General features: G+C 70.9%; 51 protein-coding genes, 1 tRNA gene and 1 pseudogene (1 of these 53 only partly in view). 23 read left to right on the top strand and 30 right to left on the bottom strand.

Translation table 11 applies throughout. The features are described from left to right. The 3 genes from AB0H43_RS07525 to mca form a co-directional block, all read right to left on the bottom strand. Positions 1 to 1,254: the beginning of a bifunctional diguanylate cyclase/phosphodiesterase gene (locus AB0H43_RS07525; RefSeq protein WP_359998010.1), read on the bottom strand. The gene continues 1,284 nt to the left of window position 1, outside the view; only the first 1,254 of its 2,538 coding nucleotides appear in the window; its start codon is at positions 1,252 to 1,254; its stop codon lies beyond the left edge, outside the window. A gap of 123 nt (positions 1,255 to 1,377) precedes the next feature. Then, positions 1,378 to 1,602 (bottom strand): hypothetical protein, encoded by a 225-nt coding sequence (locus tag AB0H43_RS07520; RefSeq protein ID WP_359998649.1) that lies wholly within the window; start codon positions 1,600 to 1,602, stop codon positions 1,378 to 1,380. After that, a complete protein-coding gene (gene mca, locus AB0H43_RS07515; protein ID WP_359998596.1) occupies positions 1,602 to 2,471 on the bottom strand; it encodes a mycothiol conjugate amidase Mca in 870 nt (289 codons plus the stop codon). The genes AB0H43_RS07520 and mca overlap by 1 nt, the downstream gene beginning before the upstream one ends. A gap of 153 nt (positions 2,472 to 2,624) precedes the next feature. Here mca and AB0H43_RS07510 point away from each other — a divergent pair, with 153 nt between their 5' ends. From AB0H43_RS07510 to AB0H43_RS07500, 3 genes are all read left to right on the top strand, one after another. Beyond that, on the top strand, positions 2,625 to 3,056 hold the full coding sequence (locus tag AB0H43_RS07510) for a DUF4307 domain-containing protein (RefSeq protein WP_359998007.1): 432 nt from the start codon (positions 2,625 to 2,627) through the stop codon (positions 3,054 to 3,056). A 61-nt stretch (positions 3,057 to 3,117) separates the two neighbouring features. Beyond that, on the top strand, positions 3,118 to 3,609 hold the full coding sequence (gene greA, locus AB0H43_RS07505) for a transcription elongation factor GreA (RefSeq protein ID WP_359998005.1): 492 nt from the start codon (positions 3,118 to 3,120) through the stop codon (positions 3,607 to 3,609). A 117-nt stretch (positions 3,610 to 3,726) separates the two neighbouring features. Further along, positions 3,727 to 4,614 carry a hypothetical protein gene (locus AB0H43_RS07500; protein WP_359998002.1) on the top strand — a complete coding sequence of 296 codons (888 nt, stop codon included), beginning with the start codon at positions 3,727 to 3,729 and terminating at the stop codon, positions 4,612 to 4,614. Between the two features lie 63 nt (positions 4,615 to 4,677). Here the strand turns inward: AB0H43_RS07500 and ilvA are convergent, their stop codons facing one another. Continuing rightward, positions 4,678 to 5,889, bottom strand: a complete 1,212-nt coding sequence (ilvA, locus tag AB0H43_RS07495) for a threonine ammonia-lyase (protein ID WP_359997999.1) — start codon at positions 5,887 to 5,889, stop codon at positions 4,678 to 4,680. An 80-nt stretch (positions 5,890 to 5,969) separates the two neighbouring features. Between ilvA and AB0H43_RS07490 the strand changes: the two are divergent. Then, positions 5,970 to 6,212, top strand: a pseudogene (locus AB0H43_RS07490) (hypothetical protein); the annotation flags it as partial. A gap of 287 nt (positions 6,213 to 6,499) precedes the next feature. Here the strand turns inward: AB0H43_RS07490 and AB0H43_RS07485 are convergent. Both AB0H43_RS07485 and AB0H43_RS07480 read right to left on the bottom strand, forming a co-directional pair. After that, on the bottom strand, positions 6,500 to 7,888 hold the full coding sequence (locus AB0H43_RS07485) for an amidase family protein (RefSeq protein ID WP_359997996.1): 1,389 nt from the start codon (positions 7,886 to 7,888) through the stop codon (positions 6,500 to 6,502). Between the two features lie 57 nt (positions 7,889 to 7,945). Beyond that, the gene (locus tag AB0H43_RS07480; protein WP_359997994.1) at positions 7,946 to 9,085 is read right to left on the bottom strand and encodes a cystathionine gamma-synthase; all 1,140 of its coding nucleotides are present in this window, start codon (positions 9,083 to 9,085) and stop codon (positions 7,946 to 7,948) included. Positions 9,086 to 9,137: 52 nt separating this feature from the next. Here AB0H43_RS07480 and msrA point away from each other — a divergent pair, with 52 nt between their 5' ends. Together msrA and AB0H43_RS07470 are read left to right on the top strand one after the other, a co-directional pair. Beyond that, on the top strand, positions 9,138 to 9,791 hold the full coding sequence (gene msrA / locus AB0H43_RS07475) for a peptide-methionine (S)-S-oxide reductase MsrA (protein WP_359997991.1): 654 nt from the start codon (positions 9,138 to 9,140) through the stop codon (positions 9,789 to 9,791). Positions 9,792 to 9,809: 18 nt separating this feature from the next. Beyond that, entirely contained in the window at positions 9,810 to 10,385 is a 576-nt protein-coding gene (locus AB0H43_RS07470; protein WP_359997988.1) for a hypothetical protein, read from the top strand. Positions 10,386 to 10,490: 105 nt separating this feature from the next. Here the strand turns inward: AB0H43_RS07470 and AB0H43_RS07465 are convergent, their stop codons facing one another. Beyond that, entirely contained in the window at positions 10,491 to 10,955 is a 465-nt protein-coding gene (locus tag AB0H43_RS07465) for a hypothetical protein (protein ID WP_359997985.1), read from the bottom strand. Between the two features lie 69 nt (positions 10,956 to 11,024). Here AB0H43_RS07465 and AB0H43_RS07460 point away from each other — a divergent pair, with 69 nt between their 5' ends. After that, on the top strand, positions 11,025 to 11,516 hold the full coding sequence (locus AB0H43_RS07460) for a MarR family transcriptional regulator (protein WP_359997982.1): 492 nt from the start codon (positions 11,025 to 11,027) through the stop codon (positions 11,514 to 11,516). Between the two features lie 257 nt (positions 11,517 to 11,773). On the opposite strand, the gene AB0H43_RS07455 is transcribed toward AB0H43_RS07460, so the two are convergent. The 3 genes from AB0H43_RS07455 to AB0H43_RS07445 all read right to left on the bottom strand — a co-directional run bounded on the left by AB0H43_RS07455 (position 11,774) and on the right by AB0H43_RS07445 (position 14,097). Further along, positions 11,774 to 12,154 (bottom strand): hypothetical protein, encoded by a 381-nt coding sequence (locus tag AB0H43_RS07455; RefSeq protein WP_359997980.1) that lies wholly within the window; start codon positions 12,152 to 12,154, stop codon positions 11,774 to 11,776. A gap of 134 nt (positions 12,155 to 12,288) precedes the next feature. Beyond that, positions 12,289 to 13,656, bottom strand: a complete 1,368-nt coding sequence (locus AB0H43_RS07450) for a cystathionine beta-synthase (RefSeq protein ID WP_359997977.1) — start codon at positions 13,654 to 13,656, stop codon at positions 12,289 to 12,291. Between the two features lie 42 nt (positions 13,657 to 13,698). Continuing rightward, positions 13,699 to 14,097 (bottom strand): YkvA family protein, encoded by a 399-nt coding sequence (locus tag AB0H43_RS07445; protein WP_359997975.1) that lies wholly within the window; start codon positions 14,095 to 14,097, stop codon positions 13,699 to 13,701. A gap of 64 nt (positions 14,098 to 14,161) precedes the next feature. Between AB0H43_RS07445 and AB0H43_RS07440 the strand changes: the two genes are divergently transcribed. From AB0H43_RS07440 to AB0H43_RS07430, 3 genes are read left to right on the top strand one after another with little or no spacing between them, the layout of a single operon-like run. Next, positions 14,162 to 15,295, top strand: a complete 1,134-nt coding sequence (locus AB0H43_RS07440) for an SGNH/GDSL hydrolase family protein (protein WP_359997973.1) — start codon at positions 14,162 to 14,164, stop codon at positions 15,293 to 15,295. Then, a complete protein-coding gene (locus tag AB0H43_RS07435) occupies positions 15,292 to 16,086 on the top strand; it encodes an SGNH/GDSL hydrolase family protein (RefSeq protein ID WP_359997970.1) in 795 nt (264 codons plus the stop codon). Before AB0H43_RS07440 ends, AB0H43_RS07435 begins: the two co-directional genes overlap by 4 nt. A 38-nt stretch (positions 16,087 to 16,124) precedes the next feature. Next, the gene (locus tag AB0H43_RS07430) at positions 16,125 to 17,372 is read left to right on the top strand and encodes an acetyl-CoA C-acetyltransferase (RefSeq protein WP_359997967.1); all 1,248 of its coding nucleotides are present in this window, start codon (positions 16,125 to 16,127) and stop codon (positions 17,370 to 17,372) included. 98 nt (positions 17,373 to 17,470) lie between these two features. Here the strand turns inward: AB0H43_RS07430 and AB0H43_RS07425 are convergent, their stop codons facing one another. Both AB0H43_RS07425 and AB0H43_RS07420 read right to left on the bottom strand, forming a co-directional pair. Further along, on the bottom strand, positions 17,471 to 17,764 hold the full coding sequence (locus tag AB0H43_RS07425) for a hypothetical protein (protein WP_359997964.1): 294 nt from the start codon (positions 17,762 to 17,764) through the stop codon (positions 17,471 to 17,473). A 1-nt stretch (position 17,765) separates the two neighbouring features. After that, positions 17,766 to 17,846: transfer RNA gene (locus tag AB0H43_RS07420), tRNA-Leu, on the bottom strand. 60 nt (positions 17,847 to 17,906) lie between these two features. On the opposite strand from AB0H43_RS07420, the gene AB0H43_RS07415 reads away from it, so the two are divergent. Beyond that, positions 17,907 to 19,721: a hypothetical protein gene (locus AB0H43_RS07415; protein WP_359997961.1), complete on the top strand. Its 1,815-nt coding sequence runs from the start codon at positions 17,907 to 17,909 to the stop codon at positions 19,719 to 19,721. Positions 19,722 to 19,910: 189 nt separating this feature from the next. Here AB0H43_RS07415 and AB0H43_RS07410 read toward each other — a convergent pair whose 3' ends face one another. The 14 genes from AB0H43_RS07410 to eno all read right to left on the bottom strand — a co-directional run bounded on the left by AB0H43_RS07410 (position 19,911) and on the right by eno (position 32,832). Further along, entirely contained in the window at positions 19,911 to 21,299 is a 1,389-nt protein-coding gene (locus AB0H43_RS07410) for an NAD(P)/FAD-dependent oxidoreductase (protein WP_359997959.1), read from the bottom strand. A 71-nt stretch (positions 21,300 to 21,370) separates the two neighbouring features. Beyond that, positions 21,371 to 21,928, bottom strand: a complete 558-nt coding sequence (locus AB0H43_RS07405; protein WP_359997956.1) for a hypothetical protein — start codon at positions 21,926 to 21,928, stop codon at positions 21,371 to 21,373. Further along, on the bottom strand, positions 21,925 to 23,337 hold the full coding sequence (locus tag AB0H43_RS07400; RefSeq protein WP_359997953.1) for a DUF58 domain-containing protein: 1,413 nt from the start codon (positions 23,335 to 23,337) through the stop codon (positions 21,925 to 21,927). The genes AB0H43_RS07405 and AB0H43_RS07400 overlap by 4 nt, the downstream gene beginning before the upstream one ends. A gap of 2 nt (positions 23,338 to 23,339) precedes the next feature. Next, entirely contained in the window at positions 23,340 to 24,431 is a 1,092-nt protein-coding gene (locus tag AB0H43_RS07395) for a MoxR family ATPase (RefSeq protein ID WP_359997950.1), read from the bottom strand. Then, positions 24,428 to 24,988 carry a hypothetical protein gene (locus AB0H43_RS07390; protein ID WP_359997947.1) on the bottom strand — a complete coding sequence of 187 codons (561 nt, stop codon included), beginning with the start codon at positions 24,986 to 24,988 and terminating at the stop codon, positions 24,428 to 24,430. The genes AB0H43_RS07395 and AB0H43_RS07390 overlap by 4 nt, the downstream gene beginning before the upstream one ends. 70 nt (positions 24,989 to 25,058) lie before the next feature. Further along, positions 25,059 to 25,745 (bottom strand): DUF4129 domain-containing protein, encoded by a 687-nt coding sequence (locus AB0H43_RS07385; protein WP_359997944.1) that lies wholly within the window; start codon positions 25,743 to 25,745, stop codon positions 25,059 to 25,061. After that, positions 25,742 to 26,446, bottom strand: a complete 705-nt coding sequence (locus AB0H43_RS07380) for a uracil-DNA glycosylase (protein WP_359997941.1) — start codon at positions 26,444 to 26,446, stop codon at positions 25,742 to 25,744. The genes AB0H43_RS07385 and AB0H43_RS07380 overlap by 4 nt, the downstream gene beginning before the upstream one ends. 154 nt (positions 26,447 to 26,600) lie before the next feature. Then, the gene (locus AB0H43_RS07375; protein WP_359997938.1) at positions 26,601 to 27,275 is read right to left on the bottom strand and encodes a dienelactone hydrolase family protein; all 675 of its coding nucleotides are present in this window, start codon (positions 27,273 to 27,275) and stop codon (positions 26,601 to 26,603) included. Between the two features lie 333 nt (positions 27,276 to 27,608). Continuing rightward, positions 27,609 to 28,865 carry an MFS transporter gene (locus AB0H43_RS07370; RefSeq protein WP_359997935.1) on the bottom strand — a complete coding sequence of 419 codons (1,257 nt, stop codon included), beginning with the start codon at positions 28,863 to 28,865 and terminating at the stop codon, positions 27,609 to 27,611. A 19-nt stretch (positions 28,866 to 28,884) separates the two neighbouring features. Then, entirely contained in the window at positions 28,885 to 29,790 is a 906-nt protein-coding gene (locus AB0H43_RS07365; RefSeq protein ID WP_359998594.1) for a Ppx/GppA phosphatase family protein, read from the bottom strand. Between the two features lie 18 nt (positions 29,791 to 29,808). Beyond that, positions 29,809 to 30,309 (bottom strand): amino-acid N-acetyltransferase, encoded by a 501-nt coding sequence (locus AB0H43_RS07360; RefSeq protein ID WP_359997932.1) that lies wholly within the window; start codon positions 30,307 to 30,309, stop codon positions 29,809 to 29,811. Continuing rightward, a complete protein-coding gene (locus tag AB0H43_RS07355) occupies positions 30,302 to 30,817 on the bottom strand; it encodes a DUF501 domain-containing protein (protein WP_359997930.1) in 516 nt (171 codons plus the stop codon). The genes AB0H43_RS07360 and AB0H43_RS07355 overlap by 8 nt, the downstream gene beginning before the upstream one ends. A gap of 148 nt (positions 30,818 to 30,965) precedes the next feature. After that, complete coding sequence (locus AB0H43_RS07350; RefSeq protein WP_359997927.1) at positions 30,966 to 31,496, bottom strand: septum formation initiator family protein; 531 nt, start codon at positions 31,494 to 31,496, stop codon at positions 30,966 to 30,968. Positions 31,497 to 31,551: 55 nt separating this feature from the next. Next, the gene (gene eno, locus AB0H43_RS07345) at positions 31,552 to 32,832 is read right to left on the bottom strand and encodes a phosphopyruvate hydratase (protein WP_359997924.1); all 1,281 of its coding nucleotides are present in this window, start codon (positions 32,830 to 32,832) and stop codon (positions 31,552 to 31,554) included. A 194-nt stretch (positions 32,833 to 33,026) separates the two neighbouring features. Between eno and AB0H43_RS07340 the strand changes: the two genes are divergently transcribed. Beyond that, positions 33,027 to 33,719, top strand: a complete 693-nt coding sequence (locus AB0H43_RS07340; RefSeq protein ID WP_359997921.1) for a hypothetical protein — start codon at positions 33,027 to 33,029, stop codon at positions 33,717 to 33,719. A gap of 12 nt (positions 33,720 to 33,731) precedes the next feature. On the opposite strand, the gene AB0H43_RS07335 is transcribed toward AB0H43_RS07340, so the two are convergent. Next, on the bottom strand, positions 33,732 to 35,333 hold the full coding sequence (locus AB0H43_RS07335) for a DUF885 domain-containing protein (protein ID WP_359997919.1): 1,602 nt from the start codon (positions 35,331 to 35,333) through the stop codon (positions 33,732 to 33,734). Between the two features lie 94 nt (positions 35,334 to 35,427). After that, positions 35,428 to 36,540: a hypothetical protein gene (locus tag AB0H43_RS07330; protein ID WP_359997916.1), complete on the bottom strand. Its 1,113-nt coding sequence runs from the start codon at positions 36,538 to 36,540 to the stop codon at positions 35,428 to 35,430. A 152-nt stretch (positions 36,541 to 36,692) separates the two neighbouring features. Here AB0H43_RS07330 and AB0H43_RS07325 point away from each other — a divergent pair, with 152 nt between their 5' ends. Both AB0H43_RS07325 and AB0H43_RS07320 read left to right on the top strand, forming a co-directional pair. Next, positions 36,693 to 37,379, top strand: coding sequence for a hypothetical protein (locus AB0H43_RS07325; RefSeq protein WP_359997914.1), 687 nt, complete (start codon positions 36,693 to 36,695; stop codon positions 37,377 to 37,379). Continuing rightward, positions 37,379 to 38,209 (top strand): MazG family protein, encoded by an 831-nt coding sequence (locus tag AB0H43_RS07320; protein ID WP_359997911.1) that lies wholly within the window; start codon positions 37,379 to 37,381, stop codon positions 38,207 to 38,209. The genes AB0H43_RS07325 and AB0H43_RS07320 overlap by 1 nt, the downstream gene beginning before the upstream one ends. A 76-nt stretch (positions 38,210 to 38,285) precedes the next feature. On the opposite strand, the gene mfd is transcribed toward AB0H43_RS07320, so the two are convergent. After that, positions 38,286 to 41,867, bottom strand: coding sequence for a transcription-repair coupling factor (mfd, locus tag AB0H43_RS07315; protein ID WP_359997908.1), 3,582 nt, complete (start codon positions 41,865 to 41,867; stop codon positions 38,286 to 38,288). A gap of 258 nt (positions 41,868 to 42,125) precedes the next feature. Between mfd and ppc the strand changes: the two genes are divergently transcribed. Beyond that, the gene (gene ppc, locus AB0H43_RS07310; RefSeq protein ID WP_359997905.1) at positions 42,126 to 44,906 is read left to right on the top strand and encodes a phosphoenolpyruvate carboxylase; all 2,781 of its coding nucleotides are present in this window, start codon (positions 42,126 to 42,128) and stop codon (positions 44,904 to 44,906) included. A 77-nt stretch (positions 44,907 to 44,983) separates the two neighbouring features. Continuing rightward, positions 44,984 to 46,489, top strand: a complete 1,506-nt coding sequence (cysC, locus tag AB0H43_RS07305; protein ID WP_359997902.1) for an adenylyl-sulfate kinase — start codon at positions 44,984 to 44,986, stop codon at positions 46,487 to 46,489. Here the strand turns inward: cysC and AB0H43_RS07300 are convergent. Further along, on the bottom strand, positions 46,470 to 48,620 hold the full coding sequence (locus AB0H43_RS07300) for a hypothetical protein (protein WP_359997900.1): 2,151 nt from the start codon (positions 48,618 to 48,620) through the stop codon (positions 46,470 to 46,472). The genes cysC and AB0H43_RS07300 overlap by 20 nt on opposite strands. 291 nt (positions 48,621 to 48,911) lie before the next feature. On the opposite strand from AB0H43_RS07300, the gene AB0H43_RS07295 reads away from it, so the two are divergent. Genes AB0H43_RS07295 through AB0H43_RS07265 form a run of 7 tightly spaced genes read left to right on the top strand, consistent with a single transcriptional unit; the run spans position 48,912 to position 57,576 of the window. Continuing rightward, complete coding sequence (locus tag AB0H43_RS07295) at positions 48,912 to 50,546, top strand: Wzz/FepE/Etk N-terminal domain-containing protein (RefSeq protein ID WP_359997897.1); 1,635 nt, start codon at positions 48,912 to 48,914, stop codon at positions 50,544 to 50,546. Positions 50,547 to 50,596: 50 nt separating this feature from the next. After that, positions 50,597 to 51,976 (top strand): hypothetical protein, encoded by a 1,380-nt coding sequence (locus AB0H43_RS07290; protein ID WP_359997894.1) that lies wholly within the window; start codon positions 50,597 to 50,599, stop codon positions 51,974 to 51,976. After that, positions 51,973 to 53,223, top strand: a complete 1,251-nt coding sequence (locus tag AB0H43_RS07285; protein ID WP_359997891.1) for a hypothetical protein — start codon at positions 51,973 to 51,975, stop codon at positions 53,221 to 53,223. The genes AB0H43_RS07290 and AB0H43_RS07285 overlap by 4 nt, the downstream gene beginning before the upstream one ends. Further along, positions 53,220 to 54,092, top strand: a complete 873-nt coding sequence (locus tag AB0H43_RS07280; RefSeq protein ID WP_359997888.1) for a sulfotransferase domain-containing protein — start codon at positions 53,220 to 53,222, stop codon at positions 54,090 to 54,092. The genes AB0H43_RS07285 and AB0H43_RS07280 overlap by 4 nt, the downstream gene beginning before the upstream one ends. Then, positions 54,089 to 55,690, top strand: a complete 1,602-nt coding sequence (locus AB0H43_RS07275; RefSeq protein WP_359997885.1) for an oligosaccharide flippase family protein — start codon at positions 54,089 to 54,091, stop codon at positions 55,688 to 55,690. Before AB0H43_RS07280 ends, AB0H43_RS07275 begins: the two co-directional genes overlap by 4 nt. Before the next feature lie 18 nt (positions 55,691 to 55,708). Continuing rightward, positions 55,709 to 56,608, top strand: a complete 900-nt coding sequence (locus AB0H43_RS07270; protein ID WP_359997883.1) for an SAM-dependent methyltransferase — start codon at positions 55,709 to 55,711, stop codon at positions 56,606 to 56,608. Beyond that, entirely contained in the window at positions 56,605 to 57,576 is a 972-nt protein-coding gene (locus AB0H43_RS07265; protein WP_359997881.1) for a glycosyl hydrolase, read from the top strand. The genes AB0H43_RS07270 and AB0H43_RS07265 overlap by 4 nt, the downstream gene beginning before the upstream one ends. Positions 57,577 to 57,671 lie beyond the last annotated feature (95 nt).

The raw sequence follows: 57,671 nt of genomic DNA, 5'->3' as shown, positions 1-57,671 counted from the left end.
ACCCCGGCGCAGCAGCGCCTCCCGGTTGAAGAGTTTGGTCAGCGGGTCGCGGACGGCCTCGTCGACCGCGCGTTCGGTGGCATGCCGGAGCGCGGCGTGCGTCGCCGCGTCGTGCAGGGCGACGCCGAGCGCGTCCGCGTACGCCGCGAGGGCGGCCCGATCCCGGCTGCGCAGCCCGACCGTGCCGGCGAAGTGCAGGGTCAGCGTGCCGACCGGCTCACCGGCGACCTCCAGCGGCCGGGTCACCGAGGCGATGACGCCCGCGTTCCGGCGCAGAGGGCTGCCGCCCGCCGTGTAACGCATGGTGGGGCCGTCCGGATTCAATAGCTCGACGACGACCTCGTTGGCCCGGAACAGGCTCAACGCGCTGCGAGCGCCCGCATTGGCGATGCCGGCGATGTCACCATGGCGGCGCAGCGCCCGGATGGCGTCGGCGTAGCGGTTCCAGCCCTGTCGCTCCTGCGAGTCGAGCAGCCGATGGGTGTACGCCTGCTGGAACAGCCACAGCACCGGCGGAAGCGCGATGAGCCAGCGCAGGTCCACGCCGAGGAGGCCGACGATCCCCAGGCCCACCGCGAGGTTGCCCAGCGTCATCATCCAGATGCTGCTCAGTGCCCGGCGCATCAGCGCGCCGAACTTGTGCCCGTCGCGCAGCGACGTGTAGACGCAGGTGATGACGACGGTCAGCAGCGAGTAGCCGAGGGCGGTCGCGGCAAGGGCGAACCCGTCGTCCGGCGTGACCATCTTGTCGTACCCCTGCCGAACGAGCAGGTGAGCGACCAAGGCCGCCGGACCGGCCGCGAGGGCAAGGCTCGCCGAGCGCCGGATGATCTCGACGAACGGCTTCCACTCGTCGGCGAACGCCTGGAGCAGCAGGTTGGCCAGCAGGACGCCGAGGCCCAGCGCGGCGGGCAGCCAGCCGTCGGGGCCGATCCAGACGGCGACGATGAACGCCGCGTCGCCCCAGGCGGTGGCGAAGTTGGAGCCGGAGATCCGGATACGCAGCCGGCCGAGGTGGCTGACCACCACCATGCCCACCACGATCGCGAACCGCAGCCAGTCGTCCACTGGGGAGAACGCCACTCCGCCGATCGAGACGACCAGGGCGGCCCCGACCGCGAAGCCGACGAGAGTCCGGGCACGACGGGGCAGTTCGGGCGCCCCACTGGCCAGGTATGCCCGCCGCAGCGTCCCCCGCGACCAGTCCAAACCGGACCGCAGCCCCTCGGAAATGCGGTGAACCACGCTGTTCATCAGCACACCGCACCCCCTCTTCGTGGGTTCCCGGCGGACAGGCAGGCTGACGCGAATCCCGGTGGGAAGGCTACGGCGTTATCTCGACCGGCGACAGTCTCCCCGGCCGAAAAACCGCATGGATCATCGAGAATTGTCCCGGCCCGGCTCAACCTGCTCAACCACGTCACCCTCGGCGGGCTCGCCGTCGAAGGAGGCCGGAAGGCGCTTGATGCGCTTGCTCATGTTGCGGATGAGCAGCACGATCGCGATGCCCAGCACGACGATCAGAAGCAGGCCCATCGGCCCGGCCAGACCGCCCGATCGGGTGTCCCCGAAATTGTTGTCGGACAAGAACTCGGCCAGCATCAGACCAGCCCCTCCTTCCGGATGCCGGCGAACAGGTCGCTCTCCGGCGTCGGACTGTCCACCAACGACTTCGCCAGCTGGTAGTCCTCGGTCGGCCAGCCCTGCTGCCGGATGGTCAGCGGCGCCCGGAACCAGCCGCCGTCGGGATCGATCTGAGTGGCGTGCGCCCGCAGCGCGTCGTCTCGGATCGGGAAGTAGGCGCCGCATTCGACACGCGTAGTGACCCGGTCACCCTTGTCCCGGTCGGCCGGCCAATCGGCCAGCAGCTCGGCGTAGGGGCTGTCGATGCCGGCCGCGAGGCAGGCCTCGTGCAGCGCCGTGAACTGGGAACGGGTGAAGCTGACGTGGTAGTAGAGCTTCAGCGGCTGCCAGGCCTCGCCCAGCTCAGGGTGAACCTGCGCGTCGCCGGCTGCGTCGAAGGCGGCCACGCTGACCCGGTGGCACTGGATGTGGTCGGGGTGCGGGTAGCCGCCCTCCTCGTCGTAGGTGATCACGACGTGGGGCCGGAACTCGCGCATCAACTTGATCAACGGCTGCGCCGCGGTGGCCACATCCTCCCGGCCGAAGCAGCCGTCGGGCAGCTTGTCGGCGTGCTCCGGGCGGTAGTCCTCCAGCCAGCCCGAGTCGACGAAGCCCAGCCACTCCTGCCGGACGCCCAGGATCTCCCGGGCCCGCTCCATCTCCGCCCGCCGGATCTGTGCCATGTTGGCCAGGATCTCCGGATCTCCGGCCAGCTTCGGGTTGAGAATGTCGCCGCGCTCGCCGCCGGTGCACGTCACCACCAGCACGTCCACGCCCTCCCGGACGTAACGGGCCATGGTGGCGGCGCCCTTGCTCGACTCGTCGTCGGGGTGGGCGTGCACGGCCATCAGGCGAAGCTGCTCACTCACCAGATCTCCCTCTGCAGTCTCAGCACTTCGGTCCAGTGCGATGATGGTTCACAGCCATTCTGACTCCGACCACCGACAATGCGGTCACCGGCCTCGCCGCGGGTGACCAGATCGCATCGAGGACCCCGCACTGTGACAGCTCAGACGACCCACCCGGTATTCCCGCCCGGCCGCTACGGGCGGCAGCGTACGCCGCAGCGCGTACCCCGGCCTGTGCAGCTCGCCGGGGTCGTCCTGCTGCTGGTGATCATGGTCTTCGCCGGCCTCCGGCTGTACCGGGCCTACGGTGAACAGGACTACAGCTCCAGCGTCAGCCGGTTCGTCACCGGTGAGAACGCCGTCGACGTCGAGTTCGTCGTCCGGCTGCCCGACGGCGGCCGGGCGCAATGCGTCGTCCGGGCGCGGGACGAGGCCGGGGCCGAGATCGGCCGGGCGACCGTGGCGGTCACGGCGGGCGCCGAGCCCCAGCGGACCGTCGTCCAGTACCGCCTGGCGACGAACGGACGGCCCGTGACGGGCGAAGTCGAGCGCTGCTACCCCCACGACGCGGAAACCAACCGCTGACCCACAGTGGGCGTACGCTGTTAAGTTTGAACTTCTGTCCGATCTAATCAAGGAGTCCGCCGTGCCATCGACCGAGACCAACACCTGGCTGTCCCAGGATGCGTTCGACCGGCTGCAGGGTGAGCTCGACGAGCTGATCGCGGCGCGGCCCGCGGTCGCAGCGGAGATCAACGCCCGGCGTGAGGAAGGCGACCTTCGCGAGAACGGCGGATACCACGCCGCTCGCGAGGAGCAGGGCAAGCAGGAGGCCCGCATCCGTCAGCTGCAGGAGCTGCTGCGTACGGCCCGGGTCGGCGACGCGCCGACGGCCGACGCCGTCTCACCCGGGATGGTCGTGACGATCCAGTTCGACGACGACCCCGAGGACACCGAGACCTTCCTGCTGGGCTCCCGGGAGATCGCGGCCACCACCGACATGACGGTCTACAGCCCCGAGTCGGCGCTGGGCGCGGCGATCATGGGCGCCAAGACCGGGCAGTCTGTGAGCTACACCGCACCCAGCGGTGCGACGATCACGGTGAGCATCGTGAAGTTCGAACCCTTCGCGGGCTGAAGTCGACAAGGGATGATCCCAATCATCCCTTTGGCCCATTGAAGCTCAGGGGATCCTCCTGGCAGGCTGGCTTGCCGTTCGCGCCAACGCGAGCCTCGCACGGGAGGATCCCCCTTTATGTCCGAAGACAACGCCGTCGACCGCCGCCGTCTGCTCCGCCGGGCGAGCACTGTCGCCGCCGGCCTGGGCGCGGCGGGTGTCGCCAGCGCCGTCGCCGCCACCCCGGCCAACGCGGCCGCCGGTGACCCCGTCCTTCTGGGCGACAACGACGCCGGTGCGGCGACGACGAGTATCACCAGCTCGAGTAACGCCTCGACGTTGACGCTGAGCAACACGGGCAACGGGGCACCCATCGTCCTGCCCTCCAAGCAGTTGCCGACCAACGGCGACGCCATCGTCGACGGCGGCGTCTACAACTTCGGCGGCTACCTCTACTACGGCTACGCCGGCGGTCTCGCGTCGATCTACGACGACTCCTGGTCCACCATGACGATGCCGCTGGTCGCCCCGGAGCGGATTCTCGACACCCGGTCCGCGGCCGGCCGGGCCTCGGTGATCAACAAGGCGGTTCTCGACTCGGCGGGCCGGGTCAAGGAGGGCCAGACCGTCCACGTCAGGCTCACCCCGATCAGCGGCGCCAACACCGGCCTCAAGATCGCCGTCGGCGCCTCCGCGATGCACGGCAATGTGACCGTCACGGGGCCGGTCAAGCCCGGCTACCTCTCGGTCTTCCCCTACGGGAAGCCGCGCCCGGTGGCCTCGAACATCAACTTCGTCGCCAACCAGACGATCGCGAACTCCGTCTTCGCCGGTGTCAACTACTACGGCGCCGCGGACATCGACGTGGTCTCCATCTACGCGTTCGTCACCACGCACGTGATCCTGGACGTCTCGGGCATCGTCGGCAACCAGTACAACGTGACGGAGATCTTCCTGCCGCCCGTTCAGAACGTGGCGGGCGTACGGGCCGCCGGCCGGGTTCACCCGCGGACCCGGCTCAGCTGACGCCGTCATCCACGAAGGCCGCTCCGGTACGCCGGGGCGGCCTTCACCGTCTCCGGGCTCAGATCACGCCGATACGGCGTACCCGTTGGATCTGAGCGCGGACAGCAGGCGATCCGAGTGCTCGGACCCGCGTGTCTCCACCGAGAGCGCGACGGCGACCTCGCCGAGCCGGAGCTGGGGGTCGTGGCGCTGGTGCGCGACGTCGACGATGTTGGCCCGATGCTGGGCGATGAGCGAGAGCAACTCCGCGAGCTGGCCCGGCCGGTCGGCGCAGCGGACCGTGAACCGCAGGAAGCGGCCCGCGAGCGACAGACCGTGCTCGATGACGCGCAGCATGAGCAGCGGGTCGATGTTGCCGCCCGAGAGGATCGCGACCGCCGGCGTCTCGACCTCGACGACTCCGCTGAGCAGCGCGGCGACCCCGACTCCCCCGGCCGGCTCGACCACGAGCTTGCCCCGTTCGAGCAGCATGAGCAGGGCTCGCGAGATCTCCTCGTCGGTGACCGTGACGACCTCGTCGACGAGTTTGCTGACGTGCTGGTAGGTCAACTCGCCGGGGCGGAGGACGGCGATGCCGTCGGCGATCGTGTTGAGCTGCTCCAGCCGGACCGGATGACCGGCCCGCAAGGACGGTGGGAAGGCCGCCGCCCCGGCCGCCTGGACCCCGATGATCTGCACCTCGGGCCGTAGCGCCTTGACGGCGACCGCGACACCGGAGATCAGGCCTCCGCCGCCGATCCCGGTGATGATCGTCTTGACGTCGGGGACCTGCTCCAGGATCTCCAGCCCGACCGTGCCCTGCCCGGCGATGACGTCCGGGTGGTCGAACGGGTGGATGAAGATCGCGCCGGTGGCCTCCGCGAACTCCCGGGCGGCCACCAGCGATTCGTCCACGTTCGCTCCGACGAGTTGAACCGAGGCGCCATAGCCCTTCGTCGCGGCGACCTTCGGCAGCGGCGCGCCGACAGGCATGAACACGGTCGCGCTCACGCCGAGCGCAGTCGCAGCGACGGCTACCCCTTGCGCATGATTGCCCGCGCTAGCGGCCACCACACCCCGGGCCCGCTCCGCGTCGGTGAGCCGCGCGATCCGGGTGTACGCACCCCGCACCTTGTACGCACCGGCCCGCTGGAGGTTCTCGCACTTGAGCCAGACCTGCCCGCCGAGCTTGGCCGACAACGGCCGGCAGGGCTCGATCGGGGTGGTCCGTGCGATGTCCCGCAGCAGCTCCCGGGCTGCCCGGATGTCGTCGACGCTGACGAGATGAGGTGTCACGCTCTGATCGTCGCACCGCCCCCGTCCACCGGCTCAGTCGGCTCCGCCGCTGGTCGCGTAGATTGCCCGGTTTTCTGCTTATGATCCTTCTTGTGATGACGTTCTTGAAGGCGTTGCACGTCTTGAGCGCGGTGATGCTGGTCGGGCCTCTGATGGCAGCACCGTTCATCGGCCGTCGGGCCATCCAGCGGCGCAGCGCCGACGGCGTACGCATGGCTGCGAACCAGACCCGCGTCTTCGGAGCCGGAACAGTGCTCACCGCCCTGCTCGGCGTCCTCACTCTGCTCAGCAGCGACGGCAAGTACGAGTTCCGCACACCATGGGTGATCATCTCGATGACGCTCTACGTCGTCGCCCTCGCGCTGGTCTTCTTCTACGCCGTCCCCGCTCTGCGCAAAGCGGCCCGGATGGTCGAGGAAGGCGTCATCGAGACCAAAGCCCGAAGCTTCGGCGCTGACCGCGACCGCCGAGGACCTGCGCCTCAAAGAACACCTCGACGCCATCACCGGACGCGTGGCGGGCGCCGGTCTCCTGGTCCTCCTGGTCTTCGCGGTGATCACTTTGTTGATGGTCATCCGCCCGTTCTGACTCTCCACCGCCGACACTTCGGTCAGCGCGTACGCGCGGGGGCGGTGATCGGGAATCCGGGGGCGTGCCGACGCCACGCGTGCAGCAGTTCGAACTGGCCGGCGATGGCCAGCAGGGTCAGCTCGCTGCCGGGCGGGCCGACGAGCTGAACCGCGGCGGGCAGCCCGTCGGGGCGTACGCCGACCGGCACGGTCAACGCGGGCAGCCCGGCGACGTTCCAGGGCGCGGCGTACGGCGCGAAGCGAAGACAGGCGGTCACGTTGGCCAGCCAGCCCCGGGCGGACCAGGAGCGGGCCGGCAACGGCGTACGCGCCAACGCCGGGGTCAGCAGCACGTCGTAGTTCCCGTCGCCGAAGAAGGCGATCGACCGCTCCCGGAAACCTTCGCGGTCTTCCTCACGGATCAGCCCACGATTCCAGGCCCAGCGGCCCATCCGCAGGTGGCGTCGGGACCGTGGCTGGAGCTTGGCGTCGAGCAGACCGGCGTCCTCGGCGTCCCGATAGGCCGCGGCGAACCAGGTGGCCATGCCCCGCAGACCCAACCCCACCGGGTACGCCGGATCGGCCGAGACGGTGTCGTGACCCGCCTCGACGAGCAGGTTGGTCGCGGTCGAGACGGCTTCGCGGTTGGCCGCGTCAGCGGCCGTGCCCGCGACCGGCGAGCGAAGCGAGACGGCGACCCGCAGCCGTGGCGGGTGCTCCAGCTTGCCCGGCGTGCGCCCAGCGAGCACGGAGAACCCGACGGCCGCGTCGGCCACCGTGGTGGCGAGGATGCCGTGCTCGACCAGGCCGAACCAGTCCTCGCGGCCCAACTGCGCCGGCACCACGCCCCGGCCCGGCTTCAGCCCGACCAGTCCGCAGCACGCCGCGGGAATCCGGATCGAGCCGAGACCGTCGTTGCCGTGCGCGATCGGGACCAGCCCCGACGCGACCGCCGCCGCCGATCCGCCGGACGATCCGCCCGGGGTGCGCTCGAAGTTCCACGGATTGCGGGTCACCGCCGAGTCGTCGTCGGTGGTCGCCCAGAGCCCCAACTCCGGCATGCGCGTCACGCCCACGATGACGGCGCCGGCGCCGCGCAGTCGGCGTACCACCTCGTGATCGGCCTCGGCCACCTCGGACCGCGCGGCGGCCGATCCGCGCCAGGTCGGCAGGCCCGCGATGGGCGTGTTCTCCTTCAACGCGACCGGAACGCCCGCGAGCGGCAGGTGACCGAGGTCGGGCTGGTCGTCGACCTCGGCCGCCTCGAAGGCGGCCTCCGACTCGCGCAGGGCGCGGAAGGCGTGGACCTGGTCGTCGTTCGCCCGGATGTAGTCGAGGTGATCGGCGACGACCTGGGTCGCCGAGGCATCACCGCGACGCACCGCGCGCGCGATCTGTTTCGCGGTCGCGCCGACCCACGTCTCGGGCATCTACCCACTCCTCCCCAGCAGTGCGTGGCGCACACTCTACCGGGGAGGAGTGACTCGTCAGGCACTCAGCGCAGTGTCCAGATCGGCCAGCAGGTCGTCGAGGGTCTCGATGCCCACCGACAGGCGTACGAGGTCGGCCGGGACCTCCAAGGCCGAGCCCGCGACGCTGGCGTGCGTCATCCGACCCGGGTGCTCGATGAGCGACTCGATGCCGCCCAAAGACTCCGCCAGGGTGAAAACCTTGGTGCTGTTGCAGATCCGCTCGGCCTTCGCGAGATCGCCGACGCGGAAGCTCACCATGCCGCCGAAGCGGCGCATCTGCTTCGCCGCCACGTCATGGTTCGCGTGCTCCGGCAGCCCCGGATAGAGCACCTGCGTCACCGCCGGATGTCCACTGAGGAACTCGACGACCCGCTCCGCGTTGTCGCAGTGGCGCTCCATGCGTACGGCGAGGGTCTTCACCCCGCGCAGCGTCAGCCAGGCGTCGAACGGACCGTTCACCGCGCCCATCGCGTTCTGGTGGAACTTCGCCTTGTCGTGCAGCTCCGCGTCGTTGAGGACGAGCGCTCCACCGACCACATCGGAGTGTCCGCCGACGTACTTCGTGGTCGAGTGGACGACGACGTCCGCGCCGAGCGCCAGCGGCTGCTGGAGATACGGGCTGGCGAAGGTGTTGTCCACCACCAGGATCGCCCCGACCTCGCGCGCGATCTCCGCGATCGCGGCGATGTCCGCGACGCCCAGCAGCGGGTTCGTCGGGGTCTCGACCCAGATCATCTTCGTCTGCGCGGTCACCGCCGCCCGCACGGCGTCCGCGTCGGTCAGGCGCGCGGGCGTGAACTGTACGCCCCAGGGCTGCGCCACCCGGGCGAACAACCGATAGGTGCCGCCGTACGCGTCGTCGGGGATCACCACGTGGTCCCCCGGTCGCAGAGCCGACCGGAGCAGGGTGTCCTCCGCGGCGAGGCCGCTGGCGAAGGTCAACCCGTAGCGCCCGCCCTCCAGCGCCGCCAGGCACTCCTGCAGGGCGTCCCGGGTCGGGTTGCCGCTGCGCGAGTACTCGTAGCCCAGCCGGGGCGCGCCGACCGCGTCCTGGGCGTACGTGGAGGTCTGGAAGATCGGCGGGATCACCGCACCGGTCCGCTCGTCCGGCTCTTGACCGGCGTGGATGGCGAGCGTCTCGAATCCGTAAGACATGCTGGGATTTTCTCTCACCCGACCGGCGTTCATGCCACCGGAGGTGTAATTCATGTTCCTACGCCGCAAGATGCTCGACCTTCCCACGCCCGAGCAGGCCCTGCCCGGTCGCGCCGAGGCGATGCGGGTGCCTTCGTCCCATTTCGTCCTTGGTACGCCGTTGACCGGCCCGTTCCCGGCCGGCTTCGAGACGGCGGTCTTCGGAATGGGTTGCTTCTGGGGCGCCGAGCGGCTGTTCTGGAAGCTCGACGGCGTCTACTCCACCTCGGTGGGGTACGCCGGCGGTCTGACCACCAACCCCAGCTACGACGAGGTCTGTTCCGGGTTCACCGGGCACACCGAGGTCGTCCAGGTGGTGTTCGACCCGGCCAAGATCAGCTACGCCCAGTTGCTCAAGGTCTTCTGGGAGAACCACGACCCGACCCAGGGCATGCGCCAGGGCAACGACGTCGGTACGCAGTACCGCTCGGCGATCCTCGCCACCACCCCGGCGCAGCTCGACGAGGCGCTGGCCTCGCGGGACGGCTTCGCGCCGGTGGTCAAGGCCGCCGGTCTCGACGACATCACGACCGAGATCGCGCCCCTCGGCCAGTACTTCTTCGCCGAGGACTACCACCAGCAGTATCTGGCCAAGAACCCGGACGGGTACTGCGGCATCGGCCCGAACGGGCTGACCTGCCAGACCGGGGTCGCCACGCTCGGCTGACCCAGCCACACTGGGCAGGTGGCATTCACGATTGGTGATGTTGAGGAGCTGACCGGTCTCGTGGTCACGGCCTGGAACACCGGGCTCGATCGGGACTGGTCGGCTCCGGCCGGCGGGTTGACCTGGAGCTGCCTCCAGACCGCCGACCACACAGTGGACACCGTCCTCGCCCCGGCGATCTTCCTCGCCTCTCGCAAACTGGACGGCTATCCGGCGAACGGGATGGGCACGCCGGGGCCCGATGCGACGCCAGCCGTCCTCATCGAAGCGCTCGCGACTTCGACGCGCCTTCTGGCCGGCGTGGTACGCACGGCGGAACCCGACGCGCGAGCGGTGATCTGGCGGCGGCCGCAGCTCGAAGTTCGCGGACCGGCCGACTTCCCACCCCGGGCCGGGCTCGAACTGATCCTGCACGCGTACGACGTTTGCCAGGGCTTGAGCGTGCGGTTCGAACCGCCGAGCGACCTGTGCGCGCGATTGCGGGAGCACACCCGGGACTGGCCGATGTGGGCGAGCCCGGGATGGTCGCCGCCGACCGACGACCCGGACCCGTGGCGCAATCTGCTCCAGGCCTCCGGGCGCTACCCACGCTAGGCACTGGCGCGCGATCGCGTTATCCGCGAAAACGTCCCCTCACCGCTCGAGCGAGGGGACGTTATCCGGGATAACGCGCGGCCGCATGCAGTCGGCGTAGAGAGGTCAGGCGTGGGTGTCGGCGGGGTCGTGCACGGTCGGCCGCCCGCCCGCACGGTGAGCGCGGACGCAGTCGTCGACGAACTCGCGCGAGAACATCGCCGTCAGGATCGCGATGCCGCCCCGGACGATGCGGACCTCACCGTTCTCGATCTCGCCGACGAGGCGTACGCGGCGGGAACCCGTGCCCTTGGTGTGCTCCCAGTCCTTGACCGTGCCCCGGCCGCGGAACGTCAAGTCCCACTGATCGATCACGGCGTCCTCGGGCACCAGCAGCTTGATCGTGGAGCGCGAGGCGTGGACCCGGATCTCGACATCGCCGACGATCCGTGGCGACCGCAGGTCCAGCAGCGCGTATCCGCTGCGCCCGCGGACCTCGAAGCGGTTGGCGGCCGTCCAGTCGCCCAGCTTCTTCACGGTGTCGGAGTAGGCCTCGACGCGGACGGGCTCGGTGGCGACGGTGGTGTTCATGGCAACTCCCTTGACGTTCTGATATCTTGACTCTCAAGACACCTATAGCTTGAAGGACAAGATACTCGAATGTCAAGTGATTCTCGGGAGAATCTTGAACAACGCCTGGGCGAGCAGGTCAGAGCCTTCCAGCGCGCGGTCGACCAGGGCGACGACGAAATCGCCCGGCTCCTCGGCCTGAACCGCACCGACCTGCGCTGCCTGGATCTGCTGCTGCAGGAGGGCCCGACCGCGCCGGGGCGGCTGGCCACCCAACTCGGACTCACCACGGGCAGCGTCACAGCGATGCTGGACCGGATGGAGAAAAGCGACTACATCTCGCGTACGCCCGACCCGAGCGACCGCCGGAAGGTGGTGGTCCAAGCCCGGCCCGAGATCGCCGAACAGGCCTGGCAGGTCATGCTGCCCCTGATCGAGGACTCGACCCGCAGCATCGCCGGCTACTCCGACGCCGACCTCAAGCTGCTGCTGGACTTCTTCGAACGGGCCATCGGCATCCAGGAACGGCAGATCGGCCGACTCCGGGCGATGACCCCCGCGAATCCCGCCAAGAAGCGCTGACATGCGTTGGGCGGGAGTAGCGCGACCGGACTGCGGGGGAACCGGTTGATCGCGTACTCCCGCCCAACTTTCCCGCGTCGGCGCGGTTGCGACGCCTGGCCGGAGGCGTCGACATCGGCGGAGGCAGCCGATCACCGCGACGGGCGGGTGTTCGCGGGACGCGCGCGCTGGCGGGCACGGCGCGTCGCCGCTATGCCGGACGTTCGGTCCCGCCTTGCCGGGGGACGGTCCGGCGGGACGTGACGCCCGTTGTTCGGCTAGTCGAAGAGGGCCCGGTTGGCGGGGACCCGTCCGACCTCGTCCACCCGCGGGGCGTCGAGTCCGAGCAGGCTGCCGGAGTTCCGACCGCCCGACTGCGCCCGCACGCTCGGCAGCGCGCGGAGGCTGTTCAGGTCGTGTCGCGCGGTCCAGGCATGCTGCCAGGTCCGTGTCGACGCGGCCGCGGCGCGCTCGGCGAGCCGCCTCGGCGGGCACGGCCATTGCAGGCCGCACCAGGCACAGGTGTCGTCGTCGGTGCCGATCCCGTCCCGCGGCGCGTGGCGGGCGAGCATGAACTGCGCGTCCTGCCAGAGCAGCGGGTCGAGGATCTCGGACGCACCGGTGGTGGCCCGGTTTGAAGGTTCGGCGACGCTGATCACGACTTCCCCCCCAAGGAGGAGCGGTGTGCTCCTGACATGGAAGTCAACGCCTCGGTCAAGCGTCACACTCGGACAAACTGTGCGACCCGCGCGCACAATGCGCACGGGTCGCTCCAAACGGTGACGCGCTCTCTTTAGGCGAGGTGGTTGAGCAGGTCCTGCCTCGTCAGTACGCCGGCCGGCTTGCCGTCGACCAGCACCATCGCGGCGTCCGCCTTGGCCAGCAACGCGACCGCCTCGGCGACCGGCTGGCCGCCACCGACCATGGGCAGCGGCGGAGCCGTGTGCTTGTCCACCATGTCGTGCAGATGCGCCTGCCCGGCGAACAGCGCATCGAGCAGGTCGCGTTCGGCGATCGAGCCCGCGACCTCACCGGTCACCACCGGCGGTTCGGCCTTCAGCACCGGCAACTGCGACACCCCGTACTCCCGCATGATGTCGATCGCGTCGCGTACGGTCTCGGTCGGATGGACGTGGACCAGCGACGGCATCGCGCCGGCCTTGGCCGCGAGCACGTCGGCGACGGTCGGGCCCTCCGCCGCGAGGAAGCCGTAACGGGCCATCCAGTCGTCGTTGAAGAGCTTGGAGAGGTAGCCGCGGCCGCCGTCCGGGAGCAGCACCACGATCACCGCGTCGGCCGGCGCCGAGCGCGCCACCTTGATCGCCGCGACCGCCGCCATGCCGCAGGACCCGCCGACGAGCAGTCCTTCCTCGCGGGCCAGGCGCCGGGTCATCTCGAACGACTCGCGGTCGGTGACCTCGATGATCTCGTCGCAGACGCTCTTGTCGTAGGTGGTCGGCCAGAAGTCCTCGCCGACGCCCTCGACCAGGTACGGCCGACCGGTGCCGCCGGAGTAGACCGAGCCCTCGGGGTCGGCTCCGATGATCTTCACCTGGCCGCCCGAGGCCTCCTTGAGGTAGCGGCCGACGCCGGAGATGGTGCCGCCGGTGCCCACTCCCGCCACGAAGTGCGTGATGCGGCCTTCGGTCTGCGCCCAGATCTCCGGTCCGGTCGTCTCGTAGTGCGACCGCGGATTGTTGGGGTTCGAGTACTGGTCGGGCTTCCAGGCGCCGGGGATCTCACGGACGAGCCGGTCGGAGACCGAGTAGTAGGAGCGCGGGTCCTCCGGGGCGACCGCGGTCGGGCACACCACGACCTCGGCCCCGTACGCCCGGAGCACGTTCTGCTTGTCCTCGCTGACCTTGTCGGGGCAGACGAACACGCAGCGGTAGCCGCGGCGCTGCGCCACGAGGGCCAGTCCGACACCGGTGTTGCCACTGGTCGGCTCGACGATCGTGCCACCCGGCTTGAGCAGGCCTTCCTGCTCGGCGGCGTCGATCATCCGCGTGGCGATGCGGTCCTTCACCGATCCGCCGGGGTTCAGGTACTCGACCTTCGCCAGCACGATCGGGCCGCCGCCCGGAATACCCTCGGTCACGCTGTGCAGCCGGACCAGCGGGGTGTCGCCGATCAGGTCAACAACGTTGTCGACATATCGCATGGCCAGAGCCTATTACGCGGTGATGATCTTATTTCGCGATGATCAGTCGACGACTTGACCGTCGATGAAGTCGCCGGGCCGCGGGTTCGTCGGGCGTTCCCGGCGGCGTCCTTTCGGGAAGACCCGTTCCCACTGCAGGAAGCGGTCGGTCTCCGACAGGAAGGCGCCGGCGATCCAGGCGATGACGAGGCCGTCGTCGATGAGTCCCAGCGGCCCCATCACGATCTCCGGCACCAGATCGATCGGCGACACCACGTACAAGGTCGCCAATGCCATCAACAGGAACCGGCCCGAGCCGTCATACTGACCCCGCAACGAGGCCCAGGCCAGCCGCGGCACGCTGAACACCCGGTCGGCCAATCCCGGTCCACCGCGATGCGACGCGGTCACCGCTTTCCACAAGGCTGTGAAGGCTGCGGTACGCCTGATGGTCCGTCCCATTTGATCTCGCTAACCTTGAGTCACACGCCGAAGGGTACGAGCCCCACGTTACTCGGAGTCCGCCATGAGCACCGCAGGAAAGAAGGCCGTCAAGACCATCGGACGGGCCGTCGCCTACAGCGGCGGCTTCGCTGTCACCGCGGGTCTGGTGGCGGCCGGAGTGATGTACGCGCAAGCGGAACAGGCCAAGCGGATCATCCCGTTGGCCGAGGCGCCGCCGCCCCGTCCGGACGGGCGCTACGGTCAACGATACGACGGCCCCGAATTGACGATGGTCGTGCTCGGCGACTCCTCGGCGGCCGGATTCGGCGTGTTCCGCCCCCGGGAGACCCCCACCGCGCTGATCGCCACCGGTCTGGCCCGGCGGCTGAGCCGTCCGGTCGTCGCGCACTCCTTCGCCGTGGTCGGCGCCACCTCGGCCCAGCTGCGGCCGCAGGTCGACGCGGCCATCGAGGTGGGGGCGCAGCTGGCGGTCATCCTCATCGGCGCCAACGACGTGACGCACGCGGGTAGCCGGGCCACCGCGGTCCGCTATCTGGCCGACGCCGTACGCGCACTGCGGGCGTCCGGATGTCAGGTCGTCGTCGGAACATGCCCCGATCTCGGTGCGGTCCAGCCGATCCGGCCGCCGCTGCGCTGGCTGGCCCGGCACTGGAGCCGGCAGATGGCCATGGCGCAGACCGTCGCGGTCGTCGAGGCGGGTGGGTGGACGGTGTCGCTCGGCGACCTGCTCGGGCCTCGGTTCGCGAGCGAGCCGCAGCGCATGTTCGGCAGCGACCGCTTCCACCCGTCCGCTGAGGGCTACGCCATCGCCAGCGCCGCTCTGCTGCCGACCGCCATCGCCGCCGTGCACCGTGGCGACGCTCGCCCAGCTGCGCAGACCACCGGTAAGGGGGTACGGTCGCTGCCGGAGGCGGCTGCCGCGGCGGTGCGCCTGCCCGGCACGGAGGTCAGCGGGGTCTCCGTCGGCGGGCGGGATCGCGGCCCGGCCGGTCGATGGGCCCAGCTTCGCCACCGGGTCTGGGAGGTGCTGCGCCTGCCGGTCGAGGACCCGGCGGCCCGGGCCAACGGCCGGCACGCCACCTCTGCCGATCACCTGGCGGCCGGCTGGACCGATGGGGCTGACCCAGCGTCCTCCCAGCTGACGCCGGATCGAGCGGTCGTCAGCGGCGACGGAGTGGAGGGACAGTCGACATGAGCCTGCTCAAGCGGGTCGGGAAGGCGACGGTGGTGGCCTTGGTCGCCGGCACCGTCGGCGGTGCCGCGCTGCTGACCGCCGAGGCGATCATGGCGCGCCGCCGCTCGTACGCCCAGCCCGCGCTGGGGCTCAACGTCCGGGCCAGCATCGGGGCCGACGCCGCTCCACCGCTGCGTCTGGTGATGCTGGGCGACTCCGCCGCTCTCGGCGTAGGGGTCGACCGGGTCGCCGACACCGTCGGCGGTCAGCTGGCCGAGTTGTTGTCCAACCCGGTCGGCGGGGAGCCCGGCCGCCGGGTCGACCTGTCCAGCGTCGGAGTCTCCGGCTCCCGCTCCTCCGACCTCGCCACCCAGGTCGCTCGGGCGCTGCTGGGGCTGCGCCCGGATGTGGCCGTGATTCTGGTCGGCGCGAACGACGTCATCGGCCTGCGCTCGCCGGGCGAGGCCGCGACGCATCTCGGTGCGGCGGTACGCCGTCTCCGCGAAGCAGGCGTCGAAGTGGTCGTGGGGACGTGCCCCGACATGGGCGCCGCCCGCGCGATCGCACCACCACTGCGGCAGATCGTCGGATGGCTGGGCCGTCGGATCGCCCGAGCCCAGATCCGGGCGGTGCACGCCGCCGGGGGTGCGATCGTCGACCTGGGCGCCGAGACCGGGCCGGTCTTCCGGGCCGATCCGGCCACGCTGTGCGAGGACCGGTACCACCCGTCCGCCGACGGCTACCGCGTCTGGGCGTACGCCCTGCTCCCCGCGGTCGCCCACGCGGCCGGGGTCAGCCCGACACTCCCCTGACCTTGGCAGGTTAGTTACTCGCCAGTAGGGTTGGAGCCATGACTGAAGCCGTCATCGTCGCCACCGCCCGTTCTCCCATCGGCCGGGCCGTCAAGGGCTCGCTGCGCGACCTGCGCGCGGACGACCTCACCACCACGATCATCCAGGCGGCGCTGGCCAAGGTGCCGCAGCTGGACCCGCGTTCCGTCGACGACCTCTACCTCGGCTGCGGCATGCCCGGCGGCGAGCAGGGCCACCAGATGGCGAAGGTCGTCTCGACGCTGCTCGGCATGGACTTCCTGCCGGGCGCGACGGTCACCCGGTACTGCGCCTCGTCGCTCCAGACCACCCGGATGGCCTTCCACGCCATCAAGGCCGGCGAGGGGGACGTCTTCCTCTCGGCCGGCGTCGAAATGGTCTCCCGGTTCGCCCGGGGCAGCTCCGACGGTCTTCCGCCCGAGGCGCAGGCGCTGGTCGGCGGCTCGTGGCGCAATCCGAAGTTCGACTCGGCCGTCCAGCGGACCGCCCAACGGGCGCAAGGCGGCGCCGAGCCGTGGCACGACCCCCGCGAAGACGGCGAACTGCCCGACATCTACATGGCCATGGGGCAGACCGCGGAGAACCTCGCCGAGCTGCACGGAATCACTCGGGCCGACATGGACGAGTTCGGCGTACGCAGCCAGAACCTCGCCGAGAAGGCGATCGCGGACGGCTTCTGGGCCCGCGAGATCACGCCGGTGACGACGCCGGACGGCACGGTCGTGAGCGGCGACGACGGCCCCCGCGCCGGGGTGACCCTGGAGGCGGTCAGCGGCCTCAAGCCGGTCTTCCGGCCGGACGGGCGGGTCACGGCGGGCAACTGCTGCCCGCTCAACGACGGCGCGGCCGCAGTCGTGATCATGTCCGACACGAAGGCGCGCGAACTGGGCATCACGCCGCTGGCGCGCATCATCAGCACCGGCGTCACCGCGATGAGCCCCGAGATCATGGGCATCGGGCCGGTCGGCGCCACGCAGCAGGCGCTCGCGCGGGCCGGGATGACGATCGACGACATCGACCTGGCCGAGATCAACGAGGCCTTCGCCGCTCAGGTCATCCCGTCCTACCGGGAACTCGGGCTGCCGCTCGACAAGGTCAACGTCAACGGTGGGGCGATCGCGGTCGGCCACCCGTTCGGCATGACCGGCGCGCGGATCACCAACACGCTGATCAACTCGCTGCAGTGGCACGACAAGCAGATCGGGCTGGAGACGATGTGCGTCGGCGGCGGCCAGGGCATGGCGATGATCCTGGAACGGCTCAGCTGAGCTTCAAGCTTGATCATCGCGTCAGCCATGCTGTTTAAAGGGGCAATTCGCTCTGCGAAGCAGCATGGCTGGCGCAATGATCACGCAGGCGGCGACCGTTACAGGGTGAGCCGCGTAGCGCGGATGTCGGCGGCGAGCGCGTCGGCGACCGAAGCGGCGGGGGCGGCGGCCAGCAGATCGGCGACGATGACGCGTATCTGGTCGGGGAGGACGGTGTCGGCGAGCCGGGGCACCGTCCGCCTCGGCTGGCCCTCGGCGGCGGCCGCCGCGTCGGCCAGGCGCTGCACGAGGGCGTACACGGCGTCGCCGCGGCCGGACCAGCGCGCCGGGGTCCAGTGCGCCACCTGCCGGCCGAGCAAGTCGGCCTGACCGGCCAAAGTTTCGCTCTCCACGTGCCCAGGGCGGGATTCGAACCCGCACGCCTTGCGGCAGCCGGGTTTAAGCCAGCCGTGTCTGCCGTTCCACCACCTGGGCGCAGCGCAATCACCGTAACGCAGAACTACCGGATCTCCGTAGTCACGGTAGGGTCGCACCGTGACGCGCACCGCTCCGCTCCGCACGCCACTCCGGGATTCGGTGGAGGCTCCGGCTCCCGAGCACACCGAGGGAACGCGCGGCCGCCTGCTCGAGGCGGTCCGCCGGCCCTGGCTGCGCGACGTCGTGATCATCGCGGCGTTCGTCGGATTCGCGTTCTGGCTCGTCCACGACCTGCTGGCCGACCCGCACGGCCGCGCGCTCGGGCAGAACCCGACCGATCAGGCGCTGTACGAGTGGTTCCTGGCGTACGACACCCATCTCTGGACCGGCGACTTCAGCCTCGTCACCGACCGGCTCAACGCGCCGGACGGGGTGAACCTGCTCGCCAACACGACGGTGATCGCCCTCGGGGCGGTGCTGGCCCCGATCACACTGATCTTCGGCGCTCCCGTCACCTTCGCCCTGCTGGTCCCGATCAACTTGGCCGGCACGGCGATCGCCTGGTACCTGCTGTTCTCCCGGACGATGCGAGCCGGGCGGTTCGCCTCGACGGTCGGCGCCGCGCTCTGCGGCTTCGCGCCCGGCATGATCTCGCAGTCGAACGCCCACCTGCACATCACGGCCCAATGGCTGGTCCCGGCCATGGTCTGGGCGGTCGTGCGGATGTGGCGCGCGGCGCAGGCGGGTGAGCGCAACCGCGCGGTCGGCAGCGGCCTCATCCTCGCGGTCCTGGTCAGCCTCCAGGTCCTCATCGGCGAGGAGACGCTCTTCCTCACGGCGCTCACGCTCTTCGTCATCACCCTCGTGTACGCGGTGATGCGGCGACCATCGCGGGCGGACCTGGGCCGGTTCCTGGCCGGCTTGGGCGTGGCGACCGGCGTCGCCGCGGCGTTGCTGGCCGGGCCGCTGCTCACCCAGTTCGCCGGGCGGCAGAGTGTGCCGGACGGCCCGTTCAGCCCCGATTACTTCTACGCCGACCTGGCCAGCTTCGGCGCGTTCTCGCCGCTGTCGATCGCGGGATCGCCCGACAGTCTCCGGCTGTCCACGGGCTACACCGAGCTGAACACGTTCCTCGGCTGGCCGCTGCTGATCGTGACCGTGGTCGCCGTCGTCTGGCTGCGCCGGCAGGCAATCGCGGTGGCCTGTGCGGTCGCGGCGCTGATCATGTGCGCGCTGTCGCTGGGGCCGCAGATCGTGATCGACCGCGAGCGTACGGGCATTCCGGGGCTCTACCGGATCATCCACGGCCTGCCGATCGTCGACGGCGCGCTGCCGATGCGGTTCGCGCTGGCGGCCGTGCCGCTCATCGCCGTCCTGCTCGTCCTCCTCATCGAGGAGGTACGCACCCGGCCGACCCGGGCCCTGCGGTACGGCGTACCGGTGCTGGTCGTGGCCTCGTTGGCGCCGTTGCTGCCGTCGCCCCTGCCGACGGCGGAGCGCCCCGCGGTCCCCCGCTTCTACAGCGAAGGACACTGGCGGGAGTGCGCACCCGAAGGCGGGGTGATCGTGCCGGTGCCGATCGCCACCCCACCGGCGCCGGAGCCCATGCGGTACGCCGTCGCCACCGACGTGGCGTTCGGCATGCCGGAGGGCTTCTTCATCGGCCCGTACGGGCGCTCCCGCCGGGCTTCGATCGGCACCTACAAGCGCCCGACGTCGCTGCTCATCGCGGATGTCGCCAAGACCGGCCGGGCCCGCGACGTCAACGACACGGATCGGGCGCTGGCGCGCCGCGACCTGGCGTACTGGAAGGCCGACTGCGTGGTGCTCACCGCCACGGTCCACGAGGACGCGCTCCTGCTCACGATGAACCGGCTGCTCGGTCCGGGCGAGCACATCGCCGACGCCACCGTGTGGCGCGTCAAGCGCTGAGCGGCCCGCTCACCTCCGCGAACGCGCTGGCTCACCAGAAGCGCCGGCTCACGAGAAAGCGCTGGATCAGGGATCCGGGTCGAATCTTGGGGAAAGATTCGACCGAGATCCCTGATCCAGCGCTGTGAGGCGGAACGGCGCTGTAAGGCGGCCGGCGCTGTGAGGCGGCCGGCGCTGTGAGGCGGCCGGCTAGACGCCGACCTTTTCGCGTACCGGGGGAACCGGCGTGGTGACCACTCGCGGCGGGGTCGCCGCGGCGGCCTCGTCGAACGGCTGGTGCGGCGTGTGCAGGCTGCCCAGCGGCACGACCTCACGGCGGAGGAAGAGCGCCAGCGTCCAGTCGGCGACCACGCGGACCTTCCGGTTGGTCGAGGGGATCCGGCTCATGTGGTAGGTCCGGTGCATCATCCAGGCCGGCCAGCCCTTGAGCTTCACGCCGTAGACGTGCGCGACGCCCTTGTGCAGGCCCAGGCTGGCCACGCTGCCGACGTGCTTATGCCGGTACGGCTTGAGCGCGCTGCCCCGGACGGCGGCACGGATGTTGTCCGCCATGCGCTTGGCCTGGCGTACGGCGTGCTGGGCGCTCGGCGAGCAGAACGGGAGCTGCCCGTTCTGGTCGGGCGTACCGGTGATGTCGGGGACCGCCGCGCAGTCGCCGGCACTCCACGCGCCGTCGATGATCCGGTCGCCGTCGACGACCTGCAGCGTCGGCAGGCAGGTGAGCGCACCACGCTGGTTGCGGGGCAGGTCGGTCGCCTCCAGCATCGGGCTGGGCTTGACGCCGGCCGTCCAGACCAGGGTGTCGGTGACGAACTCGTCGCCGTCGGACAGCTTCACCAGGCCGTCGACGCACGACTCCAGCCGGGTGTCCAGCCGGACGTCGATGCCCCGCTTGGTGAGCTGCTCCGCCGTGTACGCGCCCATCTCCGGGCCGACCTCGGGCAGGATTCGCCGGGCCGCCTCGACCAGCACCCACCGGGCGTCGTTCGGGGACAGCTCGGGGTAGTACCGGTTGATCGCGTCGCGGACCATGTCCTCCATCTCGGCCAGGGCCTCGATGCCGGCGAAGCCGCCGCCGACGAAGACGAAGGTCAGCGCCCGGCGGCGGACGCCGGGGTCGCTGGTGCTGGCCCCGACGTCGAGCCGGTCGAGCACGTGGTTGCGAAGCCAGATGGCCTCGCCGATGGTCTTGAAGCCGACGCCCGTCTCGCGCAGGCCGGGGATCGGCAGAGTACGCGAGACGCTGCCGGGGGCCACGATGATGTGGTCGTACTCCAGCTCCAGCGCCGGGCCGACGTAGGGCTGCACGGTCGCCGTCTTGGCGCCGTGCGAGATCTTGGTGACCTCACCGGCAACGATCTTGCACTTCTTGAGCTCCCGGCGAAGGGGCACGACGGAGTGCCGCGGGGAGATGTTGCCGGCCGCCGCCTCGGGGAGGAACGGCTGGTAGGTCATGTGTGGCTGGGGATCGACGATGATCACCTCAGCCTCGCGGGAACTGAGCTTGCGGGACAGTCGCAGGGCCGCGTAGAGCCCGACATGTCCGGCACCGACCACAAGGATGCGCTGAGGCTTCACGAGAACTATTTTCCCGCGTATTTGTGTCAGCGCCGATTCAGCAAGGGAACTTGTGACCACGCACACGCAGGTCAGCCGCGTGCGCGTACCATCCTGACCCCCACCGCGACCAGGGCGACCGCGGCTGCGAGGCCGAGCAGCGAGGCGATCGCCGCCCCGTTGAACCGGGCGAGCGCCCAGACGCCCACGAGGAGAGCGAGAGAGATCACAGCCGATGCCGCGACGATCGCGATCGCCCGCACGTACCACCGGATGAAGACCTCGGGCGTGACCACCGCGTCGTACGGGATGAGGGCGGCGAGCGTCGCCGCCGAGTGGGCGAGGTAGAGCAGGCTGCCGAAGGCGACGAGCTGGAGCGGCGAGATCTCGGCCAGGCGCCCGAGCCAGGCCGCACCCCAGCCGACCAGGGCGAGCCCCAGGACGACCGTCACGATCCGGCTGCCCGGCGCGAGCGCGACGACCAGCCCCAAGACAGCCGCTGCCAAGATCGGCCGTGGCCCGAACAAGAACGTCGGAATCGCCATGACCAGGGCGGCCAGCGTGAAGAGGAAGACGGCCCCCCGTGCGAGCAGGGTCGCCGGGGTGATTCGGGACACGGCGGTGAGCATGCGCTCGAAGTACACGGTCATCGGCGCGCTCCCTGAGCTCGGCCGGCCATCCGGGCGACGTCTCGCAGGACGAGGTCGAGGCTGCCCGCCCCGGCCCACGCCACCACCGGTACGCCGTGTTCCCGCAGCTGGCCGATGGTGTTGGCCCGTTCGAGCTGCCAGATCCCGTACGCCGGACCGGTCCACGCCCCGACGGTGGCCGGGTGCAGTCCGGGCGGCAGCGTGTCGACTGTGACGACTGACCGGCCGGCTCGGGCGAGCCCGGCGACCATGTCCGCCGATCGGGCGTCCAGCAACGGCGTCATGACCACGACCAGGGCGTTCGGCGAGATCGCCGCCGACATCCGGCTCTCCCCCGGCACGCGTACGACCTGGCGGGCGGAGACGTCGAGGAGCCATTCCAGCACCATCATGTACTGCCGCCGACCGGACGCCGGCCGCAACCGGCGCGCGGCGGACCCGTACTCGATCATGGAGACGCGGTCGCCGAGGGTCAGGTAATGCTCGGCGATCGCGGCGCTCGCGCGTACGGTGATATCCATCACGCTGGATGCCCTGACGGCACTCCCGGCGGCTCGCCCAAGAGGCTCCCCGGCTCCTGAGCCTCCGGAAGCCCCGGCTTCGGCCAGCAGATCGAGCACCAGGACGACTTCGGCGTCGCGGTCGGACAACGTGCGCGCGACGTGCAGCTGCCGCGTCCGCAGCGTGGTGCGCCAGTCGATGCGCCGCAGCCGGTCGCCCGGCCCGAAGACGCGGACACCGGCCAGCTCACCGCCCTCGCCGGGCCGCCGGGAACGATGCTGCCCGACCAGGCCCGCCGCACGCGGCATCGCCTCGTCGGCGGCGAACGCCTCCGTCACCGGGAACACCTTGAATCCGAGCGACCCGGTCACGACCGCGCGGCAGGCCAGCAGACCGCCGCAGGCCGCCGCGACCGCCGCCGCCGGGCCGATGCTGTGCCGCCCCCAGCGCCTCGCCGGCCCGGCCAGCACGACCGCCGCCGCCTCGCTGCGGTCCAGCGACGCCACCACCGGGCGGTCGGGCTTGGCCCCCGAACCGTCCGCGGTCAGCTCCAGCCACGGCGAGTGCTGGGTCCGCGCCACCGCGATGTCGTACGCCACCACGTCGCGGTTCGCCATCGTGAGAGTGGTGGTCAGCGAGCTGCCCTCGGTCGCGTACTCCTCGCTGGTGGCCAGCCGGAGGCCGGGCACGGAGGTCGGCCGCCTCGACAGCCCCCACGCGACGCTGACGGCGAACGGGACCGCCAGCACGACCAGGTCGACCCGGCCGAACAGGGCGGCCGCGACCAGCAGCAGCCCGACGAGCAGCAGGGCACGGCCCAGCGCCCGGGTCGGCTGCCAGTCCTGGGCGGCCTCCTCCGGGGGAGCCGCCGGCGGAGGCGTACGCGGAACGGCCGGTCGGAGCGCCAAGGTCAGCCTCGCGCCGGGTAACGGTAGGGGTCGGCCGGCTCGTCGGGCTCGGCGTACTCCCACTCCTCGTTCTGCGGCCGGGCCGGGCTCGGCCGCGGTCCCGGCGCGCCCGACTGCCCGTACGCGGGCAGCGCCCCGCTCGCCGGAGCCGGGGTGGAGGCGAGCACGTCGGTGACGACCGAACCGGGGTCGACCCGCTTCAGCCACATCTCCGGACGCAGCGTGATCCGGTGAGCGAGCGCCGGAACGGCGACCTCTTTGACGTCTTCGGGGATCACATAGTCCCGACCGGCCATCACCGCCCGCGCCCGGGCCAAAAGCATCAGCGCGAGCGAACCCCGCGGCGAAGCGCCGACCAGCACCGACGGATGCGAGCGGGTCGCCGCGGTCAGCGCGACGATGTACTGCCCGATGGAGTCTTCGACCTCGACGGTCTCCAGCGCGGCCTGCATCTGGAGCAGGGTCGCGGCGTCGACCACGGCCTCGACGACGGCTTCCTCCCGCTGACGCGCCATCCGGCGGCGCAGCACGTTCCACTCCTCGGCGGCGTCCGGGTAGCCGAAGCTGACCCGCAGGAGGAACCGGTCGAGCTGGGCCTCGGGCAGCGGATAGGTGCCCTCGTACTCGATCGGGTTGGCCGTCGCGAGCACGTGGAACGGCGCCTCCAGCCGATAGGTGACGCCTTCGACCGAGACCTGCTTCTCCTGCATCGCCTCGAGCAGGGCGGCCTGCGTCTTCGGCGGCGTCCGGTTGATCTCGTCGGCGAGGAGCAGGTTCGTGAAGATCGGCCCGGCCCGGAAGGTGAAGTCGTGACTGCGCTGGTCGTAGAGGAACGACCCGGTCACGTCGGCGGGCAGCAGGTCCGGCGTGAACTGCAGACGCCGGAAGTCCAACCCGAGCGCCTGAGCGAACATCCGCGCGGTCAGCGTCTTGCCGAGGCCGGGCAGGTCCTCCAGAAGCACGTGACCACCGGCGAGGATGCCCGCGAAGACCAGCTCCAAGGCGGCGCGCTTGCCGACCACGACGGTGCCGACCCGGTCCAGCACCTGCGCCGCGACCCGGCCGACCTCGGCCGGAGTGAGGTTCTTCGTCATATCCGCTCCATCCAGGCGATCAGATTGGCCAGCTCCCGCGGGGCCGGCGGGCGGCGTACCGGCGTGGACAGGAAACTCCACAGTGGCTCGCCGACGATGTTCCGGGCGCGAACCGGGTCGGATTCGCGGGTGATGCCATGCCGTTGGCGCAGCCGTTCGTCGACGACCTCGCCGAGCGCCGGGATCACCTTACGGTTGAACGCCCCCGCGTCGGCGTGACACCACTCCAGCCGGGCCTCCCACCGCTTCACCGCGTGCCGCAGCCCGTCCGGCGCGGTGTCGGGCAGATGGCGGCGGCCGGCGGCACGCGGCGGCAACGGTGGGCGTACGCCCCGCAGGGTGATGTAGACGAGGACGAGAGCACAGCTCACGAGGAAGATGAACCAGGCGGGCGCGTCGAGCTTGGCCGTACGCAGCGCAGCCACCCCGACCGCGGTCAACGCCAGAACGGCGACGAGGGCCTTCGCGTACGCCGAAGCCGACCGGCCCGAGCGCTGCGGGCGCTCGTCGTCCTCGTACGCACCGCCAAGCAGCTCGTCGATGCTGGATTGACTCACGCGACCACCGTCCTTCGGCCGGCGACTGCGTGAGCAAGACTGCGCCTGATGATGACCAACCTTCGGTCGTTCATGCGACCACCGTCCCGAGTTCGTCCCGCAGCAGCCGCAGAGCGGCACGCGCGTCGTCCCGGGTGGCCGCCGTGACCGGGTGCGGCGAGTAGCGCGCCTCCCGATAGACGGAGGCGAAGTCGTTCAGCACGGTCCGGTTGATCGCCCGCGCGTCGAGCAGCCGCACGACCAGATCGGTCGAGGTGTCGCCCGGCTTACGCGGTACGCCCGCCGCCTCGGCCGCCCGTTCCAGGCGCACCCAGCAGACGATGACCGCCCGCCGGGGATCGCCGTCGTCGTCCAGCTCCACCAGGCCTTGGTCGACTGCGGCCAGCAACTCCTCGGTCGTCTGTCGCTGCGTTGGGCGTACCCCTGGGGCGTCGAAGGCGACGCGGCGCTGCGCCACCCCGCGGACCAGCAGCACCACGAGCAGCCCGATCACCGCGACCACCACGAGCAGGCAGATGACCTGCATCGCGAGGATCAGCGCCGGGGAGACCTCGATCCGTTCCGCGGCGGCGCCGGGCGTGCGAAGTGGCTCTCGGGAGGCCAGATGGGGGTCCCAGGTCGGCGGCGGCTCGTTGACCGAATCCGCGTCCAGCGGCGCCGGGCGGAGCGGCAGCGAACCGGTCGCCGCGGCGAAGCCCGCGATCACCAGCAGGCCCACCACCGCCGACAGCGGCCAGAAGCGGCGCAGCACGTTCACCCCCGCGACTCCTCTCCGGCGAGCGACCGTGCGTGCCGGAACACGTCGTCCAGCATGGCGGGTGTGAGACGTCCGGTAAAGGTGTTCTGCTGCGACACGTGGTAGCAACCGAGGACGACCGGCTGTCCAGGCGTGCGATGGACGGCGCCGTGGCCGAACCGCGGACGCGGCGACGGCGGCCGGACGCCGTAGACCGGCTCCTGCGCCTGCCACCACGCCGCCCAGCCGAACGCGCCGAGCGTGACCACGACCCGGAGATCCGGTAGATCGCGAATCTCGCGATGGAGCCAGTGCGCGCAGTTGTCGCGCTCGGAGATCTCGGGCTTGTTCGCGGGCGGCGCGCACTTCACCGGCGCGGTGATCCGGGTCCCGATGAGCCGCAGATCGTCGTCGGCGCTCAGGCTGACCGGCTTGGTGGCGAGCCCGGCCCGGTAGAGCGCGGCATAGAGCACCTCACCGCTGCGATCGCCGGTGAACATGCGCCCCGTACGGTTCGCGCCGTGCGCGGCCGGAGCGAGCCCCAGGACCAGGATGCGAGCATCGCTCGGCCCGAAGCCGGGCACCGGGCGGCCCCAGTAGGTCTGGTCCCGGAACGCGGCGCGCTTCTCCCGCGCCACCTTCTCCCGCCACTCGACGAGCCGCGGGCAAGCCCGGCAGTAGGTGACCTCCTCGTCCAGTGCGGCAAGGTCGGCAGCGGTCACCGGCACAGCCTAGCGGTCCGGGTTGGCCGCGTTTGCCCCCACGCACGTAAAGCCGTCCATGCACGCGAAGCCGCACCCGCAGGCAAGGTGACCCACGCACGTAAAGCGGCCCCCGGGGAAGGAGTCTCGGGGGCCGCAAGTCTGTGCGCTTGTCCTACAGGGTGCTGCGGAAGAAGTCCAGCGTTCGAGCCCAGGACAGGGTCGCGGCCTCGCGATGGTAGTGCTCCGGCCGGTCGTCGTTGAAGAAGGCGTGATCGGTGCCGGGGTAGTCGTAGACCGTCGCGGTGCCGCCCGCCGCCTCGATGCCCTTGACCGCCGCCTGGATGTGCGGCGCCGTCGACGTGCCGTCCTCCTCCGCACAGTGGACTAGCACCGGCTTACCGGCGTACGCCGACCACTGGGGGGCGAGCTTCTCGGTGTAGCCACCGGGGTAGAACGCCGTCACCGCGGCGATCTGCTCGGGCGCGACGGTGGCCGACCACAGTGCCAGGCTGCCACCGGCGCAGAACCCGACGACGCCCACCTTGCCGGTGACCTGCTCCAGCGACTGGAGGTACGCGGCCGCGCCGGCGATGTCGGCCGCCGCCTGCGGCAACGCCAGCTCCATCAGGAGACGACGAGCCTCATCCGGCTCGGTCGTGTTCTCACCGTGGTAGAAGTCCGGGGCGAGCGCGACGAAGCCGGCCTCGGCGAACCGATCGGCCAGCCCGGTGATGTGCGAGACCAGTCCCCACCACTCCTGGATGACCAACACCGCCGGTCCGTCACCGGCCGCCGGCAGCGCCAAGTACCCCTCGCTGCCCGCACCGAAGCTCACCTTTTCGCCCACGGATGGGTCCTCCTGTCGGTCAGACGTCGTTGGCTGTTCGCCCAGGGTCAGGACGTGTTGGGCGTAGCCAACCATGGTCTACCCATAAAGGGGAAGGCGTGCGATGTAAAAGTCGCGGTCCTCACGTGCCGACTTCCGGGCGCTGTCGCACTCATCCAGGCGGTCGGTGCGCCCATCCGGGCGCGGTTGCCGAGCGTTATCCGGGATAACGCTGCTTAGCCGGCCCGCGAAGATGGCGTTATCCGGCATAACGCTGCTTAGCCAGCCCGCGAAGACAGCGTTATTCCGGATAACGCGAGAAGCCCACAACGCGAAGCGCACAACGCGACCGGCTCAAGCCGCCGCGACTGCGTCCGGCGCGGGTTCCGTCTCGCCCACGGCCGCGACCGGGGTGTTGTCCAGGTTGCGTACGGCCGGCACGAGCACCATCCCGAGCACGGCGAGCAGGCTCAGCAGCCCGGCGCCGACCAGTGCGGTCGAGGTGCCGACGGCGGCCGCGACCGGCCCCGCGATCGCCTGCCCAACCGGCATCGCGACGATCGAGCCGAGCATGTCCCACGAGTACACCCGGGCCAGCAGGTCGGCCGGGACATGCCGCTGCATGCTCGTCTCCCAGGAGACGCCGAAGATCTCGATGCCGATCCCGGCCAGCAGGTTCAGCCCGATGAGCAGCGGGGCGTACGGGGCGAGGCCGAGTGCGAGCAGCACCGGGGCGACCGGCGCCATCGCGATCACGCCGATCAGCAGGAATCGGCGTACTTTGAGGCGCAGCGCGACCAGGCCGCCGAGGGCCAGTCCAGCGAGTTCGGCGCTGACGACCAGACCCCACGCCGTCCGCCCGAAGGTCTCGTCCGCGACGGACGGCCCGAGCACCGACAGCCCGGCGGCGAGCATCATGTTGAGGACGCAGAATCCGGCGACCACCGACCACAACCAGGGCCGGGCGACGAACTCCCGCCAGCCGACTCGCAATTCGTGCAGCGTGGAGGTCCGCTCCCGGGCGGTACGCACCGAGGTGACCCGGATGAACGCGAAGAACACCGCGGCCAGCCCGAACGACGCCGCGTCGATCGCGATGCTCCACCCGGAGCCGAACGCCGCGACGAGCAGACCGCCGACGGCCGCGCCGCCGATGCCGACGACGTTGACCGACAGCCGGATCAAGGCGTTGGACTGCTGCCGGATCTCGTCCGGGACCACCTGCCCGGCGATCGCCGACATCGCCGGCCAGGAGAAGGCCGACACCAGCCCGTTCATCGCGGCCAACGCCATGAGCAGGCCGAACGTCGCCGAATGGGTGAACAGCAGGACCGCGACCACGCACTGGGTCAGGGCGGCCAGCGTGTTCGACCCGATCATCACCAGCCGCCGGGGCAGGCGGTCGGCCACGACGCCGCCGAACAGGATGAAGACGACGTTCGTCAGGGATCGGGCGGCGACCACGAACCCGAGGTCACGGACCGACCCGGTGAGGTCGAGGACGGCGAAGGCCAACGCCATGGGGGCGATCGAGTTGCCCAGCATGCTGGTGGTGCGACCGAGCAACAGATACCGGAAGGGGGCGTGGCGCAGCGGGGTGAGCGCGCTCATGATCGCTCACCCTACTCGGCTAGCGGAGCAGCGACAGGGCGATGCCGTCGAGGATGTCGTGCTCCGAGGCGAGCACGAACGCGGAGCCGGTCTTCTCCATGATCGTCCGGAGGATCAGCGCGCCCGCCACGATGACGTCGACCCGGCCGGGGTGCATGACCCCGATCCCAGCCCGTTGATCGCGCGTCATCTCGGCCAAACCGGCGGTCACCAGCGCGACCTCCTCCCGGCTCACCCGCGCGTGGTGGATCCGCTCCGGCTGGTAGCTGGTCAGCCCCAGTGCGATCGCGGTCACCGTGGTCACCGAGCCGGCCAGGCCGACCAGCGTGCGGGCCTGCGTACCGGGGACGACGGTCAACGCGTGGTCGACGGCCTTGGCGATGTCGGCGGTGGCCGCTTCCAGCTCGTCCAGGTCCGGCGGGTCGTTGTGGAGGTGCCGCTCGGTCATCCGGACGCAGCCGACGTCCACGCTGATCGCGCCGCTCACCCCGGTGGCGTCGCCCAGCACGAACTCCGTCGAGCCCCCACCGATGTCGACGACCAGGAACGGCGGCTCGGCGTCCAGTCCGCGGACCGCGCCGTCGAAGGACAGCCGCGCCTCCTCCTCGCCGCTGATCACCTCCGGCTCGTGGCCCAGCGTCGCCACCACCATGTCGTGGAAATCTGCTGCGTTCGCGGCGTCCCGGCTCGCGCTGGTCGCGACCATGCGGACCGCGGTGGCGCCGGCTTCGTCGATTTCCGACTTGTACGCCGAGAGCGCCACCCGGGTTCGTTCGATCGCCTCGGGAGCGAGCCGTCCGGTGGCGTCCACGCCTTGGCCGAGCCGGACGATCTCCATGCGGCGGCTGACGTCGGTCGCGCGGTCGCCGTCGAAGTCGGCGATCAGTAGACGGATCGAGTTGGTGCCACAGTCGATCGCGGCCACCCTGGTCATCAGGCCCCCTTAGAGCACGAGCAGCATGCGGGTGTTGCCGAGAGTGTTGGGCTTGACCCGTTCCAACGCGAGGAATTCGGCCACGCCCTCGTCGTACGACCGCAGCAGCTGCTCGTAGACGGCGGACGGAACAGGGGCGCCGTCGATCTCGACGAAGCCGAACGAGCGGAAGAAGTCGGTCTCGAAGGTGAGCGCGAAGACTCGGCGTACGCCCAGTTCCCGGGCCTGATCCAGGAGGGCGCTGACGATGGCGTGGCCGATCTTGCGCCCGCGGACGGCCGGGTCGACCGCGACCGTGCGTACCTCGGCGAGGTCCTCCCACATCACGTGGATCGCCCCGCACCCGACGACCTCGCCGTCCAGCTCGGCGACCCAGAACTCCTGGACGTCCTCGTAGAGCGTCACCGTCGCCTTGCTGAGCAGCCGGCGCTGTGGGGAGTAGACGTCGACGAGGCGGCGGATGCCGCGCACGTCGCCGGTCCGGGCGCGCCGGACGATCGCCTCAGACACAGGGGCCACCACTCCACCACGGTTCGATCGTCTCGATCACCTCGTCGCCCATCGGGCTCACCCCAGGCCCGGCGGCCAGGGCGTGCCCGAGCTGCACATGCAGGCACTTCACCCGGCTCGGCATGCCGCCCGCGGAGACTCCGGCGATCTCCTCGACGTGCATGATCGCCTCGCGCTTGGCCAGGTAGTCCTCGTGCGCCCGCTGGTACGCCGCCGCGAGCTCCGGATCGATCGCCAGCCGCGCCTGCTGATCCTTCATGAGCCCTTCGGACTCCAGCCGGCTGCACGCCGCGACCGCCCGTGGACAGGTCAAGTAGTAGAGCGTGGGGAACGGCGTGCCGTCGTCGAGGCGGGGCGTCGTCTCCACGACGTCGGGATTGCCGCACGGGCAGCGGTGCGCGACGGCTCGCGTACCGCGGGGCGGGCGGCCGAGCTGACGGCCGACGACGTCCAGATCCTCGGCGGTGGCCGGCGTACGCACCGGCGGCGGGACGAGGTCCCGGTCCATCTAGTCCCCCATCGTTTGGTCTGCTGTGAGCCGGCTATTCGGTCTTCGAGCCGGCGGCGCTGTGACAAACGGCGCCGCTCGGTCCTTGACGCTATTCGGTCTTCGAGCCGGCGGCGCTGTGACAAACGGCGCCGCTCGGTCCTTGACGCTATTCGGTCTTCGAGCCGGCGGCGCCGACGCTGCCCCACAGAGTCTCGTACCAAGGGCGGTCGGAGTTCTCGGCGGGCTCGGGCTGCACACCGGCCTCGCGAGCGGCCCACTCCGGCGCCCAGATCGGCACCAGCGGAACCTCACCGGGACGGACGTAGAACAGCCGCCGCCGGGCCTGGATCCGCACGTATTCCGGGTCGTCCCACTTCTGCCGGGTCTGCTCCAGCTCGGCGATGTGCGCCCGCTGCCGGGCCTGGTCGGCCTGGATCGCCGAGATCTCGTCCTGCTGACCGAAGTAGACCCGCAGCGGATACACGTACGCCAGAGCGAGCGCGATCAGCACGACGAGCAGGATCACGGCGCGGCCGGTCAACCGCCGCTGGCCCTTGGCCGTCGTCCGCGCCGCCGCTCCGGCCGAAACCGTGCGGCGGGCGGTGGCCGGACGGGCCGCCGACCGGCCGTCGCGGGTCGTACGCGCGCCGGAGCGCCGTGCGGGACCCTGCCCACTCGGCGTCCGGCGCTGCGTCATGCGTTCACCTTAGCCGGATCGATCTCTCCACCGGCGGTCTTATCTTTCCGGTGAGTCAGCCCTTGTACCGCGGGAACGCGGCGGCACCGGCGTACCGCGCGGCGTCGTCCAGCTCCTCCTCGATACGCAGCAGCTGGTTGTACTTCGCGACCCGGTCGGACCGCGCCGGGGCGCCGGTCTTGATCTGGCCACACCCGGTCGCGACGGCGAGGTCGGCGATCGTGGTGTCCTCGGTCTCGCCGGAACGGTGGCTCATCATGCAGCGGTAGCCGTTGCGGTGGGCCAGCTCGACCGCGTCCAGCGTCTCGGTCAGGGTGCCGATCTGGTTGACCTTGACGAGGACGGCGTTGGCCGCGCCCTCGGCGATGCCGCGGGCGATGCGCTGCGGGTTGGTCACGAACAGGTCGTCGCCGACGATCTGCAGCTTCGAGCCGAGCTGAGCGGTGATCGACGACCAGCCCGCCCAGTCGTCCTCGGCCAGCGGGTCCTCGATCGACACGATCGGGTAGGACTCGACCAGCTTCGCGTAGTAGGCGATCATCTCGTCGGTCGACTTGGGCGCGCCCTCGAAGACGTAGGACCCGTCCTGGTAGAACTCGGTGGCGGCGACATCCATGGCGAGCACGATGTCCTTGCCCAGGGCGTACCCGGCGGCGGCGACGGCCTCGCCGATCAGGTCCAGGGCGGCGGCGTTGGACGGCAGGTCGGGGGCGAAGCCGCCCTCGTCGCCCAGGCCGGTCGACAGGCCCTTCTTCTTCAAGACCGACTTGAGGGCGTGGTAGACCTCGGCCCCGGAGCGCAGCGCCTCGGCGAAGGTGGGCGCGCCGATCGGGGCGATCATGAACTCCTGGACATCCACATTGGAGTCCGCGTGCGCTCCGCCGTTGAGGATGTTCATCATCGGCACCGGCAGCAGGTGCGCGTTCGGGCCGCCGACGTAGCGGAACAGCGACAGCTCGGCGCTCTTCGCGGCGGCCTTGGCGACCGCCAGCGACACGCCCAGCATCGCGTTGGCGCCGAGGTTCGACTTGTCCGGCGTGCCGTCGAGCTCCAGCATCTTGGCGTCGATCAGGCGCTGCTCGCTCGCCTCGTAGCCGATCAGCTCGTCGACGATCTTGTCGGTGATGTTGGCGACGGCCTTCTGCACGCCCTTGCCGCCGTAGCGGCCCTTGTCGCCGTCCCGCAGCTCGATCGCCTCGAACGCCCCGGTGGACGCGCCGGACGGAACGGCGGCGCGCTCGATGGTGCCGTCGTCGAGGCCGATCTCCACCTCGACGGTCGGGTTGCCCCGCGAGTCCAGAATCTCCCGTGCGACGAATCCCTCGATGGTGGCCACAGTGTTGCTCCTCGTGATGTCTGCGCTGGGCGCCGCGACTCTGCGGTGCGAAATCACCCGCAGCCTATCGCGGAGCCGTGAGGCGGACGCCGATCGGCCGGAGGTACATCAGCTGAACGGAGATTCTGCGCATAGTTTCGGGAATCGGACATCCACGTTGCGGTGAATCGATCTCATGAGCGAGGGTGAGTAGCGTGCGACCCGGGGAGCGCCGGTTACGGCGGCACGCCACTCTGCTCATCCTGGCCGGCCCGATCGTGGCCGGTCTGCTGGTATTGACCGGCTGCGGCGGCACCACACCGCCGATCGACCGCACCGACCTGGTCAACGATCTGGCCGCCCGGCTGAACCAGCCGCCCGCCGCCGACTACACAGCGCGCTACCAGCTCGCCGGTGGGGCGATCGCGACCGTGACACAGTCCAAGGAGCCCCGGCGGACGGCGTACCGGTGGACGGGCGGCGCGATGATCTTGACGCCGCAGGCCACCACTCGATGCTCCGGCGAACCGGCCGTCTGCACGATGACCGCCGCCCCGGCCTCGGCCACTCCCCAGGCCGACACCTCGGAGCTGCTCAAACACGGTCTCCTGCCGACGCAGAAGGTGAGCGCGCTCCTCACGGCGGCCGCCCTCGACCTGCGGAGCGACATCGAGCAGCGCGACACCACCATCGCGGGGCGGCCGTCCAGCTGCGTCGAGGTCAGCGGCAACAAGGACGGCAAGGTCTACGACTTCGAGGTCTGCGTGACCACCGACAACGTCCTCGGCAGCTTCACCGGGACGGTCGACGGCACGCCGATCGAGTTCGCGCTGACTCAGTACACGCCGAACGCGGCCGAGGACTCGTTCGCGACGACCGAGCCTCAGCCGACGATCTCGGCGCTCTGAGCCCCGCTCGGCTCACAGCCCGAGCAGCGTCCGCAGGTGGCGCGGCGACGGCGAGCCGTGCGCGAGCATGGCGTCGTGCCACTCCCGGGCCGGGGTGCCCGCCGGCCGGGCGCGGCCGATCGCCGACACCTCCGACCAGCCCACGAAGTAGGTCGACAGCTGCGTGGAGGTCAGCAGAGCCCGCCGCCACTTCCCGGCCGCCTCCCCCTCCTCCTGGAAGCCGCGCTCGGTCATCAAGGCCATCGCATCCGCCTCGGCCAGCCCTTCGCAATGCACGAGCTGATCCAGGATCGCGTTGATCGTCATCCGCAACTGCATCTTGAGCTGCTGGAGGCGTACGGGCAGACCGCCGAAACCGTGGTCGGCCATGATCTCCTCGGCGTACACGGCCCAGCCCTCGACGAACGAGCCGGACGAGCCCAGCGCGCGTACGCGGGTGGACCCCCGGTAGCGGCGGGCGTGCGCCAACTGGAGATAGTGCCCGGGCATCGCCTCGTGCACGGTCAGGTTGCGGACCATGTGGTCGTTGTATTCGCGGTAGAACGAGTCGACCAGCTCGGGCGACCAGTCCCGCGGGGTCGGCGCGATGCAGTAGAAGGTCGGGACGTCCGCCGTCTCCAGCGGCCCCGGCGAGTCGCAGTAGGCCACCGCGACACCCCGGGCGAACTCGGGCATCTCCTCCAGGACGCACGGGTCGTCGACCAGGGAGACGAGGTCGTTCGATCGGACGAACTCGGTCGTCTCGTCCATCGTCACCCGGGCCAGCTCCACGATCGTGTCGTTCGCCGGCCGCTGCTCGGACAACGACCGCAGCGCTGCGCGTACCCCTTGATCTGTAGCGGGACCACCCGCGACCTGGGCGGCCGCCTCGCGGATCTCCGCCGTGACCCGCTCGAGGTTGGCCTCCGCGCGGTCCAGGATCTCGGCCGCGGACAACTGGGTGTCGAGCGTGTGCCAGAGGCGGGCCTCGAACAGTTTGCGGCCGAGGCGCGGATCGCGCACCGGACGCTGGCGGCCCAGCCACCCGGAGAACTCCTCCAGCGCGCGGACCGCCGCCTCGGCGACCGGGCCGACCACCGACTCCATCGCCGGGACCTGCGCGATCATCGGCGGCAGGGAGTCCCGGATGAGGTCGGCGGAGCCCTGGAACTGGCCGACCGCGGTCTCCAGATGGATCTGCGGGCAGCCGTCGAGCAGGGTACGCGCGGTGGCCAGCGCGTCCGGGACGAAGGCGAGCCGGAGCGCCAGCGACTCCAGGCGTTCCTCGACCGGCGCGAACGGGCGCGACATCAGCGCGTGCAGCAGGGCGCCCGGGTTGTGCACGAGCGGGTTCCACTCGTGTTCCCGCACGTCGGACCGCTCGAAGATCTGCCGGTCCACGATGCTGGACAGGATCTCGTGGTCGACCTGGTCAGCCGGGTCCAGCGTGTCCGCGTCCACCTGGGACAACGCATGCGCGGCCTCGCGCAGCATCGCCACGTCGGCCGCGACGCCCTCGGTGCTCAGATCGGGAAGGCGATGGTCGAATCGGTGATCGCCGGCGTAGCTCGCCGCGACGGGGTCCGACTCCAGGACGGCGTCGACGATCTTCTCGGCCAGCGGCGCGAACTCCATCCCCCGACCCTACCGGTACCCCACTTTTGGGCGCTGGATCAGGGTTCTCGGTCGAATCATGGGCCATGATTCGACCGAGAACCCTGATCTGCCGCTATCGCCGGGCGGGGTCGCGGCGGACGGTCAACGCCGCCCACCCGACCGCGAGGGCGAGCGCGGCGAGCGGCAGGACCGCGTACCGGACGGGTGGGGCGACCAGCTGAGCCTGGGCGTAAAGGCCACCGCCGAGCGCCGCCGCGGTCAGCGCCGCGCCGAGGACCGCCACGCCGACCCGGCCGGGGAGCGTACGCTCGGCGCCGCTCACGGTGCCGAGCAGGAACGCCAGGTCCACCACGATCGCCCCGGCGAGCAGCGCGAACGGGACGGCCGAGGGCGGGAATCCGGTGCCGTAGAGGATGCCCCAGACGACACACCGGTACGCGACGTACGCCGCCGCCAGAACGGTGGCCGTCCAGCGCGCGCCGACGAAGATCCGCGCCGCGACCAGGGCCAACATCGCCGCCCCGACGAGCCACACCGGGTAGACCCACGAGCCGACCGGCAGCGAGAAGTTCGTGATCGCGATCGTGTCGACCGGACGGCCGAGCTGGTCGGCGGCGAACTTCAGCAGGATCGGCTCGGCATAGGGCTTGCCCGCCAGGTACGCCTTCAGCGACAGCACGCCGTACTCCTGGTGCTGGCTGGGGAAGAGCACGTTCTCCAGGAAGAAGAACCAGGCCAGGCCCAGCCCGATCGTGCGTACGCGGCCGGCGGCGGTGCTGATCCCGAAGCCGTGCGCCACGCCGAGGATCATGAAGGCCGTGCCGATGTAGAGCAGCGCGTGGCTAGGCGACCAGGCGGTGATGTCCAGCCCGTTGATCCGGTGGTTGAGGATGTCGATCGGGATGGCGATGAGGAACATTCCGGTGCCCGCGACGATCAGGTTGCGCGCCCGCCTGTCCACGCCGACACCGGTACGCACCTGGAAGATGACGAGCGCGACGGCGAGCACGGTGCCGATGGTGTTGAGCAGATGCGGCGGGGCCAGGTCGTCGCGGAGCCACTTGAAGTGCCACGACATGTCCCAGGTGGAGCCCAGCATCTTGAGGAGGAACGCCACCAGCCACAACCGGTAGACCAGCAGCACCGTGGCGGGGCGCTGCTCCTCGGTCGGCCCGGAGATGGCGATGCGAGCCCAGTCCGTGGGCGGCAACGTCAAGATCGTCACTGGGTCAACTCGTCTCGATAGAAGGGGCACGAACGTTCAGGGAATTCTGCCGTGCGACACGCCGCTTGGGTATCCACCGCGTCCCCGAACTCTCCCTGAGATCCCGACCATGAGTAAGCTGCCTGCCGGACCGTCGATTTCTGGAGGCCGCTGTGCGTACACACCGCCGACTGACCACTGCCGCCGTGGCCGGCGCCCTGGCCGCGCTCGCCCTGGCCGGCTGCCGATCGGCGCCGACCGCCGCGGCGTACGTCGGCGACAGCCGGCTCACCGAGACGCAGGTGACCGAGATGGTCGACAGCACGGGCGGCCGGATCACCCGCGAGGGCGTCGTGCTGAGCTTCGTGCTCGCCAACGCCTGCAAGCAGTTCGCGGCCGACGAAGGCTTCTCGCCCGACACCCAGAAGGGTGCGCAGGCGCTGTCGACCGAAGGGCTCGACCAGGCCACCGAGATCGGCCGGCTGCGTCTGGAGATGCACAGCTGCATCTACGGCGCGCCCGACGCCGGCACCAAGGTCAGCGACGAGGACCTGCGCTGGTTCTACGAAGACGCGATCAAGGTCGGCGCGATCCAGCCGGGCGTGACCTTCGAGCAGGTCAAGCCGGAACTCAGCGGCAGCCAGGAGGTCGTGCAGACGCTGGCCCTGCGCCGGATGTGGGCCGACGCCACCGCCAAGCAGGACATCTCCGTCAGCCCTCGCTACCGCTCGCTGAGCATCTCGGTCGGCGCGCCCGGCAACGTGCCCGTCGTCCTGCAGCTCGGCGACCCGGCCAACAACAGCGTCATCGACGCGCCGACGCCCGAAGCGACCCAGCCCGCGGGCGCCGTCCAGAGCTGATGACGGCTCGCATCGTCCTGCTCGTCACGTCCCCGCGACTGCCGGCCGGACTGCTCACCGCGCAAGCCTGGGACCTGGTACGCGCGTACCCGGTGCTGACCGGGGCGGAGAACGCGCAGACCACCGCCCTGCGCGCGAACGGAGCCGACGTCACGATCTTGCCGTCGCCGACCGCGGCGGCATTGCTGGCGGCGGCCGGCGACGGCACCGTCGTGTGGCTCGCCGCGCCGGACGGCGACCAACGGCTGGCCCGGGAACTCGGCCTCAAACTGGCGAGCACTCCGGAGCTGGCCGAGATGGAGCTGCTCTACGGCTCCTGGGATCCGCCGGGCGCCCGCCTCCTCGACGCGGTCGCCGTCATGGACCGCCTCCGCGCCGACGACGCCTGGAAACGCTCGCAGACCCACCAGTCCCTCGCGCGCTACCTGCTGGAGGAGGCGTACGAGGCGTACGACGCGATCTTGGCCGACGACCTCGACGCGCTGCGCGGGGAGATCGGCGACGTCCTGTTGCAGGTCCTCCTGCATGCGCGGATCGCGGAGGAACTCACCGAGGACGAGCGCTGGACCATCGACGACGTGGCCGGGGAATTCGTCGAGAAGATGATCCGCCGGAATCCGCACGTCTTCGAGCCCGGTCGGGAGACCGACGACCTCGACGAGATCGTGACCAACTGGAACGCGGTCAAGGCCGCCGAGAAAGCCGCCTACCCGCCCCGGCCGACGACGTCGCTCGCCTCGGCGCTGGTGACGCTGGCGAAGTCGTCGCGGGACGAGGACGCCGCCGACGCCCTGCGTGAGGCACTCCGGCGGGTCACCGAAGAAGCGTGATCATTGCGTCAGCCACGTCGTTTCACGCGACGAAATGTCCGATGAAACGACATGCCTGACGCAATGATCACGAAGCTCACGGCGCAGGTGGTCCGAGGACGTCGGACAGCGCCTGAGCGCACCACTCCAGCAGCGCCTGGTCGCGCAGCGGCTCCCCGCCGATCCGGCGAGTGGCCGGTCGCGGCACGCTGACCTGCGAGGTGGCCGGCTTGTAGACGGCGTCCGGGTGGTATCGCTTGAGCCGCAGCTGCTTGCTGTCCGGCAGGTCCAGCGGCGAGAACCGCAGGTGTTTGCCTTGGACCGACACCTCCGTGAGCCCGTACGCCCGGGCCAGCGCCCGGAAGCGGGCCACTGCGATGAGGTTGACGACCGGGGCCGGCGGTTCGCCGTAACGGTCGGTGAGTTCGTCGACGACCGCGTCGAGTTCCTCGCCGGACCGGGCGTTGGCGATCTTGCGGTACATCTCCAGGCGCAGCCGTTCCACCTCGATGTAGTCGACCGGCAGGTGGGCGTCGACGGGAAGGTCCACCTTGACCTCGGGCGCCTCCTCGCCCTCCTCGCCGCCGACGTCGCCCTTGAACGCCTTGACCGCGTCACCGACCATGCGGACGTAGAGGTCGAAGCCGACGCCCTCGATGTGGCCGGACTGCTCGCCGCCGAGGAGGTTGCCCGCGCCCCGGATCTCCAGGTCCTTCATCGCGACGTACATGCCCGCGCCCAGCTCGGTGTGCTGGGCGATGGTCGCCAGTCGCTCGTGGGCGTGCTCGGTCAGCGGCTTCTCCGGCGGATACAGGAAGTACGCGTACGCCCGCTCCCGGCCACGGCCCACGCGACCCCGGATCTGGTGCAACTGGGCCAGCCCGAGCAGGTCGGCCCGTTCGAGGATCAGGGTGTTGGCGTTGGGGATGTCGATGCCGGATTCGATGATCGTCGTGGCGACGAGGACGTCGTACTCCTTCTCCCAGAAGCCGATCATCACCTTTTCGAGGGCTTCCTCGCCCATCTGACCGTGTGCGGTGACGACGCGGGCGTCGGGCACGAGTTCCCTGAGTCGCCGGGCCGCCTTGTCGATCGACTCGACCCGGTTGTGCAGGTAGAAGACCTGACCGTCGCGGAGCAGCTCCCGGTGGATCGCGGCGGCGACCTGCTTGTCGTCGTACGCCCCGACATAGGTCAGAACGGGATGACGCTCCTCCGGCGGGGTGGCGATGGTCGACATCTCCCGGATTCCGGTGATCGCCATTTCGAGCGTACGCGGAATCGGCGTGGCCGACATGGTCAGAACGTCCACATTGGTCCGCAGCGACTTGAGGTGTTCCTTGTGCTCCACCCCGAACCGCTGCTCCTCGTCCACCACGACGAGCCCGAGCTGCTTGAATCGGGTGGCCTGCTGCAGCAGCCGGTGCGTGCCGATGACGATGTCGGCGCTGCCCTCCGACGCCATCTCGATCGTGCGGGTGGACTCCGACGGGGTCTGGAACCGCGACAGCTGCCGGATCTGCACCGGGAACTGGGCCATCCGCTCGGAGAAGGTGTTGAAGTGCTGCTGGGCGAGCAGCGTCGTCGGGACGAGGACGGCGACCTGCTTGCCGTCCTGCACCGCCTTGAACGCCGCGCGTACGGCGATCTCGGTCTTGCCGTAGCCGACGTCGCCACAGATCAGCCGGTCCATCGGCACCGGCTTCTCCATGTCGCCCTTGACCTCCTCGATCGCGGCGAGCTGGTCTGGCGTCTCGGTGTAGGGGAAGGCGTCCTCCAGCTCCCGCTGCCACGGGGTGTCCAGACCGAACGCGTGTCCCTTGGCGCTCTGCCGCGCCGCGTACAGCTGGATGAGCTGGGCGGCGATCTCCCGAACCGCCTTTCGCGCCCGCGCCTTGGCCTTCTGCCAGTCCGAGCCGCCCATCTTGTGCAACGTCGGCTGTTCCCCGCCGACATAGCGCGACAGCTGGTCGAGGGCGTCGGTCGGAACGAAGAGCCGGTCGCCCGGCTGACCTCGCTTGGCCGGGGCGTACTCGATGACCAGGTATTCCCGCTCCGCCCCGTTGACCTGCCGCTGCACCAGCTCGACGTAGCGGCCGATGCCGTGCTGCTCGTGCACGACGTAGTCGCCCGCCCGCAGCTCCAGCGGGTCGATCGTGTTGCGCCGCCGGGACGGCATCTTGCGCATGTCCTTCGTGGACGCTCCCCGGCCGCCGGAGATGTCGGTCCCGGTGACGATCGCCAGCTGAGCGGTCTCGTCGATCAGGCCACTCGTCAGCGGGCCGGTGGTGATGAGCAGTTCGCCGGCGGCCAGGCCGGCCGCGTCGGAGAGATGCGCGCCGACGCCCGCGTCGCGCAGCACCTCGGCGGCGCGCTGGGCCGGACCGTGGCCCTCGAAGACCAGCGCCACCCGCCAGCCGTCGCGCAGCCAGCCGGTCAGGTCGTCGAGCAGCCGGGCGGTGTCGCCGTGATACAGCGGCGCGGCCTGCCCGCCCAGGGTCAGCAGCGTCGTGGTGTCGTCGCTGACCGACACCGTCTCGGGCACGTCGAGCCACGGGGTCTCGTCCCGGGCCGGCTCGCCCGAGTCCAGCCCGAACGGCGCGATCGACCACCACGACTGGCCGCGGCTCAGCGCGGCTCCGCGTACCTCGGCGAGCGTCTTGAAGGCGGCGTCGCCGGTGTCGATCGGCGCCTTGCCCGCGCCCGACTGCGCGATCGCGTCCCACGCCGCGAGCCGGAACTCATCGCTGGTACGCACAAGGTCGTGCGCCCGGGTGCGGATGCGTTCGGGATCGCACAACAGGACGACGGTCTCGCCGGGCAGGCAGTCGACGAGCAGCTCCATGCTGTGCTCGCCGGCCAGCGCCGGGGCCAGCGACTCCATCCCCTCGACGGGAATGCCCTCGGCCAGCTTCTCCAGGATCTCGGCCAGCTCGGGATGTTCGGCGAGCAGCGCCTCGGCGCGCCCCCGGACCTCCGGCGTCAGCAGCAGTTCCCGGCACGGCACCGCGACCAGCCGGTCCACCGGCTCGATCGTGCGCTGGTCGGCGACGGCGAAGGAACGGATCTCCTCGACGTCGTCGCCCCAGAACTCCACCCGCAGCGGGTGCTCCTCGGTCGGCGGGAAGACGTCGAGCAGACCACCCCGGACGGCGAACTCACCTCGCTTGGTCACCAGATCGACCCGGGCGTACGCGAGGTCGCTCAGCCGATGCGCGACCTCCTCCAAGTCGGCGCTCGTCCCCGGGGACAGCTCCACCGGCATCAGGTCGCCGAGGCCCTTCAGCTGCGGCTGGAGCAGACTGCGTACCGGTGCCACGACGACGCGCAGCGGGCCCTCCAGCTCCGGATGGGCCAGCCGGCGCAGCACCGAGAGCCGGCGGCCGACCGTGTCCGACCGAGGCGACAGCCGCTCATGCGGCAGGGTCTCCCAGCTCGGATAGGCCGCGACCTGATCCGGCGGCAGGAACGAGGACAGCGCCTCGGCCAGATCGTCCGCCTCGCGGCTGGTCGCCGTGACGGCGAGGACCGACTTGGCGCGGGCGGCCGCGGCCGCGAGGAACGGCCGCAGCGCCGCCGGCGCGGTGACGTCGACGTCCTCGGCCCCGCGGGCCAGCTCGGCGGCGCGGGCGAGGGCGGGGTCGGCGAGTGCCGCCTCCAGCAGACCGACCAGCCTCACGATGTCCCCCTTATGCGCGGCAAGACACGGCCACGCCGACTAGCCCCCCGCCCGCAACGGGTGGGGGGTAAACGCTCGGCCACCAGCCTACATTCACCGGCCGACAAGCGAGTCCGAGAGCGGCGTCACAGCGCCCGGACACATGTCGGGCAGGTAACATGCGGGCCAGGACAGCGGCGTCCGTTTCTCAGGCGCGCGCTGCGGGGACGGCATGCGATCTCCTCGCGCCGGCGCGGCAGCACCCTGGAAGGAACCGCGGTGAGCGAAGCTCGACACCCGATTGATGAGGACGACGCAGCGCTGCGCGCTGACATCCGACGCCTCGGCACCCTACTCGGCCAGACCCTGACCCGCCAGGAGGGCCAGGCGCTCCTCGACCTCGTCGAGGACGTCCGCGCCCTGGTCCGCTCCGATCCGGAAGCGGCCGCCGCCAAACTGGCCGCGCTGGACGTCGCGACCGGGACGAAGCTCGCCCGCGCGTTCTCGACCTACTTCCACCTGGCCAACGTCACCGAACAGGTGCACCGGGCGCGGGAGCTGCGCCGGGAGCGCGCCAAGCACGGCGGCTGGCTCGACCGGGCCGGCGCCATGATCGCCGAGCGGAAGGTGCCGACCGCCGAGATCGCCGCCGCCGCCCGCCGGCTCGCCGTACGCCCCGTCTTCACCGCTCACCCCACCGAGGCGGCCCGGCGGTCGATCCTGACCAAGCTGCGCAGCATCGCCGACGAGCTGGACCACGAGGCGGCCGAGGCGATGCTCTTCGGGGGCGACGTGACCCAGAAGACCGACCGCCGCCTGGCCGAGCTGCTGGACCTCCTGTGGCAGACCGACGAGCTGCGGCTCGACCGGCCCGACCCGACCGACGAGGCCCGCAACGCCGTCTACTACCTGCGCGACCTGTACGCCGACGCCGCCCCGCAGGTGCTCGACGATCTCGCCGAGACGCTGCGATCGCTGGGCGTGGAGAGCGCGCCGAACGGTCAGCCGCTCACCTTCGGGACCTGGATCGGCGGCGACCGGGACGGCAACCCGTTCGTGACTCCGGCGGTCACCCGGGACGTGCTGATCATCCAGCACGAGCACGGCATCCAGGCCACCGAGGAGGCGATGGACGAGCTGATCAATGAGATCAGCGTGTCCCGGCGGCTGCGTACGGTGTCGCTGGACCTGTCGGCCAGCCTCGCCCAGGATCTCGACGCGCTGCCGGAGGTGGACGCCCGGTTCCGCCGGGTCAACGCCGAGGAGCCGTACCGCCTGAAGGCGCGCGCCATCAAGGCCAAGCTCGCCAACACCCGGCAGCGCCTGGCCAAGGGCACGCCGCACGTCCACGGGCGCGACTACCTCGGCTCGTCCGGGCTGATCGCCGACCTGGAGCTGCTCCGGGCCTCGCTCGCACGCAACGCCGGGCAGCTGACCGCGACCGGCACCCTGGCCAGCATCATCCGCCGGGTGAGCGCATTCGGGCTCCGGCTGGCCACCATGGACGTGCGCGAACACGCCGAGGCGCACCACGCGGTGCTCGCCCAGCTCTACGCCAGCGTCGGCGAGGTCACCGACTACGCCGCACTGTCCCGCGAGGAGCGGACGGGGTTGCTGGCCCGGGAGCTGGAGAGCCGCCGCCCGCTGTCGCATGCCGACACCCCGCTGAGCGACCGGTCGCGCAAGACGTTCGACGTCTTCAGCACCATCCGGGACGCGCAGGAGCGGTTCGGGCCGGAAGTCATCGAGTCCTACATCATCTCGATGACACAGGGCGTCGACGACGTGCTCGCCGCCGCCGTCCTGGCCCGCGAGGCCGGCCTGATCGATCCGCACAACGCCAAGGCCCGGATCGGGCTCGTGCCGCTGCTGGAGACCCCGGCCGAACTGTCGGCCGGCGGGCAGCTCCTCGACGAACTGCTGCGGCTGCCGGCGTACCGGGCGGTTGTGCGCGCCCGGGGCGACGTGCAGGAGGTGATGCTCGGCTACTCCGACTCCAACAAGGAGGCCGGGATCACCACCAGCCAGTGGGGCATCCACCGGGCGCAGCGCGACCTGCGGGACGTGGCCGCCCGGCACGGCGTACGCCTGCGGCTGTTCCACGGCCGGGGCGGCACGGTCGGCCGAGGGGGCGGCCCGACCCACGAGGCGATCCTGGCCCAGCCGTACGGGACGCTCGACGGCGCGATCAAGGTGACCGAGCAGGGCGAGGTCATCTCCGACAAGTACACGCTGCCCGCGTTGGCCCGGGAGAACCTGGAGCTCACCGTGGCCGCCGTGTTGCAGGCGACGCTGCTGCACACCGCACCCCGGCAGCCGCAGGAAGACCTGGCCCGCTGGGACGCTGCGATGGACGCCGTCTCCGACGCGGCCTTCCGGGCGTACCGGGATCTCGTCGAGGACCCGCTGCTGCCGGAGTACTTCTGGGCAGCCACCCCGACTGAGCTGCTGGGCGCGCTCAACATCGGCTCCCGCCCGGCCAAGCGGCCGGACTCCGGCGCGGGGCTCAGCGGCCTACGGGCCATCCCGTGGGTGTTCGGCTGGACGCAGTCGCGCCAGATCGTCCCCGGCTGGTACGGCGTCGGCAGCGGCCTGCGAGCCGCCCGGGAGGCCGGGCTGTTCGACACCCTCACCGACGCGCATTCCCGGTGGCACTTCTTCCGGACCTTCCTCTCCAATGTGGAGATGATGCTGACCAAGACCGATCTGACGATCGCGCGCAGCTACGTCGCGACGCTGGTGCCGGAGCGGCTGCACCACATCTTCGGCAAGATCGAGGCCGAGTACGCGCGTACCGTCGAGGAGGTCCTGGCGATCACCGGCGAGACGCAGGTTCTGGAGGCCCAGCCGGTGCTGGCCCGGACGCTGGCCGTCCGCGACACCTATCTGGAGCCGTTGCACCACCTTCAGGTGGCGCTGTTGCGCCAGTACCGCGACACCGGGACCAGGTCGTCCGCCACGCCCGGCGGCGGACGCGCGCCGAGCACCGATCCGACGCTGGAGCGGGCACTGCTCACCACGGTCAACGGCATCGCCGCCGGTCTCCGCAATACCGGCTGACACCGGCTGGCCCGATCGCAGCGCCACGGTCGAGCTGGCACACTAGTCATCTCGATACGAGCACGACAGGAGGCGACGTGGACCGGTTCGAGTGGGCCCTCACCGATGAGGATCTGGCCGGCGCGCCCGCCCACACGCCCGAACCGGTCGAACTCGCCGATCTGCAGATGCTGCTCGCCGGGGCGTACGCACCGTTGGACGGGTTCATGAGCCGGTCCGACTGCGCCGCGGTCGAGCAGCACGGGCGGCTGCCCCAGGACGGGGTGTGGCCGGTGATCACGCTCGTCGTCCCGGACGCGGCGGTACGCCCCGAGGCGAAGGCGGTCGTGCTGACCGACCCGGAGGGCGCGCCGATCGGTGCGCTGCACATCGCCGAGCGGTGGCCTGCCCGCCGACCGGGGCACAGCCACCTGGCCGGGGCGGTACGCGCGTACGGCGACGGCGGGCTGCCGTTCCACCGCTATCGGCTGTCCGCCGCCGAAGCTCGCCATCACCTCCAGGCCGGAAGGGTCCTCGGCTTCTACGCCGACCGCCCGCTGCACCGGCCCCAACTGGCCCAGCTGCTGCACACGGCCCGGCAGCTCAGCGCGCAGATCGTGCTGCTGGTGCCGGTGGCCGAGCCGGGCCCGGACGGGCTGGAGCAGCATGCGCTGCTGCGGTGCGTACTCGCGGCGGCGGAGCGCCTGCCGGACCCGCTGGTCGTCGCCATCCCGCTGCATCGGCGTGAGGACCAGTTCGCCGACGGCGCGCTGCGGGCTCGGGTCGCCGCGGCGTACGGGGTCACCCACCTGCTGTCCACCGCCGAGACCATCGCCGGCCGGGGTCCCCGCGTCCTCGTGCCGCGCTCACTCGCGTACGACACGCGGGACGGGCAGTGGCGGGACGCCAACGACGTGAACCCGCGGTTCGCCCGGCTGCCGCTGACCCCGGACGAGATCGCCCAGCTGCTCGACGACGGCGAGACGCTGCCCGAGTGGCACACCCCGCCGGGGGTCGCCCGGGAGCTGGCCAAGGCCCGGCCGCCCCGTCGACAGCGGGGTCTGGTCCTCTTCTTCACCGGCCTGTCCGGCTCCGGGAAGTCCACTGTGGCGCACGGGGTGGCCGAAGTGCTCCGCGAGGAGGGCGAGCGCAGCATCACCATGCTCGACGGCGACGTCGTACGCCGGGAGCTGAGCAAGGGCCTCGGCTTCGGCAAGGACGACCGGGACCTGAACATCCGCCGGATCGGGTTCGTCGCGGCCGAGGTCGCCCGGCACGGCGGGGTCGCCATCGCCTGCCCGATCGCACCCTACGCCGCGGCCCGCGCGGGCGCCCGGGCGATGGCCCGCACCGCCGGGGCGGACTTCATCCTCGTCCACGTCGCGACCCCGCTGGAAGTCTGCGAGAAGCGCGACCGAAAGGGCCTGTACGCCAAGGCCCGGGCCGGTCTGATCCGCGGCATGACCGGCGTCGACGACCCGTACGAGGCGCCCACCGACGCGGAGCTGACCATCGACACCAGTCAGGGCACGGTCGAGGACGCCGTCGACGAGGTCCTCGACTACCTCGTCAACGGCGGCTGGATCAGCCTCCCGGAGTCCTGACCGCCGTCGGGCTCGGCCGCTGGGACTCGACCTGCGGCTCGACCCGGAAGACCGGCAGTCGGCCCAGCTCTCGGTAGGCCGCCAGGCCTTCCGCCGTCACGTGCACCCGGGAGTCCCGCCCGACCTGGTTGCTCGGCGTCTCGAAGTAGATCAGCGCCTTGACCCGGGGGAACAGGTCGATCTGCCGCCCGACGCTGCGGAAGAAGTCGGCCGGGTGCCCGCGATTGACCGGCGAGTACCAGAGCCCCCACTCGGCCACCATCAGCGGCTTGTTCGGGAACTGCTTGGCCGCCCAGGAGTAGAAGCCGGGCCAGTCCGGGTGGGTGCTCGACCGTCGGTTCATCATCTCGGCGAAGTCGCCGTAGCCGTACCCGGGATCGCTATAGGCGTACGCGTCCCAGGCGACCCAGTCCACGACGTCGTCGCCCGGATAGAGATCCGGGAACCAGGACTTGGTGTTCCAGGGGATGTAAGCCATGTAGCAGACGACCGAGATCAGGTTCGTCACGCCTTCGGCCCGCAGTCGCTGCACGACGTGCCGGAACGCCGCCGCATAGTCTCGCGCGGTCATCCCGAGCAGCGGATTCGCGCGTACGTCGTCCTCGGGCTCGTGGTGCATGGTGAAGAAGAAGGGCTCCGGGTAGGCCGTCTTGATGTGGGCGGCCAGCCGGTCCAGGTAATCGTCGGCCCAGGGGTCGCCGTTCGCGATCTCGCGCCAGGTCGCCTTCACCGGCTTCCAGTTCAGCATCAGCATCCGCGGGCTGCGCGGATCTCGGGCCAGGCTGATCTCCTCGGCCGTGGGGAACATCTGGTCCCCCCGGTGGTACGCGTGATAGACCGCCTGCGGCCGCTGGGTGAGGTTCTCGAAGGTACGCAGGGCGGTGGCCCGGCTGACCGAAGTGTGTGCCCCCGGCGCCACTCCCCAGAGCACCCCACAGTCCGGTACGCCCAACGCACCGAGGCGGCAGTCGGGTTCGGACGGCGTACTGCCGCTCGGGCTCGGTGACCCCGGCCGACTCGGGGACGCCGACGCACTCGGGGACGGGCTCAGCGAATCCGACGGGCTGGGCGACACTGACGGGCTGGGGGACACCGAAGAGCTCGGCGTGACAGACGGACTGGCCGAGTCCGACGGCGAACCGGTCACCGTCGGCGACACCGAGGGCGGCGGCGTGTCGGACGGCGACGGCGAGTCCGAAGGCGACGGTTCCACCGGCGACGCCGACGGGCTGTCCGACGGTGCGTCCGACGGGCTGTCGGACAGACTGGGAGCTGGACTTTCGGACGGGCTGGCCGCCGGAATCGGGGAGACCGTCGGCTCACCTGGAGTCGGCGAGGGCGGCGGAGGCGGCGACGGCTCCTCGGTCGCGCTCGCGGTGGCGTACGCACCGTCGCCGGTGGACGGCTGCCAGTAGGGCGCGGCCTCCGCCGGCAACCAGCCCGGCAGTTGCAGGTAGCGCAGGGCGGTGCTCGGCGGCGCGACGATCAGCGAGCCGGGCAGCCGTTTCAGCGGGCTCGCCGACGGACGTGGTCCCGTGCTCCATTGCAGAGTCAGCGTCGGCGGCCGGTTCGCGCGGCTCTCCTGGGCGTCGAATACGCCGATCGCGTCGCTCGTCGGGGCGGTCACCGCGAACGCGTACTCGCCGGAGGAGCGGAGGACGCTCGTGACGTCGAAGTGGACCGCGGCCTCGAAGCCGGTGGGGAACACGGAGCCGACCACCTTGCCGAGCCGGGGCGCGGACCGCGCGTCGAGCCGGCTCGCCTGCCAGTCCGCCCACGGCACGACGCTGAGTTCGACGACTCCCGGCAGGCGTCCGCTGTGCCGGGCCAGCCAGAGTTCGGCGTGGGCGGGCGGCGCTCCGGACGGCAGGTCGACGCGGAACTTGAGGTAGCTGACGGCGGCCCCGCCGTCCCACCCGCCCGCCGCCAGCAGGTCCACGCTTTCGGGTTGCGGGGTGTCGAGCGAGACCGGCGCGAAGTCGCGGACTGAGACGTCCTCTGCGACCGGCACGATGCGGGGCCGGTCCGACACTCGGCCCCCGACCACCCCGATCGCGGCCGCCGCCGTCACCGCGGCGGCAGCCAGCAGCGCCACCCGCGCGGACTGCTTTCCGTGACCGGATCTGCCCATCGCGGTGCCTCCCTCCGCCAGTCGAGAGAACGCACTGATTGCTGGCTTTGATCCTATTCGCGACACACAGTGGCCTAAAGGGGTAAACGTCCAGAAAAGTCGGCCCTTCGCGGAAATCGTGCAGCGACACGCCCAGCAAATCCGGACATACAGCCTGTTTTCCGGAGTTACGTCAGCCCGCCCGTGCCGTTTACCTCTCAGGGGCCTCCTCCTTCTCCCCGCCCCGCCGACCCCGCACGCCGTCATCCGCACGCGAAAGGCCCGCCCATGGACGCCGCTCATCCCGGGTCGATGGACCTCTCCGACTATCTCGGGCTGGTCCGTCGGCACTGGTGGGTCGTCCTGCTGCTGACCGCCGTCGGCGTGGCGGGCGCCGCCGCCGTCACCCGTACGCTGCCGCGCGAGTACGTCTCCAGCACGTCGGTCCTGGTCCAGCCCTCGGGTGGGGACGCGAACGCCGCTGGTGGCCGGACCAAGGGCGAGATCAACCTCGACACCGAGGCGCAGCTGGTGCGCTCGACGCAAGTCGCCGCCACCGCCGCCGAGCTGCTGCGGACGAAGGCGGATCCCCGGGACCTGGCCCGTGGGGTGTCGGTGGAGGTTCCGCCGAACACCACCGTCCTGCAGATCAAGTACGCCGCGCGTACGCCTGAACTGGCCCAGGCGGGCTCGCACGCCTTCGCGGAGGCGTACCTGCGCAGCCGGGAGGAGAACGCGCACTACGACCTGGACACCCAGATCAAGGCGCTCAACGCCAAGCTGAAGCAGCTGTCGGCGCAGCTCGGCCAGGTGATCACCAAGCTGGGCAAGCTGTCCGGCGACGCCCCGAACCGACCGACCCTCGACAGCCAGCGGACCACCCTGCAGACCCAGATCAACCAGCTGAACGGCAAGCTCAACGGGCTGTCGACGACGGCGGTGAGCGCGGGCCGGATCATCAGCGACGCCGGGCTGCCGAACCGTCCGCGCAAGCCGGATCTGAAGATCAACCTGGCCGGTGGCTCGGTCCTCGGAGCCCTGCTCGGATTGCTGGCCGCGGCTCTGCGGCACCGCCTCGACCGGCGCGTACGCCGAGCGGGTGACGTCTGGCGCCGAGCCGACGTTCCGGTGCTCGCCGAGGTGATCGGGCGGGCCAGGCCCCGGCTGGACGACGTCTTCCCCCCGTACGGCAGCGGCGGCCGGATCTTCAACCGGCTGCGGAACGAGGTCGTGGCCGCGATCGCCGCCGTCGTCCCGCCCACCGACGACACCCGCGGCCGGGCCGTCGTCGTGACCGGCGCCAGCCGGGGGCCGTCGGCCACCCTGGTCGCGGCCAACCTCGCGACCGCGCTCGCGCGTACGGGCAGCGAAGTCGTGCTCGTCGGCGCGCACCAGCCGGATCTGCTGGTCGGGGTCGCCCCGCTGGCGGGGATGGTGGGGGTGCAGCCGACCCCCGGGCTCTCCGACGTCATCTGCGGCCGGGTCGCGCTGTCCACCGCGCTGCAGCGCGCTCCGCGTACGCCCCACCTGCGGGTGCTCGCCACCGGCGCGACCGCCAGCGCGGCCGGCCTGTTGCAGTCCCAGGCGCTGCGGGACATCCTCGCCCACCTGCGTACGCAGTGTGACTATCTGATCATCGAGGCCCCCTCGACGGAGGCCAGCGCGGACGCCCAGAGCCTGGCCGGAGTCGCCGACGCGGCCATCGTCGCGATCGAACTCCGGCGTACGCGCTACCCGCAGGTCGCCGACGCCGCCGAGCAGCTGCGCCGGGTCGGCACCGTCCTGCTGGGTTCGGTAGTCGTGCCGCGGCTCAAGCCCTTCGTGCCGACGCCGACTCCGGCCCCCACGACGCCGCCGTCCGCCGCCCTGGTCGAGGACACCCAGCACTTCCAGCGCCTCGACGACGCCAAGCTCGCCGAGCTCGACGCCGAGCGGAGCGTGGCGTGACCGTCGCCGCCCCGAACCGTGGGCGCTGGATCAGGGATCCAGGTCGAATCTTGAGGCAAGATTCGACCTGGATCCCTGATCCAGCGCAGAACACGAGCGGCCGGGTGCTCAGGGGAACGGGGTGGCCGCTGGTCGCGCTGTTGGCGTTGTATCCGGTGTGGTGGGTGCTCGGCCTCGGCGTCTTGATCTTTCCGATCCTCGCGGTGCCGATGGCCGTCCAGCTGGCGAAGCAACACCGGCGTGGGGAGGCGGTCAAGCTGCCGCCGGGCTTCCCGCTCTGGCTCCTTTTCCTGGGCGCGGTGGTCGTAGGGGTGGCGGTGCTCGGGGCCGACCCCGACGGCGTGGTCGCGGCGGGCGCGGCCGAGCGGATCACCGGCGTCGCGTTCCGCCTGATCGAGTACGTCGCGCTCACGATCCTGCTGATCCACACGGGAAACCTGCCGACCGGCACGTTCTCCCAGGCCCGCCTGGTCAAGCTGCTGGCCTGGTTGTTCGTGGTCACCGTGGCCGGCGGGCTGCTGGGCACGTTCGCCGGGCACTTCGGCTTCACGTCGCCGGTCGAGCTGCTGCTGCCACCGGGCGTGCGCAGCAAGGGCTTCATCAAGTCGCTGGTCCACCCTTACGCCGCGCAGATCATGGACATCGTCGGCGACCCGCAGCCGCGTCCGGCCGCGCCGTGGGGCTACACCAACACCTGGGGCAACAACTTCTGCCTGCTCGTCGTCTGGTTCGCCGTCGCGGTCCGGTCCGCGGTCACCCGGCGGGTCACGGCCGCGGCGCTCGCACTGCTGGTGGTCGCGGCCGTTCCGGTCGTCCACTCGCTCAATCGGGGCCTCTGGATCGGCCTCGGGGTCACCGTCGCCTACGTGGCGGTACGCCAGGCGCAGTCGGGCCGCCTGGGCATGCTTCTGGCCGGGGCGGCCACCGCCGCCGCGTTGGCCGGCGTACTGGCGGTGACGCCGCTCGGCGACGTCGTCGGCAAGCGCCTCGAGAACGGCAAGTCCAACGGCGTACGCATGTATCTGACCGAACGGGCGCTGGACGGTTTCCGCCAGTCGCCCCTGGTCGGGTTCGGTTCCACCCGTAACACGCTCGGCGGGCGGCAGTCGATCGCGGTCGGCGAGAGCGCCGCCTGCGAACGCTGCGGCAACTTCACCGTCGGCGGCAACGGCCAGCTCTGGCAACTGCTGTTCGCGCACGGAGCCGTCGGAGCCATCGGCTACCTGGGCTTCTTCGGCTACGGGCTCTGGCGGTTCCGCCGCGACCGCACGCCGATCGGGATCGCGGGCCAGGCCGCGATCGTGGGGACCTTCGTCGCGATGTTCTGGTACAACTCGCTGGTCACCCCGCTGGCCTTCACCTTCCTGGCCTACGCGCTGCTCTGGCGCGCAACCCTCCCGAAAACGACTTCCGATCGGGGTGTCGCATGAGTCCGGTGACCACCGCTCCGGCCCAGCTGACCGTGGCCGACGCGCAACTACGCCATCAGTACCTCGCCGAAGTCCTCGACCTGTTGTATCCGGCGCCCTGCTCGCTCACCGGCGAAGGGTCCGACCGGGTCGCGGAGTATCTCGTCGTTCCACACGCTCGGCGTCCGAAGCTGCTGATCCCGACGGGGTCGCGCCGGGTCGCCGCCGCCGCCGTACGCCGGTTCGCCGAGCCCCAGACCCGGCTCGCCAAGCTCAAACGGGACGCCGTCGTGGCGGCGCTGCGTACCGGGGCCTGGCCCGCCCTCCTGCGTGACCGCGTACGCATCAACGCGCCGTCGCCCGGGGTGGACTCCATCGACAGTTACCTGGAGCAGCACCTTCAGGCGCCGCTGAGCATCAGCATCCACATCGGACCGGCGCGGGCCAACCGGAAGCCGGTGCTGCAGTTGCTCACGCCGACCGGGCGTACGTTCGGCTTCGCCAAGCTGGGCACCGGCGCGTTGACCCGCCGTCTCGTCCGGGCGGAGACCGCGGCGCTGACGGCGTTGTCGCACATCGACCTCAAGGAGGTCGCCGTCCCGCGCGTACTCCACACCGGGCAGTGGCACGGGCACCAGGTCCTGGTGCAGTCCGCGTTGCCGATCTGGCGGGATCGCGTACCCCTCGGGCCGGAAAGGCTGACCACCGCGATGCTGGAGGTGGCCCGGGCGGTGGGGACCACGCGCGGCTGGCTGGCCACCAGCCCTTACTGGGCCGACCTACGCAACCGCCTCGTGCAGGTGGCCGACCACGCCGACGGCGCGCCGCTGCTGGACGCCGCACGGACCTTGATCGACCGCAGCGGTGACGTGCCGCTGACCTACGGTGCCTGGCACGGCGACTGGGCGCCCTGGAACATGGCCTGCGTCGAGGGCGACACCGGGTCCGACGTTCTGGTGTGGGACTGGGAACGGTTCACCCCGGGCGTCCCGATGGGCTTCGACGCCCTCCACTACGAGTTGCAGCGCCGCGTCCAGCAGGACGCCGACGCACGGGCCTGCGTGGCCGACGTGGTCGCGCAGGCCGCCACGCTGCTCGATCCGTTCGACGTGATCCCCGACGGACGGGAGGTCACCGCGCTGCTCTACCTCGTCGACCTCGCCGCCCGTTATCTGGCCGACCGCCAGGCCGAGGCGGGTGCGCGCCTCGGCGTCCTCGGCACCTGGCTGCTCCCCGTGCTCATCGACCGCGTCCGGAGGCTGACGTGAACTCCAGCACCGTGCCCGAACCCGTCAAACGCATCATCCACGCCGGATCCCGCTCGTTCGGCCGGCTCACCGCCGGCTCCCGCATGCTGCCGTCGTTCCTCATCTGCGGCGGTCAGCGATGCGGGACGACGTCGCTCTACCGGGCGCTCTCCCAGCACCCGTTGGTGCTCAAGGCGGTACTGCACAAGGGCGTGCACTACTTCGACACCAACTACCACCGCGGGCCGGACTGGTACCGCGCGCACTTCCCGCTGCGCCGGGCGGCCGAGAAGCTGCTCGACGAGCACGGCTACCCCGGGCAGACCTTCGAGTCCAGCCCGTACTACCTCTACCACCCGCACGCGGCCGCCCGAATCGCCCGCGACCTGCCGGGCGTACGCGTGATCGTGCTCGTGCGGGATCCGGTCGAGCGGGCGTACTCGCAGCACGCCCACGAAGTGGCCCGGGGATTCGAGCTGGAAGCCGACTTCGCCCGCGCGCTCTCCCTCGAACCGAGCCGGCTACGGGGGCAGCAGGCGCGGCTGACCGCCGACCCGTTCGCGTACTCGTTCGCCCATCAGCACCACGCCTACCGAGCGCGGGGCGAGTACGCCATCGCCCTGGAACAGATGGCGCATCAGCTCGGCCGGGACAACATCCTCGTGCAGGAGGCGGAGGAGTTCTTCACCGACCCGAAGACGGTCTACGAACGCGTACAGGACTTCCTGGGCCTGCCACACCTCGGCTTCCCCGAGTTCGAGCAGCACAACGCCCGGCCGCGCGACACCGAACTGCCCGACGAGATCCGCGCCGAACTCCGGGCGCACTTCGCTCCGCACGACGCGGCGTTGACCGCCTGGCTTGGGCGTACGCCTGCCTGGCGAGCATGACCACAGAGAACCCGACACGCACCCAGGCGCCTTCGCAGCGCGGACCCGGTTCGCGCGGCGACGCGCTGACCTCGACCGCGCGCGGCGGCGTCGCGAACCTGCTGGGCGCGGGCCTGGCCGGGATCGCGGGCCTCGGCGTGACCTGGCTGGTCGCGCGCGGGCTCGGGGCCGAGCAGGCGGGTTCGTTCTTCGCGGCCACGGCCGCGTTCACCCTGGTGGGCGGGGTGGCTCGGCTCGGCACCGTGACCGGGCTGGTGTACTGGCCGGCCCGGCTGCGCGCGCTGTCCACACCCGAGCTGATCGGGGCGTGCCTGCGCGTGTCGCTGCTGCCGGTCTTCCTCGCGGGGCTGGTGCTGACGCTGGCCACCTACTGGCTGGCACCCGTCCTGACCCCCGAGTACGCCGAACCGCTGCGCGCGCTGGCGTTCTTCCTGCCGCTCGCCGCGCTCGCGGACGCCCTGCTGGCCGCTACCCGCGGCTACCGGCAGATGCGCCCGACCGTCCTGCTCGAAAAGATCACCCGGCCGACGCTGCAGCTGCTCCTGCTGGCTTCGGCCTTCCTCATGGGCGCACCGGTGGTCCTCTGGGCGATCGCCTGGGCCGCGCCATACCTGCCGGTCTGCGCGGCTGCCGGATACCTGCTGTGGCGGCTGACCCGTCGGCCACGCCCGCGGCCTCGGTCACTGCGCGACCTCACCCTGGGCGTCGCCCGCTCCTTCCGCGCTGGATCAGGGTTCTCGGTCGAATCTTGGGCCATGATTCGACCGAGAACCGTGATCCAGCGCCAAGACGGCGCGGGGATGGGATGGCGGTTCTGGCGGTTCACCGCGCCCCGGGCGCTCGCCAACGTCGCGCAGACCGCGCTCCAGCGCATCGACGTCCTGCTGGTCGCGGCGCTCGCCGGGCTGGCTCCGGCTGCGGCCTACTCCGTCGCGGGCCGGTTCGTCGTCGTCGGTCAGCTCGCCAACGGCGCGATCTCCCAGGCGGTGCAGCCGCGGCTGGCCGAGGCGCTCGCGGTCGGCGACCTGCCCACCGCCCGGCGGCTGTACCAGACCGCGACCGGCTGGCTCATCCTCACCTCCTGGCCGCTGCACCTGACCGTCCTCCAGTACGCCGGGGACTACCTGGGCCTGTTCGGCGCGCACTACCGCCAAGCCGTCCCGGTCGTCCGCGTTCTGGCGCTGGCGATGCTGCTGGCCACGGGGTGCGGCATGGTCGACATGGTGCTCGCCATGGGCGGGCGCACCGTGTGGAACCTCGTCAACGTGCTCGCGGCCCTGACCGCGATGGTCGCCGTGGATCTCCTCCTCATCCCGGCTCTCGGCATCGCCGGCGCGGCCCTCGGGCTGGCCTGCGCGGTCGCCGTGAACAACCTGCTGCCCCTCGCCCAGATCGTGGTCACGATGCGGCTGCACCCCTTCGGCGGCGACACCCTCGCCGCCGCGCTGCTGACCTCCGTCAGCTTCGGCGCGGTGCCGGCCGCGCTGCACGCGTCCCCGCCCTGGCTGGCCATCGGAGCCGGGGCGGTCGCGTACCTGCTGGGGGTGGTGCTGCTGCGCCGCCGCCTGCCCCTGACCCCACTGAGCCGGCGGGCCTGACAACACTCGAGGAGAACCATGCGCACCGACTACACCCAGATCTTCCAGGACTCCGCGGCGGTGGAGAAATACGAGCACATCGTGTACGCCCCGGACAGCTACTGGTCGGCGATCAACCGGCGGCAGCGGGAGTATCTGCGGGGCCTCGCCCGCCGGGCGTTCCCCTACCGGCGTCCCGTCCAGCACGACTTCGCCTGCGGGACCGGCCGGGCCATCCGCATCCTCCACGGGCTGGTCCGCGGCGCGCACGGTTACGACACCAGCGCGGCCATGCTGGCCAAGGCGCAGGAGGTCGGCGCGTACGCCGTGATGCACCAGATCGACGAGACCGGTCCGGTGCCGACCCCGGTCCCGACCGACGCCCCGGCGCTGGTGACCGTGTTCCGCCTGCTCCTCAACGTCGACGAGGCGGTACGCGACCGGGCGATCGCCTTCGCCGCCCAGGTCCTGTCGCACTACGACGCCGGACTCCTCGTTGTCGAGAACCACGGCAACGCCCACTCACTGCGGCACCTGCGTCACCGCCGGCACGGCGCGAAGCCCTGGTTCGCCGAGTTGTCCCACGACGACGTGGCGACCATCCTCGACCGGCACGGCTTCACCATCGTCGAGCAGCGCGGCTTCGCCCTCTTCACGCAGGGCTGGTACGGACGCCGGTGGCTGCGCCCGATCGCGCAGTTCGTGGACGACCTGGCCACCCGGGTCGGCCTCGCCGGCCGGTACGCCGTCAACGTGCTCTACATCGCCCGGCGTACCCGGCCGACCTTGGGCGCCTTGGCCAGCGGCGACCTGACGTCGACCGTGTCCGCCACCCCGCCTGCCCCGCCCGCCCCGTCGGCCGCGTCCGCCTCGCCCGCTCCGGAGCCTTCCGAGGAGACCGAGGGACCGCGCCGCGACCCGGACGCGGAGAGCTGGTGAGGCGTCTCCTCGCCCTGGTGGCGGTCGGATTGCTGGCTTTGACGGCATGTTCGCCGCCGCCCGGGAAGCCGGCGCCCGAGCCGTCCACTCTGGACAAGGTGACGCCCCATCCCGGGCCGTACGCCGGTGGCGCGGTCACTCCGCCCGCCACCGGCGCCTGGCTCGGCGCGTGGGTCCGGCCGGCCCAGCTCACCCAGGCCGGCCGGATCGCTGCCGTACGCCACTACGAGGAGTCGCTCGGCCGCCGGCTGCGGATCGTCAACACATACCGGCGAATCGACGAGCCGTTCGACACCTTCAGCGACCGCCAGCTGGGCCGCAAAGGCAGCACGCTCATGCTCAGCTGGGCCACCGGCGACACCCGCTCGATCACCCTCGGCCACAGCGACCGCGTGCTGCGTACGCGGGCTGCCGAACTGCGCCGCTTCGGCGACCCGGTCCTGCTGCGCGTCCGCTGGGAGATGGACCGGCCGAACCTGGCCGCCACGATGTGGAGCGCCGAGGACTACATCGCCGCCTGGCGGCACATCCGGGCGGTGTTCGCCGAAGAAGGCGTACGCAACGTCGCCTGGGTGTGGTGCCCCACCGCCGAAGGCTTCGCCGCCGGGCGGGCGGCCTCGTTCTACCCGGGCGACGACACCGTCGACTGGATCTGCGTCGACGCGTACGCCGGAAGCAAGCTGGCGTCGCTGCAAGACCTGCTGACGCCGTTCCTCGCCTGGGCCGCCCAGCACCCGAAACCCATCGTCGTCGGAGAGTTCGGCGTCGCCCGCACGTGGGGACCCACCGTGCGTACGCGGTGGCTGCGGGAGGCGGCCGACTTCGTCCGGGACTGGCCGCAGATCAAAGCGGTGGCGTACTTCGAATCCGATCCGGACGGCAACGGGGCGAACGGGCAGTTCCGGCTGGGCGGCGACCCCGCCGAGTTCGCCGCCTTCCGCTCCGCCTTCACCACCCTCACCCCTTAGCGCCGCACGATTGGGCGCTGGATCAGGGTTCTCGGTCGAATCTTGGTCCAATAATAATACCGGAAACCCGATCAACTCCGAGTGGGTTTTTAAAA

The organism is Hamadaea sp. NPDC050747 (assembly GCF_040654195.1).
GTDB lineage: Bacteria > Actinomycetota > Actinomycetes > Mycobacteriales > Micromonosporaceae > Hamadaea.
The sequence above is the reverse complement of the archived record's forward strand: the minus strand, read 5'-3'. Positions and strand labels throughout refer to the sequence as shown.

Bases quoted from the DNA above. Each gene is read 5' to 3' on its own strand.
- AB0H43_RS07520 (WP_359998649.1), bottom strand. From the start codon at position 1,602: ATGCTGGCCGAGTTCTTGTCCGACAACAATTTCGGGGACACCCGATCG.
- mca (WP_359998596.1), bottom strand. From the start codon at position 2,471: ATGGCCGTGCACGCCCACCCCGACGACGAGTCGAGCAAGGGCGCCGCC.
- AB0H43_RS07500 (WP_359998002.1), top strand. From the start codon at position 3,727: ATGTCCGAAGACAACGCCGTCGACCGCCGCCGTCTGCTCCGCCGGGCG.
- AB0H43_RS07485 (WP_359997996.1), bottom strand. From the start codon at position 7,888: ATGCCCGAGACGTGGGTCGGCGCGACCGCGAAACAGATCGCGCGCGCG.
- AB0H43_RS07480 (WP_359997994.1), bottom strand. From the start codon at position 9,085: ATGTCTTACGGATTCGAGACGCTCGCCATCCACGCCGGTCAAGAGCCG.
- msrA (WP_359997991.1), top strand. From the start codon at position 9,138: ATGTTCCTACGCCGCAAGATGCTCGACCTTCCCACGCCCGAGCAGGCC.
- AB0H43_RS07465 (WP_359997985.1), bottom strand. From the start codon at position 10,955: ATGAACACCACCGTCGCCACCGAGCCCGTCCGCGTCGAGGCCTACTCC.
- AB0H43_RS07460 (WP_359997982.1), top strand. From the start codon at position 11,025: ATGTCAAGTGATTCTCGGGAGAATCTTGAACAACGCCTGGGCGAGCAG.
- AB0H43_RS07450 (WP_359997977.1), bottom strand. From the start codon at position 13,656: ATGCGATATGTCGACAACGTTGTTGACCTGATCGGCGACACCCCGCTG.
- AB0H43_RS07445 (WP_359997975.1), bottom strand. From the start codon at position 14,097: ATGGGACGGACCATCAGGCGTACCGCAGCCTTCACAGCCTTGTGGAAA.
- AB0H43_RS07440 (WP_359997973.1), top strand. From the start codon at position 14,162: ATGAGCACCGCAGGAAAGAAGGCCGTCAAGACCATCGGACGGGCCGTC.
- AB0H43_RS07435 (WP_359997970.1), top strand. From the start codon at position 15,292: ATGAGCCTGCTCAAGCGGGTCGGGAAGGCGACGGTGGTGGCCTTGGTC.
- AB0H43_RS07430 (WP_359997967.1), top strand. From the start codon at position 16,125: ATGACTGAAGCCGTCATCGTCGCCACCGCCCGTTCTCCCATCGGCCGG.
- AB0H43_RS07405 (WP_359997956.1), bottom strand. From the start codon at position 21,928: ATGACCGTGTACTTCGAGCGCATGCTCACCGCCGTGTCCCGAATCACC.
- AB0H43_RS07395 (WP_359997950.1), bottom strand. From the start codon at position 24,431: ATGACGAAGAACCTCACTCCGGCCGAGGTCGGCCGGGTCGCGGCGCAG.
- AB0H43_RS07370 (WP_359997935.1), bottom strand. From the start codon at position 28,865: ATGAGCGCGCTCACCCCGCTGCGCCACGCCCCCTTCCGGTATCTGTTG.
- AB0H43_RS07355 (WP_359997930.1), bottom strand. From the start codon at position 30,817: ATGGACCGGGACCTCGTCCCGCCGCCGGTGCGTACGCCGGCCACCGCC.
- AB0H43_RS07350 (WP_359997927.1), bottom strand. From the start codon at position 31,496: ATGACGCAGCGCCGGACGCCGAGTGGGCAGGGTCCCGCACGGCGCTCC.
- AB0H43_RS07335 (WP_359997919.1), bottom strand. From the start codon at position 35,333: ATGGAGTTCGCGCCGCTGGCCGAGAAGATCGTCGACGCCGTCCTGGAG.
- AB0H43_RS07320 (WP_359997911.1), top strand. From the start codon at position 37,379: ATGACGGCTCGCATCGTCCTGCTCGTCACGTCCCCGCGACTGCCGGCC.
- AB0H43_RS07300 (WP_359997900.1), bottom strand. From the start codon at position 48,620: ATGGGCAGATCCGGTCACGGAAAGCAGTCCGCGCGGGTGGCGCTGCTG.
- AB0H43_RS07295 (WP_359997897.1), top strand. From the start codon at position 48,912: ATGGACCTCTCCGACTATCTCGGGCTGGTCCGTCGGCACTGGTGGGTC.
- AB0H43_RS07285 (WP_359997891.1), top strand. From the start codon at position 51,973: ATGAGTCCGGTGACCACCGCTCCGGCCCAGCTGACCGTGGCCGACGCG.
- AB0H43_RS07275 (WP_359997885.1), top strand. From the start codon at position 54,089: ATGACCACAGAGAACCCGACACGCACCCAGGCGCCTTCGCAGCGCGGA.
- AB0H43_RS07270 (WP_359997883.1), top strand. From the start codon at position 55,709: ATGCGCACCGACTACACCCAGATCTTCCAGGACTCCGCGGCGGTGGAG.